Here is a 57054-nt window from a genome sequence, read left to right as displayed (position 1 = left end):
GTCTGCGATCCACATGTCGGCGACATCAGCACCCTGATCGACTATCACGTTTTCCACCAGCGGATTGCGCGAGGGACGTAATCCGCCGTTGGAAACCACGAACATTTTCAGCCTGTGGCGGGTGGCCACCCGCTCGGCCTCTTCTTTGACCGGGCATGCATCCGCGTCGATGTAGAGCGCGCTCACTTCGCGGCCTTTTTATCGGCACTCTTGGCAGGTTGTGCCTTGGGTTTTGCCGCCGGTTTTGTGGGCTTTTTCACCTTGAACTCTTCCGGGATGGGCATGCGGTTAAAGGCGTCGAGCCCGGCGATTTTGTAGGCTTCGGCCAGAGTCGGATAGTTGAAGGTATTCTGGACAAAATAGTCCACGGTACCCTGCAGGTTCATCACCGCCTGGCCGATGTGAATCAGCTCGGTGGCGCCTTCGCCCACGATCTGAACCCCCAGAACCCGGCGGGTTTTGAGGCTGATCAGCATCTTCAGCATACCATGTTCCAGCCCCATGATATGCCCGCGCGAGGTCTCGCGGAAGCGGGCGACACCGATCTCGTAGTGGATACCACGTTCCTGTAGCTCTTCCTCCGACATGCCGCAGGTGGACATCTCGGGCACGGAGTAGATGCCATAGGGATACCAGGGGCTTTCCGGCAGCGTCGGGGTCTCCAGCGCGTGACAGGCGGCAACGCGGCCCTGCTGCAGTGAGGTAGAGGCCAGCGAGGGGTGGCCAATCACATCGCCGGTGGCATAGATATGCGGCACAGCGGTCTGATAGGTCTTGCGCTCAACGCTTAGACGCCCGCGATGATCGGTTTCCAGCCCAACGGCCGCGAGGTTCAGACCATCGGTATTGCCCATGCGCCCGGCCGCAAAGAGCAGCATCTCGCCACGCACATGGCGGCCATTGTTCAGCGAGACTTCGATATGGTTGCCTGCGTCTTCGATCTTGTCGATGGCAGAACCTAAGCGAAGATCGACGCCATTTTCGCGGATCTGGTGGGTGAAATCCTGAATGAGGGTGCTATCGATAAAATCCAAGAAGGTATCGCGGGGTTCAATCAGGGTGACACGGACATCCAGGGTCGAGAACATGGTAGCGTATTCCACACCGATAACACCGGCACCAACCACAATCAGGGAGCGGGGGATCGAGGACATCTCCAGGAACTCATCCCCGTCGACAACGGTTTTGCCGTTGAACGGAACATCGTCTGGTCGATATGTGCGGGTTCCGGTGGCGATGAGGAATTTTTCACTGGTAATCCGGGTGGTGTCCCCGGCTTCGGTGGCGACTTCGACCTCATTGGGGCCGGTGAATTTGGCGAGACCGGCCAGCCATTCCACGTGGTTGCGGTTGAACTGGTGTTCCAGCACGTCGACCTCGTGATCAAGGGTCATATGCAGGCGGGCCTTCAGGTCCTCAGCGGCGATTTGGTCCTTCACCCGGTAGGAGCGGCCATAGAAGCTGCGTTCGCGCCAGCCAGAGAGGTTGAGCACCGTTTCCCTCAGGGTTTTTGACGGAACGGTTCCGGTATGCACAGAAACCCCACCCAGCCGATCGGCCCGGTCAATGACCAGCACACGGCGTTTCAGCTTACCGGCCTGGATCGCAGCGGTCCGCCCCGAAGGACCGGAGCCGATGATCACCAGATCATAGTCATAGTCGAAATCAGTCATGGAGGGGGTTGCGGATGTGGTCATGGTTTAATCCCGGTACAGGGCTTCGGCGTGGAAGGTGACGTGATCTTCCATGAAGCTGGAGACAAAGAAATAGCTATGGTCATAGCCGGGCTGTAGGCGCAGCGTGGCCTCCTGGCGCTTTTCGGCTACGGCGGCGGCGAGGGCTTCGGGGCGCAGCAGGTCAATGAACTGATCGGTGGTGCCGGTATCCACCAGAATGGGCCCGTCAAAGCCTTTTTCGCGCATCAAGAGCGATGCGTCATGCTTGGCCCAGGCGGTTTCATCGTCACCGAGATAGGCCGCCAGCTGCTTGCGGCCCCAGTCGGCACCGGTAGGATTGCAGATCGGCGCAAAGGCCGAAACCGATTTGAACCGACCGGGCAGGTTCATCGCCAGGGTCAGCGCGCCATGGCCTCCCATGGAATGGCCGGTGATAGCCTGACGGTCGAGATCAATGGCGAAGTTTTCGGCCAGCAGGGCGGGCAGTTCTTCGGCGATATAGTCCCACATTTGATAGTGCGCGGCCCAGGGCTCCTGGGTGGCATTTACGTAGAACCCGGCGCCCTGGCCCAGGTCGTAGGCCTCATCGTCCGCAACCCCTTCGCCACGCGGACTGGTGTCTGGGAAGACGATGGCGATGCCCTGCTCGGCACACCAGGCCTGGGCTCCGGCCTTGGTCATGGCGTTTTCATGGGTGCAGGTCAGGCCCGAGAGATACCACAGAATCGGAACTGGGCCGTCTTTGGCCTCCTCGGGCAGGAAGAGACCAAAGGTCATATCGCAGTTGGTGCTGGTGCTTTTGTGACGGTAGACACCCTGCAGTCCGCCAAAGGCTTTGTTTTCCGATACGGTTTCCATGGTGAGGCTCCTATAAATTGTTGCCTTATCGCTACCTGTCGGCGGCGCGCAGGTCCAGTGGTGGCTGCGGCAGCTCTCCCTGTTTTTGCGGCAATCGTGTTACAATAGTCTGAAGAGCTTGACCCACGGCAAGCTCAGAGCGCGGAAACCCAGGCGATCACCATCGGGACAGTCAAAATGGAGACTATGGTGGAGATCAAAATGGCCGCCGAGGCCCGGTGCGGTGCCACGCCGTAATGCTGTGCCAGCATATAGACATTGCCGGCCACCGGCAGTGATGCGGCAGCAATGGCGACCATGGCCGAAAAGTTGGTGACAGGCAGCAGATAGAGAACGCAAAAGGCAACGCAAAGCGGGTGCAGCACCAGTTTGGCAAAGCTGAGCCAGACGGCAATCTGCATACGTTCGGCAGATTTTGACGCCAGTGAGGCGCCAATGGCGAAAAGCGCACCAGGGGTAGCCGCGCCGCCCAGGATCGACAGGAAATCATTCATTGGCACTGGAATGGGCACTTCGGCCGCAGACCAGGCAAGGCCTGCACAAATAGCCAAGATCATAGGGTTGCGCAGAAGGCCCAAGAGCACCAGACGCAGCGTGCCCAGACCCAGCCCCGTGCCGCGCCCGAGGTTGATCAGGATCACGATCAATGAGGAAAATACCACAAGATCAACACTTAGAACCACCATCATCGGGGCGATGGCGGCCTCGCCAAACAGCATGGCCATCATCGGCAGGCCAAGGAAACCCACATTGCCGATGGCGGCGCATTGGGCCTCGACGGCTGAGGTAGGCATGTCCAGGCGGCGCATAAGCGCCACGAGGGTGACCAAGAGATAGACAGCCATTGTTCCTGCCAGGTAGGCCAGAACTAAGTCAGGATCAAAGATCTCCGCAAAAGAGAGATTGGCGGAAAAGCGAAAGATCATCGCTGAAAGTGGGAAGAAAAATACGAACTTGGTCAGATAGGCAGTGGCCTCTTCTGTGAAGAAGCGGGTCCGGCCCGCCCAATAGCCCAAGCCGATGATTGCAAAGAAGGGCAGTGTTCTGAAGAAAATGTCAGCCATCGAAACGAGTGGTAGCGGCTGTGGGTGAAAAGGCAAGGTGGAAGGGCCGGATTTACTTGAAAATCCAGGCGGTGTTTGGACAGGGGGGGCTCCCGCCCGTCGTATGGGCATCATAGATGCCCGTCTCCCGTTGGGGCCAGCGCCGCGCTGACGCGCGGCGTGGGCCATATTGCTCTGGAGCGTCTCGATAGAGGCCGGACCAGAGCGGCGAAGTTCCTCGTATTTACAAATATTTCCTTGGGCTGCCCTCCCTGTTCTGTGGTCCCCGTAGCATCAGTCGGTGCCGCGCCGCGTGTTAGCGCGGCGCCACCCCCAACGGCCCTTGCCTTCACCAGAAGGCAGAAAGGGTGGGCGGGAGCACTCCCTTTCCGTTGTTGCCTCTTCTTCCGGGTGTAACAGAGATGGTAAAGAGAAGACTGTTGCCTCTGAGCGCTCTCGGCTAGACTGGGTGTTCCAGCCCGCCAGAGCCATGAGGTCAGCTATGAACGAACACGCCAGTATTCTGCGCACCGGTCGCAAGTTCGATCAGGTACTGAAAGGCGCGCGAGAGGTGTTTCTGGCAGATGGGTTTGAGGGGGCCAGCGTCGACGATATCGCACGCGCGGCCGGGGTCTCCAAGGCGACGCTCTATAGCTATTTTCCGGATAAACGTCTGTTGTTCATGGAGGTCGCCCGCAGCGAATGTGCTCGACAGGCGGACGCGCCAATGGATCTGGCGACCTGCTCCAGCACCCCGCGTCAAATTTTGCGGGCTGCAGCCGGGCATATCCTGTCTATCAGCCTATCTGACTTTGGCATGCGGATGTTTCGTATCTGCGTGGCTGAGGCAGATCGCTTTCCTGACCTTGGGCGCCAGTTTTATGAGAGCGGCCCATTGTTGATTCGCGGCAAAATCCGCGACTATCTTTGCAGTGCCGCCGCTCGGGGCGAGTTGCAGATAGAGGATTTTGACCTCGCCGCTGATCAGTTTGCCGAACTTTGCCGCGCAGATCTGGTGCCGCGTTTTCTGTTCAATATCGACACGCATTTTTCTGGTGAAGAACGCAACAGGATCATTGAAGGCGCTGTTGAGACTTTTCTGGCCCGCTACGCCGCGCCCAAGACCTGAGGGCCGGCCTGTGTCTCAATGCGTAATCGCTCGGTTTGGTGTTGCGCGATAGGTTTGATGGCAGCTGTGACAGGCCTGAACCATCGCAGGAAGGCTGCGACGTAGCCCATTCACAGATCCGACGTTGATCTGTTTTGCCGCCTGTCGGGCCGCTTGGGCGCGGGTCTCAAAATCCTGCCAGCGGGTCCAGATCTCCGGCTGGGCGTGGGAATTTGGCTCAATTCGCTGTTTTGCAAAATGCCGGGGGATTTTTCGGGTGTTTTCTATCAGCACGCGCCGCGCCGCCTTGGCTGTCTTGGGATAAAAGGTCCGACGCCCAGCCATCATGTCACTCAGGGTTAGTAACGCTGCTTTTTGTTCGCGCATCAGCGCCAGACGGGCGCGAATGTCTTTATCTGTGATGATCGCGCTGCCTGCATTGAGATCGGCGCTGAGCATGCCCAAGCAAAGACCAACCAGGCCGAGACCTGCGAACAGTTGAATACGTCTGTGCCCTAGGCGCGCAGCGTACTTGCGGCGTTTCAGAGGTCGGAGCAGGTTGAGCCAGTAGATCATTCGAAGGCTCCAATTGGGGAGGTGCAAGTCGGCCGTTTGGGCACAGGGGGTGGCCGCTGTGTAATCCAAGTCTGTTCAAAGAGATGGGACAGATTGCTGCATCGTTCAACGGAGCACCCTAGGGCGCCGCTTACGTGAAACGGGTGTCCAGCCTTAACACTCAGAGTGCGGTGTATTGGGCTCATTGCCTGTGTCTCGCCTCTTTTTGGGGCCTCGTGCCAGGGCCGTACGGATCTAGCGACTGTTGCGAGGCGGGGTGTGCGGCGCATTGGCCAGGGTTGAGGAAGTTTCCACCACTCAGGTTATTTTCGCGTTAAATGGCCAGCGGGCTTAGCCGCAATCCTGATCGTTCGTTCCAGAGCGAAGGGATTTCTGTGGGCAATTTTGCGATGCAGGGGTAACCTTGGGGCATGACCACGCCACGTTTCGATATCATTGGGCAAGCCCTGAGCGATGCCAGCCGTACCCGGATGCTCTGTGAGCTGATGGAGGGGCGTTCCTTCACCAATAAGGAGCTGGCCTCAGCCGCAGGGATTACCCCCCAGACTGCCACTGCGCATCTGCGGATGCTGCAGAACGCTGGGCTGGTGCGCGCCGAGAAACGCGGCCGCTGTGTGTTTCATCGCTTGGAAAATGCTGAGATCGCCGGGGTGCTGGAGCAGCTGGCGGCCCTTGCTCCCAGCTCGCATCTGCATCTGGCCCAGCGGCGCAAGGCAGGTGATATTGCCCAGCTGCGCAGTTGCTACGATCATCTGGCCGGCCCCTTGGCTGTGGCGATGACTGGTCAGTTCTTGGCCCGTGGTATGCTGGTCGAGGACAACGGTGGTTTTCGCGCTTGTCCTCATGACATCTGGCACCGGCTGGGAGTAAGCCTGCCACAAAATACTGCGGCCTCAGAGCGAGGGAAGCCCTTTGTCCGCCCCTGCATGGACTGGACCGAGCGCAAGCTGCATGTTTCGGGGCCGTTAGGGAATCAGATGCTGGCACATTTCTTTGATCAAGGCTGGGTTACGCGAAATACTCACAAACGCGGGTTGCAAATCACCGGTCTGGGCCTACGGGCGATGGACGATATCCTGGGGCTATCCTGTGAGAGATCAATCAATGCTTGAAACCTTCAGAACAATCCAGTCTGGCCGTTTTTCTATCGAGCAGGGGACGCGGGTGCTGATCCAAGTACCGCAAGAGGCCGCCGAGCAGGTGCTGCAGGAGATCCTGGCGCAGGAACCATTGCACTGGGGGGATTACGACCAGGTGGCCTACACCACGATGCCCGGGGTGCAACAGTTTCGCGCTTTGCCGCAGGCTCGCAACCGTGCGACCGATATGGCGGTTGAAGTGTTCTGTGTAGAACTGCAGATCTTTGTACCCAAACAGGGGCGCGCGCTGGAGCCTCTGCTGCGGGCAATCTACCACGCGCACCCCTATGAAGAACCGGTGATCCAGCTGGTTCCGGCTGCGCGTAGCCTGCACCGGCGTGGCCAGGATGAGGCAAACCCAAATCGGTTTTGGAACCAAGAGCCTGCGGATTGGGTGCCCAGGGCCCACCGTTGACGAGTGATTTTACGCAAAGCGTCTTGATTAATGCGACCAGAGCGGCGAGTCTTGCCCTATGACTATGGATCCCATTTCGCCCAATCCGGGCGCGCCAATTCCGCAGCAAGTGGCCTTTGACCGGCGTGAAATGTCGGTAATCATGTCGCTCTATGGCCGCATGGTAGCCGCTGGAGAGTGGCGCGACTATGGGATTTCATGCCTGCGTGACCTGGCGGTGTTTTCGGTGTTTCGCCGCACCGCTGAACATCCGCTCTACCGGATTGAAAAACACCCCAAACTACGCAATCGCCAGGGACTGTATGCGGTAGTGGGCATGGACGGGCAGATCTTGAAACGCGGCAGCGATTTAAGAGCGGTGCTGCGGGTGCTGGAGCGCAAGTTGATCCGAGCTGTGAAGTAACCGCCCTTGCGGTTGGATCTGCTGCGCAGGCCTAGCCGCTTTGGGGCAGGCGCCGGTGCGCTGTGACTGGCCCATCTCCCTGATCTGCAATGCGGGCAATGGCTGCTTCCAGCGGTTCCAGCGCTACCGCCATGGCATGGACATTGGCATGCAGCAGGGTTTCAGGGTCCTGCACTAGTGCCACATGGCCTTTCCAGAACAACAGATCATTGCGCAGATAGGCGCTGCCCTTGGGCAACAGCTCCCCGAGCTCACGCTCCTGCGGGCCGCTGTCGCCGGGGCAGGCAATGCCACAGGCAAGACAGGCGGCCTGTACCAGACCTGAACAATCAATGCCAAAACGGCTGTTGCCGCCCCACAGGTAGGGCGTGCCCAGAAATCCCATGGCCACAGAGACCGGATCGTTCAGCTTTTGACCCATGGCCTTCAGGTGCACCTTGGGCACGTAGCCCTGATCGCAAACGGCAAAGCGCCCCTCAAAACCAGAGACAAGAACCTGGCTGCCAAAGCTAAGAGCGGCAAGTTCAGCAGATTTGAAATCAGCGGCGGAATAGGCATGGCTGGCGGGGGCACTGACCCAATGGCTATTGGCTTGGGCAGGGGCCAGCACCTTCTGGGGCACATAGCCTGTGTAATCATCTTTGGTCGCACGGATATGGCTCCAGCCCTGGCTTTCCTCCTGTACCTCTACTGTCTCGCCGCATAAAACCTGTCGGTCTCGCGGTCCGTCGGGTCTGCGCAACAGATCAACAACAGGTGGGGTGATGCGGGCCAAGACCGGTTTTGTCTCTGACATGGACTTCAAAGCCCGAGCAGTACGGGAAGGGCGGAAAAAAGTGCCCGGCATCCCTGTCCAGTACCGCCCTTGGGGCGGGCAGGCGCAGCGCTGGGCGTCCAGCCATAGATGTCAAAATGCATATAGCGGCTCTCGCCTACAAAACGGCGTAGGAACAGCGCCGCAGTGATTGATCCGGCAAAACCACCAGAAGGGGCATTGTCCAGATCGGCAATGCCGGGTTCGATCATGCCTTCATAGGGTGCATGAAAGGGCATCCGCCAGACAGGGTCGGCCTGCGGATCCGCACTGGCGGTGAGTGCGGCGGCATCTGCGTCATAGTCGGTGTAAAACGGGGCCAAATCCGGGCCAACGGCCACCCGTGCGGCTCCTGTCAGGGTCGCCATCGAGATCACCAGATCAGGCTCGCCTTCATCCGCCAGGGTCAAGGCATCGGCCAGCACCAGGCGGCCCTCTGCGTCGGTATTGTTGATCTCAACCGTGAGTCCCTTGCGGGAACTCAGCACGTCACCGGGGCGGAATGCATTGCCGGAAACAGAATTTTCCACCGCTGGGATCAATACCCGCAACTGAATTGGCAAACCTGCTGCCATAATCATTCGCGCCAGTCCTAGAACATTTGCGGCCCCGCCCATGTCCTTTTTCATCAAGCCCATGCTGGCACCGGGTTTTAGGTTCAGCCCGCCGGTATCAAAGCAAACACCTTTGCCCACCAAGGTTAGCTTTGGCCCGGCGCTGCCCCAGTGCATATCAATAAGGCGGGGAGCTCGGTCGGACGCGCGGCCGACTGAATGGATCAGCGGCAGATTGGCCTCCAGCAGGTCCGCGCCGCCGATTACGCCGACAGAGGCCTCAAACTCCGCCGCAAGGGCCTGAACCGCCTCTTCGAGCTGGGCGGGTCCCATGTCTGCCGCAGGCGTATTGATCAAGTCCCGCGTGAGATACTCAGCAGCGGCCAGCGCCTCAACCGCCGGGGCATTGAGGCCAGCTGGAGCAATTAGGCTTGCGGCCATTGGTGTGGCGCTTTTGTAGCGGGTGAAACGGTATTGGCTCAGCAGCCAACCGAGGCATTCGGTCGACAGGGTCTCAGCGTCGAGCTGGGCAACATTTGGGGTCCCGGTTTGCAGTTGGTAACAGCCTTTGGGCAGTTTCTCCGCCGCGCCTGCAAGGGTAAAGCGTTTGCGCCTCCGCTGAGCAACTGTGCCGTAGCCCGCCAGAGCAATAGGTGTCTCGCCGTCGCTTGCCGGAACCAAAAGAGCCTGACCTGCGCCTCCGGTAAAGCCATTGGTGGCAACCCAGTCCTGCAGGGGTGCGGACTGATCACTGAGCCAGCTTTGTAGCTGATCCTGCTCAATCAGATAGAGAGAGGTTGCCGTTGCAGTGGCAGGGGCAAAGCGAGGGGCCATGAGAATACTCCATTTGGGCGCGGCTGCCCGTAGACTATCCACCCTTCAGCTGCCTGCAAGCCCCGCTTGTGGTCCGCGCCTAGAGATTCGCTCAAAACTAACATGGTAGGCCTATTTGCAAGTAGGCGCCAGAAAGAGGCGCTAGAAACAGGCCAAGGCCGCCGGAGACCATTTGGGTCTCAAGGCGGCCTAGCATGTAGGCATTTTACACTACAAATCTGTGTTTTTCAGTCTTCCCGTTCGGTCTGGCCGTTCAGAAAGTGCGTTTGGTCGTGTCTTGGTCTTTTCCGTTTGATCTATGTGTTCAAACAGTAATGTCTTGCTGATCCCAGACGGCGGTCAGGGAACGCTCTCCGACCCGAAGCAGGCGGAACAGGATCGCGGCCACAGCCGGTGCATCCTCATTATCAATCGAAATGGTTACATCGCGGGCAATCGACGCCATGGCGCTCATCCCGATTTGTTCTGCGATTGCGATCAAGGATCGCGCATTTTTGCGCAGGTCAACCATGTTGTCCTGTCGCCAAAGTCTTTCGCAATGCGTCAGACGCACGGCCAGTTCCTCGATGGCGCGACAAACGACATCTTCGGCTCCGGCTTCGCCCAATTGTGAGTAGAGCTCGCCCAGTTTGTCTGGGTCGAGTCGCACGTTTTCTGCTTGCATGACAGTGAGTATATTAGCCACCACATTCACCCTAAATTTAATGTACCCCCACGGCACGAGACCAATTTGCCTGTCAGTGGTTGTCAAAAGGTTTCCGTCGGACTGTTCAAATCTCTCGAATTTGCTAACAATTCAGGCTATCAGCACCGCTAACACTCACAAAGGGGATGCTTTAAAATGGAATTTGCTAGACCTCTGCCCAGCTATCTGGTCACCCGCTATCACGGCTGGAAGGCCACGTCCTACGCGGAAAATCAAGGATGGTATCGCCGTCTCGCGACTGAGGGGCAGCGGCCGCGTGCGATGGTGATTTCCTGCTGTGACAGCCGGGTTCATGTGACCTCGATCTTTGGTGCGGATCAGGGTGAGTTCTTTATCCACCGCAATATCGCCAATCTGGTGCCGCCCTATGCCCCCGATGGCGATCACCACGGAACCAGTGCCACGATAGAATATGCTGTAACCGTGCTGAAAGTCTCGCATCTTATCGTTCTGGGGCATTCACAGTGTGGCGGCGTGCAGGGCTGTATTGATATGTGCAAAGGCCACGCGCCGATACTGGAGGCCAAGGAAAGCTTTGTTGGGCGCTGGATGGATATCCTCAAGCCGAAGTTCGATCTGGTGGCTGAAATCGAAGACAACGAACGCCAGGCACGGCAGTTTGAACGCCAGGCAGTGGTCGCTTCGTTGGAAAACCTGATGACCTTTCCCTTTATCGAGGAAGCCGTGAAAAGCGACAGCCTCAGCCTGCATGGGTTGTGGACCGACATCGGTGAGGGCGGGTTGGAGTGCTATGATCCCAAGGCGGATCTGTTCCAGAAGGTCTGATTGGCAGCCTGTTTCAGGAAGTGTGCCATGCGCTGATACTCTGGTTCATTCCTTTTCAATTTTACCCATATTGATGGCGGCGCGGGTGTACCCACCGGCGGCGCCATCAACAAAATGAATGTGATCATCGCGGCTGGCGGAGGGAACGATGCAGGTGAGTCTTGCCTCGTTCTGCGCATGCAGGCCAAATCGGACATGCCCGGCTGTTTGGGCCTGTTGAAGTATCCCTTGGATCTCATCGTGGAGATCTGCCGTACAATCGATGGTCATTTTTAGCCCGTCTTCGAACTTTCGATAGTCGGCGTTTGCGCTCATCACTGCAAGATAGCGGGTTGGGTCGAACTGGCCCAGGGGCTTTTTGCGGCGAAAGAGCCAGCCCGCGAACACCGCCGAGACCAACAGGCGAACCCGCTTCCACAGCAATGGCCCTGTTGCATGTGTCAGTCGTGCCTCGACATCGAGACCTTGTGGCAGCAGGGCGATGTTAGGTCCTTCTGCCGGGACCGGGTGGCCGCCCCGTGCAAGGCCAGCTGTGCGCGCCAGAATTGCTGCCGCGACCTGAGAGAACTGCGCCGCGGTCGCGGTTGATCCTGGCACCATGACCAGCGACAAGATCAACCCATTACGGGCCGGGATTGTGTTCCAGCGGCAGGACAAGCCGGTCAGATCTGGTGGCGTATCGCTGGTGTCTGCAGGAATTTCTGATTGACCCTGTTTCATCTGATCTTCAGCCCATGCGAGGCCGCCGCCTGAAAACATGGCGTAGTCCGCATTGGCAGAAACCGCGTGGCGGGCCACGGCGACGTCCAGCCCCTTTGCCCGCACGTCGCTTAGCGCGATCATCGCAACCCGCAGGGTAATGTCAAACTCCTGCTTCACCCAGCGGCGCAGGCGGGCCAGGGTGAGGCGGGCAGAGGCGGCTTGCTCTGCGGAGACCGCAAAGGAGGCTCCGTCGCCGCCAAAAATGAATGGAAAGGGGGCGCCGCCGAGCGCGTTCTGCATGGCGGCAATCACCGAGGCGCCGACCATATTCACAGTCTTGTATTTGCCGGCGGCTATCAGCCCGGTGGAATCGACGATATCGCTGCAGCAGATCACCCAGTCATCAGGAAGCGGGCTATAGGCCGAAGGGTCAGTCAGACTAGCAAAATGAACCTGCCGGGGCAGGGATTCGTAAAATTTGGGGATTTGCGTCATTTGTCCCAATCTCGGCAGTCCGGTGTCAAAACAATTGTACCCAGACTGCAAACATGCAAGCTCGCGTCGCGCACATGTGACAACAAATGTTCAATGGGCGCGCAAAAGCAAGAGATCTACCCAAAGGGAGCGTTCAAGATGCAGGCTGGATTGATCATGTTGTGCCTAGCCTATGTGCTGAGCCAGTTTTTCCGCGCTTTCCTTGGGGTGCTGACCACAGTACTGGCGCAGGATATTGGCGCGACGCCCAGTGATCTTGCTGATGCATCTGGCATGTGGTTTTTGTCTTTTGCTGCGATGCAGTTGCCAGTGGGCTGGGCGCTGGATCACCTTGGGCCGCGCCGGACCTCGGCTTGGTTGCTGTTTCTCGGCGGCTCTGGCGGCGCTGCGGTCTTTGCGCTGGCGACATCGCCCTTTCATGTCAGCATGGCGATGTTCTTTATCGGTATTGGCTGCTCGCCAGTTTTGATGGCTTCTTACTATATCTTTGCCCGTCAATACCCGGCGGCCCGCTTTGCCACCCTGGCGGCGCTGATGTTGGGCATAGGGTCGGTGGGCAATCTGGTGGCCTCTTACCCGACAGCTTTTGCGGTGGAACACCTGGGCTGGCGTGCAACGCTTTGGGCATTAGCACTGGCGTCATGGCTGGTGGCTTCGGGCATCTTTCTAACCGTTCAAGATCCGGCCAAACCTGAGGGCGGCCAGAAAGGATCGGTCATGGAACTGCTGAAAATGCCCGCGCTCTGGATGATCTTTCCCCTGATGTTTGTCTGCTATGCGCCTTCTGGTGCGCTGCGGGGGCTGTGGATTGGTCCCTATTTGAATGATGTTTACGGATTAGACACCGGTGAGATCGGATTGGCGGCTTTTGTGATGGGCGTGGCCATGGTTGCAGGGACTTTTGCCTATGGGCCGCTGGACCGGATCCTTGGCAGCCGCAAATGGGTGATCTTTGGCGGCAACGCGCTGGGCGTTCTGGGAATGGTCGCGCTGATCTTTGTTACAGGCGCACCGATTTGGATGCCTATCGCGGTGATGGCTTTTGTTGGCTTTGTGGGGGGCTCCTTCCCGGTGATCATTGCCCATGGCCGGGCCTTTGTGCCGCCGCAGCTAGTCGGACGCGGCGTGACACTGCTCAACTTTTTTGGCATTGGCGGCGTGGGAATCATGCAGTTTGCGTCCGGCAGATTACATTCGAACACGGCCGGAACGGACCCATCAGCGCCCTATCTGGTGATTTTTGGCTTCTTTGCCCTGTCTCTGACAGCAGGATGTGTGATTTATCTGTTCAGCCGCGACCGGCTGGACTGACCAGGCCCTTTATTTGCAGGGCATTTGCCTATAAGAGACCCCAGCCGGCCATAAGGCCGGGTGATACTGGAGAAACGATATGGGTTATCGCGTCGTCGTCGTTGGCGCCACAGGCAATGTGGGCCACGAAATGTTGAACATCCTGGCTGAGCGCCAGTTTCCTGCGGATGAGGTTGCCGTTCTGGCCAGCCGTAAATCGCTGGGAACCGAGGTGACGTTCGGCGAGAAGACGTTGAAGACCCAGGATCTCGACACCTTTGATTTTACCGGCTGGGATATGGCGCTTTTTGCTGTCGGCTCCGAAGCCACCAAAGTCTACGCCCCCAAGGCTGCCAAGGCTGGCTGCGTGGTCATCGATAACTCGTCGCTGTACCGCTACGACCCCGATGTGCCGCTGATCGTGCCCGAGGTGAATCCCGAGGCCGTGCATGGCTATGCCAAGAAAAACATCATCGCCAACCCCAACTGCTCGACCGCGCAGATGGTTGTGGCGCTGAAGCCTTTGCATGACCGTGCCAAGATCAAACGCGTCGTGGTCTCGACCTATCAATCGGTGTCCGGGTCGGGCAAAGAGGCAATCGATGAGCTGTGGGAACAGACCAAAGCCATCTATAACCCCACCAAAGAGGTGCCGCCAAAGGTCTACCCCAAGCAGATTGCTTTCAATGTGATTCCGCACATTGACGTCTTCCTGGACGATGGTTCCACCAAGGAAGAGTGGAAAATGGTCGCGGAAACCAAGAAAATCATCGACACCTCGATCAAGGTGACAGCCACCTGTGTGCGGGTCCCTGTCTTTGTCGGGCACTCTGAATCGATCAATATTGAAACAGAAGACTTCCTTGATGAGGACGAGGCCCGCGACATCCTGCGCGAGGCCCCCGGCGTTATGGTGATCGATAAACGCGAAAACGGTGGCTATGTGACCCCGGTCGAGTGCGTTGGTGATTTTGCCACGTTTATCAGCCGTATACGTCAGGACTCCACCATCGACAACGGTTTGAACCTCTGGTGTGTAAGCGACAACCTGCGCAAGGGTGCAGCCCTGAATGCGGTACAAATCGCTGAACTTCTGGGCCGTGAAGTGCTCAAAAAAGGCTAAAGGTTTTTACACTTTAGGTTAGGGGGCCGCTTCGCAAGAGGCGGCCCTTATTCTTTTGCAGGACTGCCCAAATCTGGCCATAAAACCCAATATCCTAAGGGTTGGATATCAAAAGGGGACGTGAGCCATGTACTCGAAAGACTTTGAACGCGAAACAGTGACAACCGGGGACGCATCCCTGCAGCAGACCGCCTGGTCCAGCGCCAGCGATCAGGACCGTATGGATACTGAAATGGCGATCCAGCTGCGTATTTTGCTGACACCGCAGTTTCAAAAGGCCAAGACCTGGTCGGAGCTGCGCAGCGGCTTAAAGGTTGCTGGTTTCTACATGAAGCGCAGCAAAGGCCATATGCACATCTATGACTCAGCCAGCCATGTGCAAATCTGTAACTGCGCTTTCCTGGGGTTCCCTTCCAAGGATTTGGAGGAGCGTTTCAAGCGGGTGCTGCCCGTGCGCAAGCCCGGGCGCCAGCTGGGTGGGGTGCAGCACTGATCTGAGCCTCGCCCGAGGTTCTGCCCGGCTGGAAGCCCCTGCGCAGATCACAACATTGCCAGCGGCAGCGCCCTATGATGGCGGCGGCCCCTGCGGATCAAAACGGTGCCAGAATGGCGCCGTTTTTGTTTTCTGCATCTGGCTGGCAGAGCTTTGGCAAATTTGTGCCAGATCGCGGTGCGCGAGCAACTGTTGCTTTCATCTGCGTTGGGAGACTCTACTATCAGGGCAATTAGGCAGGTCGGCTGCTGCCCCGGTCCGGGGCGGGCGAACAGGGCCTGCGCTCCAAACCTGATTGTGAGATATTCATGCGTTTTTCCCTTTTCTTGCTGTCGCTACTGGCGAGTTCGGTTGCCAGCCTCGCCTGGGCCGATGACATTACGGTCAACAGCAGGGTGACCGAGGTTACGGTCTACCCAATGGTTGCTGCGATCACCCGCCATGCAGAGTTTGATCTGCCAATCGGCCAGCATCGTCTGATCCTGAGCAATATTCCCTATTCGGCGGATCTGGAAACGCTGCAAATGGATCTGACCGGGGCGCGACAGACTGCGGTGTTGTTCCGTGAGGATGGCGTGCCGCCCCGGCGCGCTGACGACCCAGAGGTTCTGGCGGCTGAGGCGGTGATCAAAGAGGTTGAGACCCGTATTCAGGCGGTTCGCGATGAGGCAAGCCGGGCCGAGAGCGAAGCGGCGGCGGCCCAGACGGCGATTGGGTTTTTGCAGCAGCTGGGCAGCAATGAGGGTCTGGCAGAGGCAGGCGCGGAGGCCCTGCGCGATATCACCCGGATGATCGCAACGGAGGCCGGTGCCGCAGGCAAGCAGGCGTTGGAGGCGCAGATTCGCGCCCGCGCCATCGAGGATCAGCTGGAGGATCTTGCAGAGGAGCTGAAAGATGCTGAACGGGCCCTGGCAGCCATCGCGGTTGAGGATGCCAACCGGTACTACCTGGTGATTGAGGTGGATGTGACCCAAGCAGGGCCCGGCAAGCTGGAGCTGAACTATTTCACCAGTGGGTACGCGTCCTCGCAGCCAAGTTATGAGTGGCATTTGAACACGGGTGAGACCCCCGAGCTCGAACTGAAGCGTGGGTTCAACCTCTGGCAAGAAACTGGCGAGAACTGGTCAGGTATCGATCTGACGATATCGACCCTGGTACCGGGGGAGCGCGGGACACCTTCCCACATCAACGCCCAGCAACGGTGGCTGCAGGATCCGCGCCCGGAACCCAAAATGCGCAGCCAGGAATTTGCAACATATGATGAATCCCAAGTTGGACTTCTGGCGGAGCCAATTGTCGAACCCATCATCATGGAAGAGGCCGCTGGCGGCGTGCACTGGGGGGCGGATACCAGCGGTCCCGGGGCCACCTATCAATTTTCCCATCCTGTCTCCATTGCCTCAGGTCCGGATATTCTGAAGCTTGAGATGGACAGTCTGACCACAGAGGCCGAGCTGCTGGCAGTTGCGGTGCCGATGCGGGATGAAACCGCCTATAGGGTGGCGAAGTTTACCAATGATTTTGACGGTGACCTGCTGGAAAGCCATCGGGTGCCGATGTTTGTGGATGGCAAGTTGGTGACCTTTTCGAAGTTCGAAAGACTGGCGGTTGGTCAAGAAGCTGAACTGGGCTTTGGTGCTCTTCACGGCCTGCGCTTGACACGGGATGTCTTGCAGAAAAGCGAAGGTGAGCGTGGGGTGATTTCGCGTAGCAATCAGCAGGAAGAGGTCGTGGAGATCTCTGTGGCGAACCTGACGGGCGAGACCTGGCCGCTGCGCCTGCTGGATCGCGTGCCCTATAGCGAGCAGGAAGATCTGGAGATTACCTGGAGTGCCCAGCCAAGCGTCAGCGAGGAGAATGTCGATAAGCAGCGCGGTATCCTGGCCTGGGAGTTCGATCTGGCTCCGGGAGAGGACAAGCTGATCCGGCTGGAGACCACCTTGAGTTGGCCCGAGGGCAAGCTGCTGCGCTAAGGCGCGGAGCAAGCCTGCTCTTAACAAAAGGGGGGCTCCCGCCCGGAACGGGGGTGGATCAAAGATCCATCCATTCCCGTTGGGCCCAGCACCGCTGTCGCGGTGCTGGTTCCGCAAGCAGGCACAGTTGGCGCGTGCAAAAGAAAGACAATCTGGCTGAGACGGCCCTCAGGGGCAGGTCTGCCCTGAGGTGCCTGCTTTAAGTTTGCAAAAGAGCTGCGCGTCAAGGGTGAACCGCGCTGGCGCGCGGCCGCTTACAGCGGCCCTTGACCCGCGAACGGAAGCGACCCGCTGGTGGCATCTCGCAGCTGGCCTCGCAAAAAGCAAAGGCCGGGCTAGCGGTTTTCGCGCAATCGACCCACAACACCCGTTGGGAAGAAGTAAACGCTGAGGATAAACAGCACGCCCAGCCAGAGCAGCCAACGGTCGGCGCTGAGCAGTTCGGGCAGCAGCGGTAGTCCCTCTACCAGATGAGAGGCGGCGCCCATCAGGTTTTGCAGGTAGTTCTGTGCCAGCACAAACAGGGTGGCGCCGATCATCGCGCCATAGAGCGTGCCCATGCCGCCAATGACCACCATGAGCAGGATATCAATCATCAGTTCCATCGACAGCACGGTGTCGGGGCCTACATAGCGTAGCCAGACCGCATAAAGAGAGCCCGCCAGTGCCGCAATTGCCGCTGAGAGGCAGGTGGCGGCGACACGGTAGTAGACCACCCGGTAACCAATGGATTCAGCGCGAAAGTCATTTTCTCGGATCGCCTGCAACACCCGGCCAAAGGGAGAGTTCACCACCCGTAGCAGCGCCAGAAACAGCAGGGTCGCTCCAATGAACACGAAGTAATAGGCCAAGAGTTTGCCGTTGAGTTTGACCCCAAAGAGGCTGCCGTCAAACATCTCTTTGCCAAATTTGAAGGCGGGGCCCAGCTGGCGTGGGGTTTTGAAGGTGAGGCCATCTTCGCCCCCGGTGAGGCCAGAGAGCTGGCTGACCAGCACCGCCACAGCGGAGGCCACGGCGAGGGTGATCATGGCAAAGAAGATGGCCCGTACCCGCAGTGAAAACAGCCCGATCAGCAAGGCCAGAGCCGCCGCCAGGCCAGCGCCAGCCAGGGCGCCGATGGCGATGGCATCAAAGCCGCGCCCCATATGGACCGAGGTCAGGGCAACGCCATAGGCGCCGATGCCAAAGAACATGGTATGGGCAAAACTGACGATACCGCCGTAACCCAAGAGCAGATCATAGCTGGCCACCAGCACGATAAAGATGCAGATCCGGGCAGCGGTATCAACAGTGCGCACGCCGGGAAACAAAAATGGTGCCAGTGCCAGACAGATCAGAATGCCGCCGAGGATCAGCGCCAGTGGCAGGGAACGCGGCATATCGCCAGAGAGAAGAGAGCGGATCATTTTGCTTTTACCACCGGAATCATGCCCATAGGGCGCCACATCAGAATGGTGACCATCAGGGCAATATTGGAAATGAGGGCTGCCTTGGGTTCGATAAAGGCGATGTAGTTCTGCATCAGCCCCACCAGGAGAGCGCCAATAAAGCAGCCTTCAACTGAGCCAAGCCCGCCGATGATCACCACAATAAAGATCAGGATCATCGCATGATTTCCCATATGGGCGGTGATCACCTCTTGGTAGAGCGCCCACATGACGCCACCAAGACCTGCGAGGGCAGAGCCGGCAATAAAGACTCCGACAAAGACCAGTTTTAGCCGATAGCCAAGGGCCTGCACCATCTCGCCGTTTTCTACACCGGCGCGCACGATCAAGCCGATCTTGGTCCGGCGCAGCACCCAGCGCATAGCGGCAAAGACTGCCAGGCCCACGGCGACAGCGACCAGCCGGTATTTCTCGATCGCGGCCCCAGCAAAGGTGATGGCGCCTTTCAGGGCCTCGGGGCGGTTGAAATAGATCTCTTCGGGGCCCCAGAGCACGATGATTAGCTGTTCCACCACGATGAGCCCGCCCATGGTGACGAGGATCTGTTTTAGGTGATGGCCATAAACGGGCGCGACAATGACTTTTTCAAAGGCCCAGCCCATGGCGCCAGTGGCCAACATGGCTCCAAGGACAGCCAGCAAGACAGCTCCGAGATTTAGCATTAGGGAGGGTGCTTGGGTCATGTGGCCGAGGGTCATCAAGACGGTGATGCCTACAAAGGCCCCAACCGAGACAAAGGCGCCATGGCCAAAGTTGATCACATCCATCAGCCCAAAGACCAAGGTGAGGCCTGATGCCATGATAAAGATCATCATACCCATTGCGAGGCCTGAAACCGTGAGCGTCAGCCAGCTGGCCGGGTTCATGATGGCGAGAAAGCCTGCCAAGGCCAACAGCGGTACCAGCAGCACGGGCATATAGGGGCCAAGGCGCTCGGCCAAGGTGGTCTGGGCCATGGTAGGGGCGTGTTCGGGAGCGGCGCTCATGTCTGGGCCTCCTGAGGTCTATTGGGGGGGGATCCAGGTGTCAGCCAAGTGGTCGTTTGAGGCAGCGGAGTGGAAAGGAGCATTAGTGCGTCTCCATGCTGAGGCCCATGAGCCGTTCCTGCAGGGCTGCGTCCCGGCTCAGTTCGTCCATTTCTCCGGCCCAGATCATCCGGCCATCATCCATCACATTGGCACTGTCTCCCAGTGCTTTTGCAACGGCAAAGTTCTGTTCTACCAAGAGCACGGATGAACCCTGGTTTTTTAAGTCTTTCAGTGCCTTGGCCATGGTGGAGATGATCGCAGGGGCAAGGCCCTTGGTGGGTTCATCAATCAGGTAGAGCTTACGCTCCTCTACCATAGCGCGGGCAATCGACAACATCTGCTTCTGCCCTCCCGACAGGGTGCCGGCGTCGGACTTCCAAAAGGTCTTGAGCGGCGGGAAGGCGGTAAAGATCCAATCCAATCGACCGGAGTTGATTGGGCCGGACACCGCAGCAAGGGTCATGTTTTCCTCGACCGTCAGGTCGGCAAAAATACCCATGTCTTCGGGGACAAAGCCAAGCCCAAGCCGTGCAATGGCAGGCGTCGGCATTTTGGTGATGTCTTCTCCATCAAACAGGATCCGCCCCTGATGGGCGCGCCAATGGCCAATCACGGTGCGCAAGGTGGTTGTCTTGCCCACGCCATTGCGCCCCAGCAGCATGGTGACGCCGCCACGGGGCACCACCAGATCAACGCCCTGCAGAATATGGTACTGGGCTATGTTTGTATAGACGCCCTCCAGCGTCAGAATGGAATCAGACATCGGCGAGAATTCCTTCGAGACCACGGCCCATATAGGCTTCTTGGACCACATCCGAGGCCATGACTTCGGCCGGGGCACCATCTGCGGCCAGGGCGCCGTTGTGCAAGACGATGATGCGGTCGGCGAGGCTGCGGATCACGTCCATCTTGTGTTCGACCAGCAGAATACTGCGGTCTTTTTGTTCCTTCAGCTCTGCAATCAGATCCAGCACCACCGGGGCCTCATCGACGCTCATGCCCGCGGTTGGTTCGTCAAACATATAGACATCCGGATCTTGGGCGATCAGCAGGGCGACCTCGAGCTTGCGCTGATTGCCGTGGGACAGTTCAGAGACCACCTGATCTCGTTGATCGAGCAGTCGCACCCGGGCAAGGATCTCCTCGGCCTTATCTGTCAGATCTTGATGGCGGGCGACCATGGACCAGAGGTTAAAGCCACGTCCCAGTTTGGCCTGGATCACCAGTCGCAGGTTTTCCAGTACTGAAAGTCCGGGGAACAGATTGGTGAGCTGAAAGGCGCGGCCAATGCCTGCCTTGGTGCGGGCAGAGACTGAGGCGCGCGTGATGTCGTGGCCACGCAGCGAAACCGAGCCTTCCGAGGCCGGGATCTGGCCGGAAATCAGGTTGAAATAGGTGGTCTTTCCTGCGCCATTGGGGCCAACAATTGCGGTGAGCTCACCAGCATTGAAGGCGCAGGTGACGGCATCAACGGCCACATGGCCCCCAAATCGGACGGTCAGGTCACGGGTCTTCAGAATGGGTTCTGTCATATTGATCTCGGAGTGTTCTCTGATGGCCCGAGCCGCTGGGGCGACTGCGTGGCTTTTCTGAGAGAAGGGGCAGACCAGGGGGCGGGCACCCTCTGCTGAAGGCCATGGCCCAAAGAGGGGATCCTTGGGCCATGGGACTGGAGTGTTTAAGGCTTATTGGTTGCGGATCGGGATCGGCATCTCTTCGATGCTCAGCTCGCGCACCAGTTCCGGTACTGCCCATTCAACGCCATCCTGTACGGTTAGCTTGAAGTGGTACATGGTTTGCAGTGCCTGGTGGTCTTCTGCGCGGAATTTCATGGTGCCTTTGGGGGTTTCCCACTCCATGCCTTCCATCGCGGTGATCAGCTCTTCGGTATCGGTGGAGCCTGCCTTGCGGATCGCCTCAACAGCGGCAATGCCTGCGGCCATGCCACCTGCAGTGAAGAAATCCGGTGGGCTGTCAAAGCGTTCAAAATGGGTTTTGACCAGCCAGTCGTTCACCGGATTGTCAGGCAGTTCGTAGTAGTAATAGGTGCCACCTTCCATGCCTTCATAGTCTTTGAAGCCTTTCAGCGCCGCGAGGATATTGCCAACGCCTGCAAATTCGATGCCAAAGCGGCCCGGATCCATCGCGTGGATTTTGCCCAGTGGGTTGCCACCGCCGGCCCAAATCACAAAGAGCTTCTTGGTGCCGTCCAGATCTTTCATCGCATTAAAAATGCGTTCCCCTGCTGCGGTGAAGTCGGTGGTATCTGTGGGCGCGTATTCCTCGTGGACGATCTCGATCCCCTGAGACGCCAGGGCCTCGCGGAAGGCGGCGATGCCGTCGCGACCAAAGGCATAGTCCTGCGCAAGAGTGGCGATCTTGACGTTGTCACCAGCCAGCGCAATGGCACTGGAAACCGCGTCCTGCGACGAGTTGCGCGAGGTGCGGAAGATATAGCGGTTCCAGTTGGCACCGGTGATGCTGTCGGCCACGGCGGGCTCAACGATCAGGATCTTTTCATACTCTTCGGCAACTGGCAGCATCGCCAGGGCCACGCCTGAGCTGACCGGACCAATCGCCAGGTCGACTTCGTCGTCACCATAGGCTTCTTCGAGCAGTGCCTTGCCGTTTTCCGGTTTCAGCTGAGTGTCTTTTTCGATCATCACGATCGGCTCACCATTGATCTCCATGGTGCCGCCGGTGGCATATTCCAGCCCCAGCATCAGACCGTCGTGGCTTTGTTTGGCATAGGCCTCAAACGGGCCGGTCTTGCCATAGATATGGGCAATTTTGATGTCTGCAGCGGCGGCCGAAGCCAGTGCCAATGCAGAAACCATTCCTGCAAGCAAAGTGCGTTTCATGTCGTTCCTCCCTGAGGGCACGCCAGTTTATAGGGCTGGCGCAGTCTCGCTCCTGTGCCTTCAGGCTAACGGCGGCCTCACATTTTGGTCAATTGCAGGGAAATACGTATGTCGCCTCTCTCCCGCAGTACAGGCTTACTGCGGCTCTCTCCCCGCTGCAAGTCGCAGCCAGAAGAAGGAAGAGGGGCGGGATCGTTCAAAGCGTTGCGGCAATTTCGGTGATGACGCGATGGGCCATCATCACATCGGCCTCGGTGGTTTCGAACTGTCCTGCCTGAAAGCGGATCACCAGAGCGCCGTCGACCCGCGTTTGTGTCAGGTAAATACGGCCGTCATCATTGATGGCATTGACCAATCTCAGGTTCAGGTCATCCAGATCCGGTGCGCCCTCGGGGGCATAGCGGAAAGTCCAGAGCGACCACATCGGCGGTGTCACGATCTCAAAATCAGGCTCTAACGCAAGCCTGTCATGGAGTTGCTGTGACCAGTTGATGTGATTGCGCAGCCGCGCGCGCAGCCCTTCCAGGCCATAGGTACGGATCAGGAACCAGATCTTCAGTGCGCGAAAACGTCGACCCAGCGGCACCGACCATTCGGAGTAATTGATGATACCATCTTTGCCATGGGTTTTCAGATACTCAGGGCTGATGGCGAGCGTCTGCACCAGATCATCGGGATTTTTCAGAAAGTGCGCCGAGCAGTCAAACTGCACGCCCAGCCATTTATGCGGGTTAAAGACGATGCTGTCGGCGCGCTCGACTCCCGGCCAATAGTGGCGATACTCGGGGCAGATCATCGCGGATCCCGCCCAGGCAGCGTCGATATGGCTGTAAAGCCCGTAGTCTTCGGCGATCTGCAGGCAGTCCTTTACCGGGTCCGTGGCGCCCGTGCCGGTGCCGCCCACACAAAGGATCAACCCGGCGGGCTGTAACCCGGCGGCGATATCAGCCTCAATGGCGCTGCGCAGTGCGACAGGGTCCATACCGCGCCAGTCGCCCTTTATCGGCACCCGCACCAGATTCTGCTGGCCAATGCCCGCGACCCAGATGGCACGATCCACCGAGGTATGCACCTCGGAGGAGCAGTAGATTCGAAGGGGTTTCTGGGCGAACAGCCCCTGTTGGTTGCCCTGCCAGTTCAGGGCCCTTTCGCGCATGGTCAGCACCGCCGCCAGCGTAGCTGAGGAGGCCGAATCCTGGATGACGCCCTGGAATTCGCTGGGCAGATCCAGCGCCTGGCGCAGCCAGTCCATCATCCGGGTTTCCATCTCGGTTGCAGCTGGTGAGGTCTGCCAGAGCATACATTGTGGCGCGATGGCCGAGGTCAGGAATTCCGCCAGAACCGAGGGGGCAGCGGCATTTGAGGTGAAATAGGCAAAGAAGCGTGGGTGTTGCCAATGGGTGATCCCGGGCATCACGATCTCTTCGAAATCGGCAAAGATCGCTTCCATGCCCTCCCCATCCTCGGGCGGGATGGCGGGCAGGGCGTTCAGCACATCGCCGGGTTCAGTATTGGCGCGAACCGGTTTGTCGCCCACCGTCAAGTGATAGTCCTGCGCCCAGTCGGCAATACGGCGACCCCAGCCCGAGAATTCATCCCATTTCATCTTCAAAACTCCAGTGTTCGGGCCATTGCCCGGACAGCCCCCGATCCTCCTCATGGATGGGTCGGGGATTGTCCTAATGTCCTGTTAGGGTGCAATAATCGGCTGCGCCTTGAGCGCGCTTTCCTTGGTGCTGGCACCTTCAAAGGCCGAACCTTCCTCAAACCAACTGCGCGGTGCGGGTGCGCCCCAGAGTGTCTGGCGTTGCGGGTCCTTTAGGGACCATTTGATCGCTTCGAGATCGGGATCGACGGTTTGGTAGTCAGAGCAATAGATTTCAATCCGGTGGCCGTCGGGGTCGCGAACGTATAGGAAGAATGCGTTGGAAATGCCATGGCGGCCCGGGCCGCGTTCAATATTGGCGACGTAGCCGGTGGTGGACATCAGATCGAGCAGGTCGATGATGTTGAGCGGTGTCGGCACCCAGAAAGCCGAGTGATGCAGGCGTGGCCCGGTGCCATTGGTAAAGGCCACATCATGCACACCGCCCTTGCGGTGCATCCAGGCAGCCCAGACCTTGCCGCTTTCCTCGTCTTCGGTGTATTCCGTGACGCGGAAACCGATCTCGTTGTAAAAGGCGACAGAGGCATCCACATCCGCTGAGAACATGTTGAAATGATCGATGCGCAGAGGTTTCACCCCGTTATAGAGCTTGTACTTCTGGTGGATCGGCTCCAACCGCTCCATCTTGACGTAGAACTCCAGCGGGATACCCCAGGGATCGCGGGTCCGCAGGGTGCGGCCCATATGGGGGCGCTCCACCCAGTCTACTGGCAGGCCTTTGTCCGCAAAGAACGCGGCGGCTTTGTCGAGGTCAGGCTCATCAAAGAGCTTAAAGCCCAGCACGCCGACTTCGGCCTTGCCTGCCTGAACCAGCACAATACAGTGATGGCCACGCTCTTCCATAGCGCGCAGATAGACACGGCTCTCGTCTTCCTGTGTGACCTGTAGGCCGAGGATTTCAACATAGAATTTGCGCGAGGCCGCCAGATCGGTGACGCGGTACTCTACATGAGAGAGCCGTACGATATTGAAGGGTGGATAAAGGACGTGGGCGGGAACGGGCATGGGCAGACTCCTTGCTGAGGGATCCGGACGAAGGGGGCGGGAGAAAAGGAAGGCTCCGCTCTTGTGGTTAACATGTGTAGCTTTTTTGAGGCGTGCTGTCAAATGCTGAAAAATCCCGCCTGCAATTGCCTTTGGTCAGGAATATGGGTGATAAACGGGTATGAAAAACAGATTGCCTTCGACTGCCCGCTCTTTGCCCATCGCCCTGCTACGCGCCCGCGAGCGGGTGATGGGGCCCATTCGTAACCTGCTGAGTGATGTGGACCTCACAGAACAGCAGTGGCGGGTTCTGCGGGTGGTGCAGGAAACTGCCGGTATCGACCCAACCGAGATCGCCGATCAGGCCTGCCTGTTGCTGCCCAGCCTGACGCGGATCTTGCAAAAGCTAGACGAGAAAGGGCTGATCAGTCGCGAACGAGACAAGGTCGATAGACGCCGCCAAATCATCCGCATTACTGCTGCAGGGGAAAAAATCATCGAAGCCAATATCGCGGCCAGCATTGCAATCGTCGACCGAACCCGCGAAAAAATGGGGGAGGAGCGCTATGAGGCGCTCTTGGATCTTTTGAACGATCTTGACGAGATCGAGCTCTAGGACAGTTTAACCTGCCCGACGCAAGAACACCTGAACATCCGCTACATTGGTCCCGGTGCCGCCACAGATCAGCAGGGCCTCTGCGGCCTTGAGCGCGGCATAGCTGTCATTGTTGGCCAGCAGAGCACCAGGGTCCACGCCGGTTTTGGAAATATTTGCCCATGTTTGAGGCGTCGCGATACCCCCTGCGGCATCGGTTGGACCATCGCGCCCGTCCGTACCGCCTGACAGGAACAGCCAATCGCCGCTTAGCTCGGTTGCACCGCGGTGGGCCATGCGCAGGGCCATCTCTTGATTGCGCCCTCCACGGCCGTCGCCGCGAAGCCGCACAGTGGTTTCGCCGCCAAAGATCAGGGCCACGGGTTGGTCCAGGGGAGCATTCTTGGCAGCTTGCAGGATTGTTTCTACCGCCTCTGTGACATCACCGACAAGATGGTCGCTGACCAACTGCGGTTGCCAACCAAGAGTTGCGGCCCGCTCCATCATTGCAGCAAGGCTGTGCCGGTTGGAGCCAATGAGGGCGTTGTGCGCTTCTGGGAGTTGCGCCTCCACAGGGGAAGCGGTCAGTTGGGTCCTGACGGATGCTGGAAGATCGTCCCAGATCGCTGCCTGCTGCAAGATGGCGCGCGCCGCGGTCTTATCTCCCAAGGGAGAAACTGTGGGGCCCGATGCAATGGCACGCAGATCGTCGCCAATCACATCTGACAGAATATAAGCCTGTACGGGGGCTGGGGCGGCATGGTGCAATAACCCGCCGCCTTTCAGGTCTGACAGCTGCTGTCGCACAAGGTTCATCTCGTTGATCTCTAGCCCAGAAGCCAGCAATGCTGCGTTGACCGCTGCCTTATCTGCCAGGCTGAGTCCAGCGGCAGGGGCGACCATTAGCGCTGAGCCTCCGCCAGAGACCAACACGATGACCCGGTCCTGTTCTGTCGTCTGTGACAGGAAGTCAATCACGGCCGCACCAGCATCGGCGCTGGCCTGATCGGGCACCGGATGTGATCCGGCCAAAACCCGCACGCCGGGCAGCGCCCCTAGGTTTTCCGGATTGGTCACGACCAGCGCCTGACACGGTTCAGGGATATGCTGCAGCATTTCTTTCATCATTGGCACAGCGGCTTTGCCGAGTGCGAGCAGGTAGTCCTGCCCTCCATCCGATGGCGGCAACAGGGGCGTGGATCGCAAAGTTTCTCTTAGTGCCAGGGCAGGGTCTGCGCGGGCTACGGCTGAATCAAACAGAGCATGGGCGTCTTGAAGAAGGGTTGTCATCGGGGGCTTCGCCTTGTGGGGACAGTGAGATGTTACCGCTAAATATATCGTGGTTCTGCCCGAAACCTAGCAGTGAGGTCAAGGTGAGTGGCGCCTAGAGTCTGATTGAAAGCAGGCGTCTCCGGGCCTTTGACGTTTTTGCTGGCGTGGTCCTTGGGCTGTGATGGAATGCAGGGAAAGGGTCTGATCTGCATAGCGCATCCGGTGACGGAGCATCTGCCGTGTCAGCCGCATCAGATCTCCCTGCCGTTGCGGGTCCTGGGCCACATTCTCCATCTCACCTGCGCCTTTATGATCAAACAACAGTGGTGGCAGGTTGGCGGCAAATTCCACCAGGGTAAAGCGCCCATCTCGCAGGATGGCGAGGTTGGATTCAGCGACCGAAGTGCCCAGCATATTCTGCCAAATCGTCGGCACCTCGGGGTCGCCAAAGTCCAGTTCTGAATAGGAATACTGCCGCCAGTTCGCCGGGGGTTCACTACGCAGTAATGGCACCAGCGAGGCACCGTCCATAGAATTGGGGACCGCCTGCCCAACCCAGTCCAGAATGGTCGGGGTGAGGTCTATGGATTCCGTGATATCCTGCACCACGGATCCCGCCCGCGCCGCATTTCCGGGCATGCGGATGATCAGCGGTGTCTTATAGGCGGCGTCATAGGTCGTGAACTTGCCCCAGCTGTGGCGGTCGCCCAACATTTCACCATGGTCAGCACTGAGCACAACCAGGGTGTTGTCCTCCTGCTCACTGTCTCTGAGAAATTGCATCACCCGGCCGATATGGGTGTCGACCTCGCTCGCCAAGCCAAGATAGAGCGCCCGCAGGGTCTGGATGTTTTCATCGGTCGGTTCGAGGTCCGGAAAGCTAAGAACCGTAGAAGCTGGTGTATAGGCCTGGGTTGTCGGGCCAAAGAACGGATGAATGGCACATTCATCTGCAACCCTGTCGTGGCGCAGGGGCGGCGGAAGTTTGGCAGGGTCATACATGGCATTGTAGGGCGCTGGTGCGACCAGTGGCGGGTGTGGACGGATATAGGTGAGATGTGCAAACCAGCTTTGGTCGCTATAGGCTGGCAGGGTTGCCAGAAATCGATCGGTCAAAAAGGCGGTGTCGCTGTCTTGGGCCGTGTAGAGGGCGGGATCATTTAATCTTGCCGCACCTCCAGTTGGAGAGACCGGTTTGTGCAGGTCCCAGTAATCGTCAAATTTATAGCCCTTAGCCAGAAGATCTGCCCGCCAAGGGTAGGACATCTCCAGCCGCATCTCCAGCATTTCCTGGAAGCCCTCCATGTGCTGCTCATAGGTGCGAATGGCCGGGTCCATAGGGTGGTGCACGCGCGGATCGCGTGAGGTGTCAGTATAGCCAAAGAGCATTGGTACATAGCCAGCTTTGCGCATCTCACCGGGCAGGGTGGGGATATCATGGCGCAGCGGGGTGCCGTTGCGAATCGACCGGTGGTTCATCGCATATTGCCCGGTCAGTATCGACGCGCGCGAGGGGCCGCAGGGGTTCACCACAGTGTAGTTCTGTTCGAATGTCACCGACTGAGACATCAAGTCGCGCAGATTGGGTAGAGCAACATGCGCGGCCAGGGCGCCTGTCAGGCAATCCGCCCTTAGCTGGTCGATCAGAATGAACAATACATTCTTTGTCTGGGCGATATCTTTGCTCATATGCAGAATTCCTCTGACAGACGGGGTGCCTCATTGGCGCCAGATAAGCCTGTCCCCTGTGATTTGGGAAGAGCGTTTTCTATCGGTTGTGACTGTTTTTGACCGAATTTGACTGAACAAATGTGATAATGTGGGTTTTGAGTTGATTTGTTGGCGCTAACCTGACAGGTAGTGCTTTGTTTTTGTCTGCTTCTGGAGTCTCGCCCAATGCCGCGCCCATCTTCGCTATCTCACCGGGAGGTCGAGTTGCTGGAAACCCTGCGCCGCCTGGGTGGATCTGGGCGCAGTACTGAGCTTGCGTTGATACTGGATGTTTCAGAGGAAACCGTGCGCCGTACCATCAAATCCCTGGCCAAGGCAGGCTCGGTCGAGCGCGTACATGGCGGGGCCTATCTCGTGGGGCCCGCGGGCGCAGGTGAGACTGGGTCGAGCTTCTTCCGCCGAATGGGGGAAAACCCAGACGAAAAGGCGCAGATCGCCGCGGCGGTCATGCCACAGATTGTCGATGGTATGACAGTGTTTCTGGATGTGGGTTCCACCACCTCTTTCGTGGCAGAGGCGCTGCGACAACGGCGCAATCTGACGGTGGTCACGAACTCCATCGGAGTGGCGCAACTTCTGGCCAATCACAATGGCAACCGGTTGCACCTGCTGGGCGGCGAGATGTGCCGTGATGATCGTGGCACCTTTGGCCCGGTGGCCCAAGCGCAGGCAGGGCGTTTTGCCTTTGATCTGGCGATTTTGTCTGCCGATGCGCTGTCGCCGAAACACGGTTTGCTGTTCCACAATGCCGCCGAAGCAGAGCTGACCCGCGCGGTTACCGCTGCCGCAGATGAGGTCATGGTGGTCACCACCCATTCCAAGTTCACCGAAAGCGCGCCGCATCGTGGTCCTGAGCCACAACAGCTGACCCAATTGGTCAGTGACCGCGAACCCGGAAAGAAACTGGCCCGGGCCATGCAAGATTGGGGGGTGAGCTTTATCCTGGCCTCCTCCGCCTCCGAGGGGCAGTGATATGGCGATTCTAACCTTTCTCATCAGCCTTGCCGGGGCCACCATGTTTTTGCTGTTCGCCGTACGTATGGTGCGCACAGGCATCGAACGGAGCTATGGGGCTTCGTTTCAACGGCTCTTGACCGGTACCGGAAGCCAGTTGCATGCGGGCGGGGTGGGCGTTGGGCTGGCGCTGATTTTGCAAAGTTCGGCGGCGGTGACGCTGCTGGTGACTGGCTTTGCCTCTGGCGGCTATCTTGCCTTTCCCACAGGGCTGGCGATTGTTCTGGGCGGCGATCTGGGGTCAGCATTGATTATTCAGATCCTGTCGTTTGATCTGGACTGGCTAGTGCCCGTGCTTTTGGCGTTGGGCGGCTATCTTTTTGTAAAAACCGAGGGCAAGAAAACCCGCCAGGCAGGACGGATCTTGATGGGGGTTGCCTTTATCTTGATCTCGCTGCGCTTTTTGCGGGAGGCTATGGACCCGATCCGGGACAGTGCCTTTCTGCCTGCTGTCGCGGGCTATTTGGCGCGGGACTATATCACTGCCTTTTTGGTGGGAGCAGGGCTTGCCTTTGTGATGCATTCTTCGGTCGCGGCGATTTTGATGTGTGTGACCCTGGTGCAGATTGGCGCCATTCCCTTTGAGGCAGGGCTATCCCTGGTGCTGGGCGCAAATTTTGGTTCTGGCTTCATTCCGGTCTGGCTCAGTCGCGGCATGAGCCAAAGTGCGCGGCGTATTCCCTATGCTAATCTTGGTCTGCGCGGCAGCTGGGCACTGGCCTGTCTGGTTATGGTGAACTCTGGCCTTGGGGCAGGGCTGCTTGACAGGGGGCTGAGCGGTGCAGCGGAGGGGCAGATGCTGGTCTATGTCCACCTGGCGTTCAATGGGTCGCTTTTGCTGCTGGCGCTCCCACTTTGTGCCCGGATTGAACCTCTGATGCGGGTATTGATGGCTGAACCGGTCGCTGTAGAAACAGGCCTTTCGGGCGGACGGGTGAGCGCTCTTGAGTCGGGGGTGTATGGCCCGCCTGCACAGGTGCTGGCCAACCTCAAGCGAGAGCTCTTGCGGATGAGCGAGCTGGTGGAGACGATGTTTCGCCCGCTGGCTGATCTGTACCAAACCGGTGATGCGGCGCAGATAAAATCCCTGCAAGCCCTGGACCCAGAGGTGGACAGCTGCCTGTCAGCCATTCGCGCCTATGTTGCAGATATCCCAAGCGAAGGCTTTGCTGAAGGTGAATTGAAACAGGCCCGCGAGATGGTGGAATATGCAATCCGCCTGGAGACGGCTGGCGATGTGGCAGCACGGCGATTGGCGGTCCTTGCCGCGCGGCTGAACAAAAAAAATCTGCGCTTTTCCAGTGAAGGCTGGACGGAAATCCTGCATATGCATGAGGCGATCCTGGCCAATCTGCGACTGGCCTCCAATGTACTCATCTCTGATGATCTGGAAAGCGCTCGTTTGCTCAACGCTGAAAAGACCGAGTTGAAGCGGATGGAGAGTGATAGCCGTAAACGGCATCTCAAGCGATTGCAGAACAATAAGCGCCATAGCTTTGATACATCAGATATCCACCTGGAAACCCTGCGTGCTCTGCGCGAGTTCAATAGCCATGTAGCGGCGGTCTCCTATCCGTTGCTCTACAAGAATGGCCAGTTGCTGGAAACACGGCTGATTGAAGACTTGGAAGCAAGTTGAGACCCAAAGAACAGGCTCTAAATTGGGCAATTTCTCACCGGAACAAACGAGGAAATTCCTAGAATGACAGCCTTTGTTGTCGCCATCATCCTGTCTGCCGCCATACTGCATGCGGTCTGGAACGCCATTGTGAAAACGGCAGCAGACCGTACGACCACCCTAGGGTTGGTGGCGCTGGGCCATGTCATTCCCGGGGCTGTCATGGTGGCCTATCTGCCGCTGCCCGAGCTGGAAAGTCTTGGCTATGTGGCTCTGTCGACGCTGATCCACTTTGGCTATTTCTACATGTTGGGACAGGCCTACAAACATGGCGATCTAAGCGTGGTCTATCCGATTGCGCGGGGTATCGTGCCGGCCCTGGTGGCGCTTTGGGCAATGGTATTTGCAGATGAAATCCTGCCGCTGCAGGCCTGGGCTGGCATCGCCCTGATTGGCCTTGGTATCCAGCTTAGCAGTTGGCAGGCGTTGAAGTCCGGGGTTGGCCGGATGGCACTTCTTTATGCACTGGGAACGGGGGTCTGCATCTCACTCTATTCTCTGGTTGATGGACTGGGCGTGCGCCTGTCGGGCAATACCCTCAGCTATTGGGCCTGGGGAGCGTTTGGCCACCTGTTTATTGCCGCCTTTATTGGCCTGCGCCGACGCCGAGTGCTGGCCCAGATCCCAACACGCCATTGGGTTATCGGCCTTGCGGGCGGCTTTGTCTCGATGACGGCATACGGCTTGGTGCTCTTTGCAAAGAACTTTGCGCCCCTTGGGGCAGTCTCAGCCCTGCGGGAAACCTCGGTGATTTTTGCTGCCCTAATTGGATTTATCTTTCTGCGCGAAGGCAACTGGATTCGACGTTTGGGGGCTGCGGTGGTCATGGCCATTGGAGTTGCCATGATCGGATCGTCTGTTTGAAAGGCATTCGGAAGGGAGGTGCTACAATGAGCAGCTGTTAGCATTGACGGAAGGATCTGAGAGGCGCAAACTCCTGTTACAACACCACCTTATTGTGTGACTGTTGAGGAGAATCGAGTGGAGCTATTCAGAAACTGGAGCCATATTTTTGTGTGTTTCGGCATTTTGGCCTTATCAGTTTTTGAAACTGTCACTGTTTGTTGGGCGCAATGCCCCGCACTCTTTTAGATACCAAAAACAATAAAAAACGACACCAACAAACCCACTAGGGAGAAATTTGAATATGACTACCAAATCTAATGTCACGCGCCGGACCCTGCTGAAAAGCGCTGGTGCGGCTGCTCTGGCGGCGCCGCTCTATTCCAAAAGCGCGCTGGCCTCTTCGGGTGAAGTGAACATTCTGATGTGGTCGGATTATCTGCCCCCAGCCTTCATCGAAGGCTTTGAGGCAAAGACCGGCATCAAGGTGAATTACACCGGTATTGGCTCTAATGAGGAAATCATCAACAAGATGAAGGCCACCAAGGGTCAGGGTTTTGACATTGTCTCGCCCACCAACAACCGCTCGCTGCAGTGGGGGCCACTGGAATTGTTGAAGCCTTTCGACATGAGCAAGGTGAACATCGACGCGGTCAACCCTGCGATGGCCAAAATCGGCACATCTGCTTGGAACTTTGAAGGCGCTGGCGTGCATTGGTTGCCACATATCTGGGGCACCGAAGGCATTGCCTATCGGACTGACAAGTGGCTGCCTTCAGGTGATGCACCTTCTTACGGCGATGTCTGGTCCGAAGAAAACGCCGGCAAAACCATGGGCCGTGCCCATTCGATGATGCTGGGTGCCGGTCTCTACATGGAAGCCTCTGGCGAAATGGATCCTGGATCTGTCTGGGCGGCCTATGGTGACGAAGACACCATGCGTGAAGTCTGGGGCAAAATCACCGATTGGTGCATGGCGCGCAAAGATCGCATCAAGCTGATTTGGAACGATGCCGATACGCAGAAAAACGGTCTGCTGAACGAAGGCGTTGTTGTTGGCCAGACTTGGGATGGTCCACCGCTGGCGCTGAAAGCCGCTGGTGAGCCCGTGCATTATCAAGCCCCTGTTGAGGGTGCGATGGCCTGGGTTGACGGCATGTCCATGCCCGTTGGTGCCAAGAACGAAGAGCAGGTCTATGCCTTCATCGATTACGCCTTTGGCAAAGAAGCTGCAGGCAAGGCAATCGACAGCCACGGCTACAATTCGCCGGTTCTGGGCGCGGATTCCTTCTCAGGTGATGTCTACAAGAAGAACTTTGCCGAAGCCTATCCTGGCGACAGCCTGGCCAACCTGAACCCATGGCCTGCTGAAGCGCCTTGGTACGCCGAAGTACGTACTGAGTTCGTCAACAAGTTCAAAAGCGCCTAATCCGCTGAGAACATCGAACTGGTCCCCAAGTGTATTGGGGGCCAGTGCCGGGCTATGCCGCGACGCATGGCGCGTTTGAACCACATCTGAATGAACAGAGCAGCCTGTTTGCGCCGGGGGTATTCTCCACCGGGCACAAGAGGTGCGAGCTGAGGAGAGACCACATGAGTGCTGGGGTCGGCGTAGATCTTGAAAACCTCTGGATCCGCTTTGGAGATTTTGTCGCCGTGCGCGACGCAAACGTGCATATCAAGGGTGGTGATTTCTTTTCCTTCCTTGGTCCTTCGGGCTGCGGCAAGACCACGATCTTGCGCGCTGTTTCCGGCTTTCTGGACCCCAGTGAAGGCCAGGTGCTGATCGGCGGCAACGACATGAAGGGCATTGGTCCAAACAAACGTCCCACAGCGCTGATCTTTCAGAACCTGGCGCTGTTTCCGCTGATGAAGGTCTGGGAAAACATCACCTTCTCGATGGAGATCAAAGGTGCCTCGGCCAAGGAGCGCCGCAAGCGCGCCGATGAGCTGCTAGATATGATCGCGCTGCCGGGTCAGGGCGACAAGCTGCCTTCCGAGCTGTCCGGTGGTCAGCGCCAGCGCGTGGCCATTGCCCGTGCGCTCTGCGCTGAACCTGACGTTTTGCTGCTGGATGAGCCGCTATCGGCGCTGGATTTGAAACTACGCCAGCATATGCGGACCGAGCTGCGCGAAATCCAGCAACGGGTGGGCATTACCTTCATCTACATCACCCACGACCAGGGCGAGGCTCTGACCATGTCCGATAACATCGCGGTGATGCGCGCTGGGGTGATCGACCAGATCGGCGACGGTAAAACCATCTACAACGATCCCTCAACCGCCTTTGCCGCGTCTTTTGTTGGCGAGAACAATGTTTTCCGGGGTACTGTGAAGCAGGTACAGGGCGATAAAGCGCTGATCGCGACAAATCGCTCTGGTGATTTGCTGGCGCGGATTTCCACCGCCAATCAGGGTAAGATGAAAGCCGGAGATGACGCGATGATGTTTATCCGCCCAGAGGCTTTTGCTTTGGCGCCCGCCGGCACCCAGGGTGATCATTTCGTCACCGCAACCGTCACCAACGAAGAGTTTGAGGGCAATAGCTTCAATATCTTCATGGAAGGCGAAGGCGGCAAGGAAATGAAGGTGTCTTTGCCAAACCTTGGCCAGTCCTTTGACAGCCACAAGGGCCAGCCGATGACCCTGCAATATGATGTCCAGAACGCTGTGGCCTTGCCCGCTGGCGATCTGGCCACTGAATAGGAGGTGTGGCGATGCCTCGTTTCCTAAAAGAGTTTTTTGACCGTAACGGTCTTGGCATCGGCTCGCTGATGCTGGGGCTGGTGCTGTTCTGGACCATCGGTCTGATCATTCTGCCGCAGCTCTCGATGCTGGATTTCTCCTTCCGGCCCAACCTGCCACCTCCTGAAATTGGCGGACCAAAAGACGTCTACACAATGGAGAACTACAAATACCTAGTTTTTGGCCCAGAAGGTGGCAGCCAAGACTACAACGCGGTGGATCTCAAGGTGTTTTACCGCACCCTGGTGGCGGCAATTTTTGTGACCATCTTTAACCTGATCCTGTGTTATCCGATCGCCTATTATCTGGCCCAGACCAAGGGCAATCACATCCGTATCTTTGCGCTGATGCTGATCATTCCTTACTGGATCAACGAGATCCTGCGGGCCTTTGCGTTGCGCATTATCTTTGGCGAAACCGGGGTGCTCAACAATTTGCTGGTGGCCGCAGGGATATTCGACACGCCCTTTGACTTTGTTCGCAACGATATCGCGCTCTATGCGGGGCTGGGCTATGCCTATATCTTGCTGATGATCTTCCCGATCTACAACGTGATCGAAAGCCTAGATCGCAACCAGATCGAGGCGGCACGCGACATGGGGGCCAGCTGGCCAATGATCCACCGCCGGGTGGTCATTCCCTATGCCAAACCGGGGATCAGCTCTGGCTGTACCATGGTGTTTATGCTCTCTGCCGGGGCACTGGCGGCGCCACAGATTCTGGGTGGTCCCTCCTCTTTGTGGTTTACCCAGCTGATCTATCAGCAATTCAACGACAACTCTGACTGGCCACAGGGCGCGGCCTATGCCGTGGTGCTGCTGGTGACCTGTATCCTCTTGGTGCTGGCCCTCATGCGGGTGTTCAAGGTGAACATGGGGGATATCGGCAAATGAAGAACCTCTCATTTATGCGCCTGAGCATCTGGATCTACCTGGGCGTTTTCTTTGCCTATCTGCTCGGACCTCTGGTGATCATGTCGGTTACCGCCTTCAACTCACCAGAGTTCCCGCGGGCGACGCCCTGGGAATGCCTGACCTTTGAATGGTTCTCGGCGCTGTTTCAGGATGAGCGGATCCTGAATGGCATCAAGAACTCCATTCTGGTGGGCGCAGGCACTGTGGTGCTCTCGGTCGCCATGGGTTTGGCTGGGGCGCTGATGCTGACTCAGATCTGGCCCAAGCTCAGGGCGACCTATTACACCATCATCATTGCGCCAATCCTGGTGCCCGGTGTGGTCATTGGTATCTCGACGCTGGTGTTCTGGGACCGGATCAACCGTATGGTTGGATTGGGGGCAGACAGTTTCCTGTCCAACGGTTTGTTCCTCACGGTGATTGGCCAGTCCACCTTTATTGCCAGCTACTGTATGCTGGTGCTGGTGGCACGTCTGCAGCGCTATGATACCGCGCTGACAGAGGCGGCACTGGATCTGGGCGCCACCCATGCGCAGGCCTTCCGCAAGGTGCTTTTGCCCTTCATGAAGCCCGCCATCGCCTCGGCTGCGGTGCTGGCCTTCCTGGCGAGCTTTGAGAACTACAACACCACCACCTTCACCTTTGGCGAGTATCCAACGCTGACCATCGAGCTGGCTCAAAAGGTCCGCTACGGCATCACCCCGGCGATTTCGGCCCTGGCCTTTATCATTGTCTTGCTCACGGTATTTGCCGCCCTGTTCAACGAGGCCAATATCCGCCGCAAAGAACTGGTGGCCGAGGCCCGCAAGGAGGCTACGGTGGAAGAGTTGAGCTCAGGCCAGTTCAAACTGCCAGGCTTCCTCAGCTCAAACTGGGCCGCTGTAGCCTTGGTGATTGTCGCCTGTGCCACGGTCACTGTGGTTGGCACGGCCACTGTCTATAGTCCGCAGCAGTGTATCGCGGATGTTCAGGAGCAAAAGCGCCTAGAGACCGAGCTGCGCATTCAGGAGCTTAAGCGCCAGCGTGAACTGCGTCGTCAACAACAGGAGGCAGAGCAAGGCAGCAGTGCTGCTCCGGCCCAGTCTAAACCTGCGGGGAACGATTCCGGGTTTGGTGGTGTCTTTGCCCCTACCAATCTGGAAGGCGAAACAGAGCAGCAGGGGAGCACGGAAAGCGAGGGCAATAATTCCGGCTTTGGCGGTGTCTTTGCCCCCAGCACCCTGAGCGGTGAAGACACGAGCGAGGGATCTGGAAACTGATCCCTTCCTCATTATCAGAAAACAAACCCCGCCTGGCAAAGCCGCTGGGCGGGGTTTTCTTTTTATAACTTAGATAAAAGGGTGTTTCAGCCTTGCGGCAGGTGACGAGCAAACAGTGCGCCAGGGGCATCTGCAGCCAGAGGCGCCCCAGAGAGTCTTGCCATGTGCCAGGCCAGAGCCTGGTTGCTGCTCACCACGGGTTTGCCCAGACGCTGTTCCAGATCGGTAATGATATCAAGGGTACGCAGGTTGGTGCAGCTAAGGAACACCGCGCCCACCTCCGGATTTGATCCCACCTCCAACGCAGCCGCATGTATCGAGGCCGGATCAATGCGTGCGACATTGGCTTCAACCTCTTCGCCAAAGGAGACCATGGCGGGAACGGCGTAGCCCGCGGCCTCGAATGTCTGCCGCATAGGACCGGCGACCGTGTCTATGTAGGGGGAAACCAAGCCAATCGCAGAGACCTCCAGCGCGGCAAAGGCAGCAAGGGTTGCGCTGAGCGGTTGGGCAACATGGCGGGTATTCACAGCGCCCTGAACCAAAGTGCGCACACGGTCCACCCCGATCAAAGTGGTGCCTGAAGTGCAGCCATAGGCCACGGCATCAAACGTAGCAGCCTGTGGCAATAGGGCTGCAGCTGCGGGCAGATCGCGCCCCATCTGGGCAATGGAGGCGGGTGTCAGGTCTTCGCCCGAGGGAATGCGGTTCACATAGATCGCCACTGTGCGACTGGGAAACAGACGGCGGAAGTCCTGCTCGATGGTTTCATCCACCTGCAGGGCAATCAGCCCTAGCGTTGCTGCAGAGCCGATAGGCCCAGTGAGGCGGTAGGGGTAGTGGCGCATGCCATTGGGCTCCCTTTGCGGATTGAAAATCTATCGCGACCTTTGCCTACAAGGCCCAAGGCTGCAAGGGGTAAGCATCCAGGATCTGCACTTGGCCATTTCAATGGACGGGGCTTGCCAGCTTAGAACCTGGTGGCAGGCCACTGCATATTGGTACGAGCTGGGGCGCCTCTTCCGGGAGGCGGATCCTATGCGCAGGAAACGGGTCGTTTCATCTGTTCAGTTGGCCTAGCCTGGGCGGCAGGAAAAAAGGAGCCCTAGATGACGCAGCCGAGCCCATCCGTTGATCTGACATCTGGCGTATTATTGGCGGCATTGGCGCTGGTCTGGGGCGGGTCGTTCTTTTTCGCTGAAGTCGCCCTCAGCCAATTACCACCGCTCACCATTACCCTGTTTCGGGTGGGGCTGGCGCTTCCGGTGCTGTTTTTGGTTGTGCGCATCAAAGGCATCCAGATCCCAGGTGGGGCAAGGATCTGGGGCGCCTATCTTGGTATGGGAGCATTGAACAACGCCCTGCCGTTTTCGCTGATCTTTTGGGGGCAGACCCAGATTGAAAGCGGGTTGGCATCGATCCTCAATGGTACCACGGCGATGTTTGGCGCAGTGATGGCCGGTATCTTGCTCCGGGACGAGCCGCTGACATCGCAGAAGCTGATTGGCGCTGCCCTGGGATTTTTGGGCGTGGCGGTAATCATGGGACCTTCGACGCTGACCTCGTTTGATCCGCGCAATCTGGCGCAGCTGGCGGTCCTGGCCGCTGCCTTTTCCTACGCGCTGGCCAGTGTTTGGGGGAAGTTGTTTTTGGCGGGGCAACCGCCCTTGATGAACGCGCTGGGCATGGTGGTTGGCAGTACTGTGCTGATGCTGCCGCTGGTGTTCTATGTCGAGGGTATGCCTCGGTTGGATCTGTCCGCCGAGGTCTGGTGCGCCTTGATCGGTATCGCAGTGCTGTCCACTGCATTGGCCTATCTGATGTATTTTGACATTCTGCGCCGGGCTGGATCTGCCAATCTGATGCTGGTCACTCTGTTGATCCCGCCGGTGGCGGTTGGCCTGGGCGCCGGCTTCCTTGGTGAGACCCTGAGCCGCGAAGCCTTCCTTGGCTTTCTAGTGATAGGCCTGGGGTTGGTGGTGACCGATGGTCGCCTGTTCAAGGTCATAGCGAACAGGCGACATAGACCGGCAGATGCCCCAGAGTGATCAGCCGCTGGTGTTGACCGCATCCGGGTGTGCCTTGGCAAAGGCAGGGTGGGTGGCGCAGGCTGCCTCGACCGCTAGAATGCGGGGCATATCCGAGATGTCAGCGCCCCAACGCCGTGCGTTATAGAGCTGTGGCATTAGGCATATGTCAGCCAGGCCAGGGGCCTCCCCGGTGCAATAGGGGCTCTTGTCATAGGCGCCCAGCAGGGTCTCAAAGGCCTGAAGGCCGGGACGGATAAAGTGCACCATCCAATTGCCAGGCATTCCCTCGGCCCCACCGGAAAGCTGGGTGGCATGTTTCGCCACTTGCAGGTTGCAGACTGGGTGCAGATCCACTGCGATTGCATGGGCCAGGGCCTGGGCCTGAACCCGTGCGGCGGGGTCTTTTGGCAAAAGGCCCAGTTCGCGGGTCTGGTCCAGGTAGTCCAGAATAGCCAGAGACTGGGTCATGCGCAGACCGTCGATCTCTAGCACCGGCACAAAGCCCTGCGGATTGCGGGCCAGATGTTCTGGCGTCTTATGCTCACCCTTGACCAGATCCACGGTGACGGACCGGTAATCGATTTCAGCCAGGTTCAGCGCAATGCGTAAGCGGTAGCTGGCGGAGGAGCGCCAATAATCGAAGAGAACGGTGTCGTGCATCACTGATCTTTCCTGAAAAAATAGGGCCTATAAAGAGAGTATTGGGCACCCGAAGCCTCTCCGGTTGCCCAAGTGTTGTCAATCTATTGCAGGCTTATGGTCTGAGATCAGACCTCGCTCAGTTCTTTGGCATGCAGCCAGTCAGCGTGTTTTGGGGCCTTCTTGGTCTTGGACCATTCTTCCAACATCTCCCACTTCACGGCGTCGAGTTTTTCCAGCAGCGCCTCTTCCTTTGGATCGGGGCAGGCCAGTTCAACCCGGTGACCATTGGGATCAAAGAAATAGATCGAGTGGAAGATTGAGTGATCGGTCACGCCGAGAACTTCGACGCCATTGGCCTCGAGGTGGTCTTTGAATTCGATCAGGGTCTCGCGATCCTTGACCTTAAAGGCGATGTGCTGAACCCAGATCGGTGTGTTGGGGTCGCGCCCCATTTCGGGCTTGGTGGGCAGCTCAAAGAAGGCCAGAACGTTGCCATTGCCCGCATCCATGAAGATATGCATGTAGGGGTCGGGCTCGTGGGTGGAGGGCACGTGATCCTCAGCGATGGCCAGAACAAAGTCCATCTTGAGCATCTTGTTGTACCACTCGACGGTCTGTTTGGCGTCTTTGCAGCGATAAGCTACGTGGTGAATTTGTTCGATCTTCATGCGGGGTCCTCCTCTTTGGTGAGCGCAGCAGCAGCCAACGCCTGTTTCAGGATCGTGCGGTCGCCGATGTGGTTGGCGAGCACCAAAAGCAGACGGGCGTTAAACGCGTCGCTGTCGGCTTTGTCTCGGCCTTCGTGAGCGGTCAAAAGGTCCGCATAGAAATCATCGGCGCCGTCGATATTTGGGGTCAGAATCAGGGTGTCAGACATCGGGGTCACTCCTTGCCCATGGCGCGGCGGATGGCTGCGCGGAACTGATTGTCATCATACGAGGGACGACGCGCGGCCACATGTTGATCTGGGCGGATCAAGTAGACACCGGCATCGTGATCGCCCAGATAGCGCTCTTTCAGCGCTAGGGTCTTGTCATCTTTGACTGACAGAGCCAGCCGCTTGACGGTGATGCCTGCTTCTTCGATTTCCTCCGGTGCATCGGCATCAATGGTCAGCAGGATGAAGCTGTTCCCCAGTTTCGGTAGCAGGAACTCATCTCCCAATGGCGCGTCTGGACAGGAAGAGCCAGGGCGCGTGCGCGCAGGGCCATCCATCAGTGCATCCGCTGAGTTCAGTGTTGAGCCATCATAGGTGCAGGGCACCGACAGACGGCCAGAGTTCACCAGGGGGCGGGCAAACTCATGATGCTCGCTCAGGTCCAGCACCGCATCCCGCAGCAGACGGGACATTTCTGATTTGGGCGTGATGAAATCGGTAGACCGGCTAGAGTTGAGAATGTTTTCTTCCGCCCCGTGCACCCGTTCTTGGTCATAGCTATCGAGCAGGCTTTCGGGAGCTTTGCCCTCCATCACCAGTTTCAGCTTCCAGATCAGGTTGTCGGTGTCTTGCAAACCCGAGTTCGCCCCACGGGCACCAAAGGGGGAAACCTGATGCGCGGCGTCGCCGGCAAACAACACGCGGCCATGACGAAACTTTTCCATCCGCCGACACTGGAAGGTATAGATCGAGACCCATTCCAGCTCAAACTCCACATCGTCGCCCAGCATGGCCTTGAGGCGGGGAATGACATTCTCGGGGCGTTTTTCGCGCTCCTTGTCGATATCCCAGCCCAGCTGCAGGTCAATGCGCCAGACCCCATCGGGCTGCTTGTGCAACAAGGCTGACTGGCCCTTGTTGAAGGGTGGGTCAAACCAGAACCAACGCTCTGTCGGGAAATCGGCCTCCATCACCACATCGGCGATCAGGAAGTTGTCCTCAAAGACGCGGCCAACAAAGTCCAGCCCCAGCATGCGGCGGGTGGGGGAGCCCGCGCCATCGCAGGCGATCATCCAGTCGGCTTCGAGATTATAAGATCCCTCGGGGGTGTCGATCTCCAGCGTCACATGGTCGGGATGGGTGCCAATGGCCGAGACCTTGTTGCGGCCTCGTATCTCGATTGGCGCGCCTTGCTCTTGCAGGGCGCGGACCCGGTCGACCAGATATTCTTCGAAATAGTACTGCTGCAGATTGATAAAGGCAGGGCGTTGGTGCCCCTCCTCGGGCAGCAGATTGAAGTCATAGACTTGACGGTCATCAAAGAAGACCTTGCCCTTGTTCCACAGCACGCCTTTGTCAACCATGGGCTGGCCACAGCCAAGCCGATCCAGAATTTCTAAGGGGCGTTTGGCAAAACAGATAGCACGGGAGCCAAAGCTCACTTTGTCATTTTCATCGAGGATCACCACCTCAATGCCTTCCTGGGCCAGTTCGATCCCGGCGGCCAAGCCAATGGGGCCGGCCCCGATTACCACAACTTTGCGGCGGGCTGGTGCCCCGGCATCCTGATCCTCATGGCGGGCATAAGGATACATCGGGACTTCAAAGATCTTGTTCATCTGGTCTCCTCCGTATTCATTCGGGGTGCCTCCGGAAGCTCCCGGTTGGCACAGCTTCTCCGTGTCCCGGCACGGATGCGCCGGGAGGATTGGGTGATCGTTTCATATGTTTCAACGGGGCGGCACGATCTGGATCAAAGCGCCCCGCGATAAGGGATGCGCCTTAGCCCTGCAGCGCGGCCCACATTTCCAGATCGCGTTCTGCCGTCCAGATCCGCGGGTGGGCGATACCACGGGCCTCGTCATAGGCGCGCGCGACGTTAAAGGGTAGGCAGTGTTCATAGATGGCGTAGTCTGCAAACTTGGGGTCGCATTCTGCGCGCACCGCATCCCAGGCCTCTTTCAGGGAGCCTCCTCGGGCCGCCACGCGGGCGGCAGGCAGGTAGGTGCTCTGCACAAAGTCACGGGTGCTTTCGATGGCGCGGTTCACCGCTTCCTTGCCCACCAGGGCGCCACCGCGACCTGGCGCAATCGCGTCCACGTCATAGGCTTTGATGTTGTCCAGGGTGTTGCCCCAATCGGCAAAATGCCCGTCGCCACAATAGCAGGCCGAGTGATCTTCGACGATGTCACCGGTGAACATGACGTTCTGATCCGGCACATGGATCACAGCGTCCCCAGCTGTATGGGCGCGACCGATCTGTTTGATGTTCACCCGGCGTTTGCCCAGGAAAACGGTCATTTCATCAGAGAAGGTTGTCGTCGGCATAGTCAGGCCAGGAATGCTCTCATGGCCCTCAAACAGGCGTGGAAAGCGCTGGAACTCGCTGTCCCAATCTTCCTGACCGCGCTCCAGCACCATGTTGTAGGCGGCATTGGACATAATCACCTGCTGCGCATTGAAGGCCGAGGCCCCTAGAACACGCACAGCATGGTAGTGGGTCAGCACCACATGGGTGATCGGCTTGTCTGTGACCGAGCGCACGCATTCGATCACCTTGTTGGCCAGACGCGGTGTCGCCTGGGCCTCAACGATCATGACAGAGTCATCACCGATGATGACGCCGGAATTTGGATCGCCTTCAGCGGTAAAGGCATAAAGCCCCTCACCAATTTCATCAAAGGTGATCTTCTTCTCGCTCATGTCCCCTTGGGACGCAAATGCCTTGGCCATGTTTCTATCCTTTTGTCGGGTCGAAGGGGGCAGCGCCCCCCTCAATAATCAGTGTCTAAGCTTGCTTAGGCCGCAGGCCAGGGTTTGGCGGGCAGGATTTTACCCACACAATCGCCAAAGCCGATGGTATAGCCATCACCGCGCGCATTGCCGCGCAGTGTCAGGGTATCGCCATCCTCAATAAAGCCACGGGTCTCGCCGGTCTCCAGGGTAAAGGGCTCGCGCCCGGCCCAGCTCAGCTCCATCAGCGAGCCATATTCTGAGCGCTCAGCCCCCGAGATGGTGCCCGAACCCAAGAGATCACCGGTGTTCATCTCACAGCCACCAATGGCGTGATGGCACAGCTGCTCAGCCGCTGAATAATACATCCGGTTGTAGTTGGTCTTGGCGATGGAACTGGCGCGTTCCGCCCCTTCGGGCTGCATCAGCACTTCCAGCTCGATGTCATACAATCCGTCCTTGCTGCCATTCAGGTAGGGCAGCAGTTCTTTTTCGCGGGCAGGTGTTGGCGCGCGAAAGCTTTCCAGCGCCGTAGCGGTCACGATCCAGGGAGAGATCGAGGTGCCAAAGGCCTTGCCCTGAAACGGCCCCAGGGGCTGATATTCCCAACCCTGGATGTCACGGGCGGACCAGTCATTCAGCAGCACATAGCCAAAGATCATGGCATCGGCTTCATCCACGGTGATCGGCTGACCAAATTCGGACCCGGTGCCAACAATGGCGCCCATCTCCAGCTCGATATCCAGACGTTTTGTCGGACCAAACGATGGCATCTCAGCATCCGGCGCCTTGGTCTGGCCATTGGGACGATGGATCTCGGTGCCAGAGACCACGACAGAGGAAGCCCGACCGTTGTAGCCGATGGGGATATGTAGCCAGTTGGCAGGCAGATCAGGGGAACCGCGCAGGATCGCGCCCATGTTCTTGGCATGCTGCATACCGGCATAGAAGTCGGTGTATTCCGCCACGGCGATGGGCATATGCAGCTCGGCCTCTTCTTGGGCCACCATAAGCGGCTCCAGCTTTGCCTGCTCCGCCGCGCCCTCGCTCAGCAGCGCTGTCAGACGATCGCGCAGCGCCGCCCAAACGGCAGGGCCCTCTTCCATCATCTCGTTCCAGAAGGGCACTTCGAACAGAGGATAATCCGCCAGCTGCAACAGGCCTGCCTCTTCGGCGGCCTGGCAGTCCAGGATCATATCGCCAATGGCAACGCCACAGCGCGGATCGCTGTCAGCAGTGGAGAAAACCCCGTAAGGCAGGTTGTTCAGTGGAAAGGGATGCGTGGCGTCATTGGCCGAGGCAACCCAGGATTTCAGAAGCGGCATAGAGCCTCCAATCATGTGAGGCACTTGCGGCCTCATTATCATCTTTCCGGAAAATATTCCGGGGGTGAATGGGCCATTTGAGGCCCAGAGGGGGCAGCGCCCCCTTCTTATCTCTTTGTTATTTCATACCAGGCGTGCCGTCGAACTTCTTCTCGATGTCGCTCCAGCAATCGATATAGTCATCCTGCAGCGGCGCTTCCTTGGCGGCAAACTCGGTGAGGTGCTGTGGGAAGCGGGTTTCGAACATGAAGGACATGGTGTTTTCCAGCTTCTCCGGCCCAAGATTAGAGTTCGACGCCCCTTCAAAGGCATTTTTGTCTGGCCCATGCGGGATCATCATATTGTGCAGCGACATGCCACCGGGAATGAACCCCTGAGGCTTGGCGTCGTACTGACCATAGATATTGCCCATCAGCTCGGACATGATGTTCTTATGGTACCAAGGCGGGCGGAAGGTGTTCTCAGCCACCATCCAGCGGTCGCGGAACAGTACAAAATCGATATTGGCGGTGCCAGGCACGCCAGACGGCGCGGTCAACACCGTAAAGATCGACGGATCCGGGTGATCAAACAAGATGGCTCCAACCGGGCAATATGTCTTCAGATCATATTTGTAAGGCGCGTAATTGCCGTGCCAGGCCACCACATCCAGCGGGCTCTGGCCGATCTGAGTCTCATGGAACTGGCCGCACCATTTCACCGTCAGGGTCGAAGGCACCTCGCGGTCCTCATAGGCCGCTACAGGTGCTTTGAAATCGCGCGGGTTGGCCATGCAATTGGCGCCAATGGGGCCACGACCGGGCAGCTCGAATTTCTGACCATAGTTTTCGCAAACAAAACCACGGGCCGGGCCTTCCAGCACTTCAACGCGATAGACCAGCCCGCGCGGGATAATGGCGATCTCCTGGGGCTCTAGGTCAATAATTCCCAGCTCGGTGGCAAAACGCAGGCGGCCTTCCTGTGGCACCACCAACAGTTCCGAATCGGCGGAAAAGAAATAGGCGTCTTGCATGCTTTCGGTTACCAGATAGACATGGCTGGCCATGCCGACCTGAGTGTTCACATCGCCCGCAGTTGTCATGGTTTTCATGCCGGTGAGCCAGGTCAGGGCCTGACCGTCATGGGGCACCGGGTCCCAACGGTACTGGCCGAGGCTGGCGACATCGGGGTCCACATGGGGGGCGGATTTCCAATAAGGCAGGTCGATCTTGGTATAGCGATGCGAGTGCTTCACCGAGGGGCGGATACGGTAGCACCAGGTGCGTTCGGGGGGATCAGCGGTAAAGGCGGTGCCCGAAAGCTGCTCGCCGTAGAGGCCATAGTTGCATTTCTGCGGGCTGTTCATGCCCTGGGGCATGGCACCGGGTAGTACCTCGGTTTCAAAGTCATTGCCAAAGCCGGGCATATAGCCTTCATGCGGGCCAGCAAGGGATGGGGCCTGGACCATCTGGTGGGGATCAGCAGCTTTATTCATGTCGCGCGCTCCTTTTCTGCTTGCGGAATTAATAGTTGATTTTGTAACTAACAAGAAAAAGGAGCGCCTCATGACTGAAAAAGATGATTTTTCGCTGCAAGATTTTCTGCCCTTTTTGCTGAACCGCGCCGCTGAGGAGTCTTCACTGGCCTTCCAGGCCCACTACAAGAATCGCTATGGAATGCTGCGCAATGAGTGGCGGGTGCTGTTTCATCTGGGAATTTTTGGCCAAATGACGGCCAAGGAAATTGGCGAAAGGGCCAAGATACACAAAACCAAAATCAGCCGGGCGGTGGCAAAATTGGCCGCGCGCAGGTTCGTTTCGCGTAGCCGCGATGAAAAGGACCGGCGCTCGGAACATTTGCGGCTTACACCGGCTGGTGAAGCAGCCTATCGTGATCTCAGATCCCAGGCGCAAACCTATGATGCGCAGCTTGCCCAGCGGTTCACGCCGCAAGAGGTGGCTTTGCTCCGCCACATGTTGCGCCAATTGGCGGGGATAGAGGCGCCACGCTCTCACGACGCAGAGCATCGGGGTGACGGGTGATATGCATGGCAAGGAAGGGGATGGCGATGATGGGTGACATGGATCCAAGAGCAGAAACGCTGGTTCCTATGCTGATCGAAAAAGGGCTGCGCAGCAGTGGCCGTCAGGATCTGCTAAATACCTTCTGCGAAAAGCTGGTTGAGATGGGGGTGCCGCTCTGGCGGTTTCACCTTGCACAGCGGGCCTTTCATCCAAAATTCGGCGGCATCGGCTACAACTGGACGCGTTCTGATGGCATTTCACACGAACACTATGAACGCCGTGAAACCCCGCGCGAAGCCTGGCTCAGAAGTCCTTTCTATCAGATGTTGGATCAGGGACTGGAAAGCCTGCAGGTCGACTTGACGGCGAATGTTCCGTTAGAGTTTCCATTGTTGGAAGAGCTGAAGGGGCGCGGTGCCACTGAATATTTCGCGCTGACACTCCGCTTCACCGAGGATGATGCCCCGGTTGACCCCAACGCCCCCTCCGAAGGGGTGCTGTCTTCCTGGACCACTGACAGTCCCGAAGGGTTTTCGGCAGAGGATAAGGCCCTTATCCAGTCCCTATACCCGGTATTGGGGTTGGCACTGAAATCCATGTCGAACCGGCAAATGGCCAGTGATCTGTTGCAAACCTATCTGGGGCGGGATCCCGGTCAGCGGGTGCTTTCGGGTGAGTTCCAGCGGGGCTCCTCTACCGAGATCGACGCGGTGATTGGCCTGTTTGACCTCAAGGGTTTTACCAGCCTAGCCGGAGAGCTGCCGGGGCCGGAATTGATCGAAATGCTAAACGACTATTTTGGCATCGCCGTCGCTGCGACCCAGGAGCATGGGGGGAATATCCTCAAGTTTCTGGGCGATGGTATGCTGGTGATGTTCAATTTGGGCAGCATTGAAAAAGACTCACAGGCGGCTTTGGCGGCCTCGGCCGAGCTATGCCGCAATATTGGCCTGCGCAATGAGGAACGGCTGGCGCAGGGGCTTCCCGTGACGGACTGGACGCTGGCCCTGCACGCGGGGCCTATTCTCTATGGCAATATCGGCGCTGAAAACCGACTGGATTTCACCGTAATCGGCCCTGCGGTCAACCAGACGGCGCGGATTGCAGGCATGCATCGTTCGGTTGGGCAAAACCTGATTTTCTCACAGGTGGTCCGGGAAGCGGTTTCTGACACCAAGTACGATATTGTCTCACTTGGCCGTTACATGTTGCGCGGTGTAAGCGAACCGTTTGAGCTTTTCACCATTTACCGCCCTCAGGGCGAGATGCCTCACTTGGTGCCCTATCTTGAGGGGGCGGCAGAGTAGATATGCCCTGGGCTAGGGACGGTGGCCCTTTGCGCACAGGGCAGGGAGATGCCCGAGAGCCCTCTGCTGAGGTCAAGCGGTTACGACATCCTGACGTGATTCACACAGGCCGTGCAGGATAAACTGGGAGTGGTGGGCACCGGTGCGCGCCCTCTTCGCTTCCATGACACAAAGTGCCGCTTTCCAGTCTTGTGATAGGCCGTCTGGCTGCCTATTACCGGCGCTTCTTGGGGTGCCAAACACGGGTGCGCTTGTCCCCTGAGATCTGGAAAGGAAGTATGAAATTGGCGGTTGTCCTATTGGAGGGAATCATATGAGCTTCTATACGTGGCGCAAGGCCAGCAACAGGCCATCCCATTGCGGTTTTGCTGGATAGAATGGGACGATACCCAGACAACCACACCTCTCCATTTTGCTTCTATTTGACGCTTTGTCTCCCCACCATCAGCAAAGGCCAACTCGTGTGACACAGGACCAAAACTGCGCAGAGGATATTTACGGAGTCGAACGGTGGGGCAAGGGCCTGATCACCGTATCGTCGGAGGGCGAGATTGCCCTGTGTAATCCGGCCCATAAAGAGGCCGCCCCCATCAGCCTGCCAGGCATCTTGAGTGATCTGGAACAACGCGGCATCGCTTCGCCACTGCTGCTGCGTATCAGTTCGTTCCTGGAGAACGAAATCCGCCATATCAACCAGAGCTTTGCCAACGCAATCCAGCGGGTGGGATATAAAGCGCCCTATCGCGGGGTCTTTCCCATCAAGGTCAATCAGCAGGCCCAGGTGATCGACCGCATTGTTGAATTCGGAAGCAAATATGACTTTGGCCTCGAAGCCGGATCCAAGCCAGAGTTGGTCATCGCGCTGGCCCACCGTTTGGCGAAGGATGCGCTGATTGTGTGCAACGGCGTCAAGGACGCAGAATTTATCCGCCTGGCGATCCTGTCGCGCCGCCTTGGTTTCAATACCATCATTGTGCTGGAAAGCCCCAAGGAGGCGGAGACCGTCATCGAAGTCACTCGCGAGTTGGGAATTGAACCGCTTCTTGGGGTACGCGTTAAACTGACCAACCAGATTGGTGGCAAGTGGCAAGAAAGCTCTGGTGATCGGTCAGCCTTTGGCATGAACTCTGATCAGTTGCTGCGGGTTGTGGATCGACTCAAAGATGTGGGCCTGCTGCATTGCCTGAGACTGCAGCATTCCCATTTGGGCAGTCAGGTGCCGGATGTGAACGATGTCCGCCGCGCCACGGCGGAGGCCTGCCGCTATTTTATTGAACTGACCCGCGAAGGCGTGCCGCTGACCCATCTCGATCTCGGCGGGGGCTTGGGCATCGACTATACGGGCGAGAAACGGGCCGCAGAGAATTCGATCAACTATTCGATCGAAGAATATGCTTCAAACGTGGTGGAAACCGTAGCCTATGCGATGGATGACGCCGAGGTGGCCCATCCGGTGTTGGTCACGGAGAGCGGCCGGGCAGTGGTGGCGACCTCGTCGATGCTGATCTTTGATGTGCTGGAGACGACGCTCTATGACGCGCCGGACGCGCCGGATGTGCAGCCGGAGGATCATCACTTGGTCTCTGACCTGGCCGCGATCCGCGGCTATTTGGTGGCAGGCCGGGTACAGGAATGCTGGAACGATGCCACCTTCTATCGCGATGAACTGCGGGGATTGTTTCGTCGCGGCATGGTCGACCTGCGGCAGATGGCGCGGGCAGAGCGTATCTACCTGTCCTTGATCGCGCAGATCAAAGTTCTGGCTGCGGCTTCTGATGAAGTGAATGAGCTGGGGGAAAAGCTGGAAGAGGTTGCGGATGTTTATCACTGCAATTTTTCACTGTTCCAATCCCTGCCGGATGTTTGGGCCATTGACCAGCTGCATCCGATTGTACCGCTGCAGATGCTGAACCAGACACCGGATCGCCGCGCGGTGCTGTCTGACATCACTTGTGACAGCGACGGTAAGGTGGATCGTTTTATCCTGGCGGACGGGATCTCGCCCTCCTTGCCGGTGCATTCTCTCAGCGAGGATCAGCGCTATTACCTTGGGGTGTTCTTTGTTGGTGCCTACCAGGAGACCCTGGGCGATTTGCACAATCTGTTTGGCGATACAAATGTTGTGACCATCGACCTGCGCCCAGATGGCGGGTTTGACCTGTTGCACGAACAGGAAGGCGACACGATCTCCGAGGTCCTGTCCTATGTCGAGTTCGACCCAGCTGACTGTGTGGCGGCCTTTCGCAAAATGGTGGACGAGGCCATTTCAAGCGGGGCTGTGCAGGTCGCAGAACGTAAAACCCTGATCGGGGCCTATCGGGACTCGATCAACGGCTATACATATTATGAATAACCCCGGTAAGGAGAGAACCACCATGGGTAAGACACTTGTTGTTGGTGCCGGCGGCGTAAGCCACGCATCGGTCCATAAGATGGCAATGAACGCCGATATCTTTACCGAGATCACCTTGGCCAGCCGTACCAAATCCAAATGTGATGCGATTGCCGCCAGCGTGAAGGAACGCACCGGGGTTGAGATCAAAACTGCCGAGCTGGACGCCTATGATGTGGCCGCAACGGTTGCCCTGATCCGCGAAACCGGGGCTGAGATCCTGGTGAACCTGGCTCTGCCCTATCAGGACCTAGTGCTGATGGATGCCTGCCTCGAGGCTGGTTGCCACTATCTGGATACCGCAAACTACGAGCCCGAAGACGTAGCCAAGTTTGAATATCACTGGCAATGGGCTTATCAGGACAAGTTCAAAGAAGCAGGCCTGACGGCCATTCTTGGTTCTGGTTTTGATCCGGGCGTGACCAGTGTCTTTGCCACCTGGTTGAAGAAGCACAAGCTGGACACAATCCGCCAGATCGACATTCTGGATGCCAATGGTGGCTCCAACGATCAGGAATTTGCCACCAACTTTAATCCGGAAATCAACCTGCGCGAAGTGCTGGCTGAGGCACGTCACTGGGAAAACGGCGCTTGGCACGGCACGCCGGCCATGTCGCATAAGGTCGAGTTCGACTTCCCGGCAATCGGGGCCAAGAACATGTACCTGATGTATCACGAAGAGCTGGAAAGCCTGTCGACCCATTTCCCGGAGATCGAGCGGGCCCGGTTCTGGATGACCTTTGGTGACGCCTATATCATGCATGCCAAGGTACTGGAAAATGTCGGTATGACCCGGATTGATCCTGTGATGCATGATGGGCAGGAAATCATTCCGATCCAGTTCCTGAAAACCCTATTGCCTGATCCCGGCGATCTGGGACCAGAAACCAAGGGCAAGGCCTGTATCGGTGACATTGCCACCGGCCAGGCCAAGGATGGTTCGGGTGAAAAGACCTACTATATCTACAACATCTGCGACCACGAGGACTGCTATGCCGAGGTTGGCAGCCAGGCTGTGTCCTATACCACCGGCGTGCCTGCCATGATCGGTGCGGCGCAGGTGCTGAAGGGCAACTGGGTCGAGCCCGGTGTCTGGAACATGGAGCAGCTCGACCCCGACAACTTCATGGACATGCTGAACGAACACGGCCTGCCATGGCAGGTGCATGAGCTGAACGGTCCGGTCGAGTTCTGAATCTTTGCCCGGCGGCAACGCCGGGCAGCCCCCGACCGCCCCCATGGGCGGGGGCTTCACCCCCACCCGCGGCCGGGGACGGCCCTCCGCGTGAATTGGAGGACATTTTCCATGACCGACATGATGCAAACCCAGGCCGGCGATGCCGGTGCCTTTCGCGATTTCGACCTCTCCCGCGTGCCCACGCCCTGTTTTGTGGTGGACGAAAAGGCGGTCGAGCGGAACCTGATGGTGCTGGCCGATGTGGCCGAGCGCTCCGGCGCCCATGTTCTGGCGGCGCTCAAGGCATTTTCGATGTTTTCGCTGGCGCCTTTGGTGTGTCACTATCTGAGCGGCACCTGCGCCAGTGGGTTGCATGAGGCGCGCCTGGCGCGCGAAGAATATGGCGGCGAGGTCGCCACCTTTTGTGCGGGCTACAAGGACAGCGAGATCGAGGAGATCATTGCGCTCTCTGATCACATGATCTTCAACAGTGTGGCCCAGAAGGACCGGTTTCTGGCCAGATGCCAGGCTGCCAGCAAACAGGTGGGGCTGCGGATCAACCCTGAACATTCCGAAGGCGAGATCGCCAAATATGACCCCTGCGCGCCCTGTTCGCGGCTGGGCACGCCGATCAGCCAGCTGACTGCGGCGGCGCTGGATGGGGTGGACGGGCTGCATATGCATACGCTCTGTGAACAGGGCTTTGCCCCTTTGGCACGCACCTGGGCAGCGATAGAGCCAAAGCTGGGGCCATTTCTTGGCCAGTTGAAATGGCTGAACTTTGGTGGTGGCCATCATATCACCCGCGATGACTATGACCGCGACGCGCTTGTGGATTTTATTCTGGAAATTCGCAGCAAATATCATGTTGACGTCTATCTTGAACCCGGCGAAGCGGTGGCCCTGGATGCGGGTATTCTGGTGGGCGAAGTCCTGGACCTACCGCGGAACGGCGTGGATCTGGCCATCACCGATATTTCTGCCACCTGCCATATGCCAGATGTAATCGAAGCCCCCTATCGCCCCGCCCTGCTGGGGGAGGTCGAAACGGGCCATAGCTATCGTTTTGGCGGACCGTCCTGCCTGGCGGGGGATGTGATTGGGGACTACAAAATGGCACAGCCGCTGCAGATCGGAGATCGCTTCGCCTTCCTGGATCAAGCGCATTATTCCATGGTCAAAACCAATACGTTTAACGGGGTTGCCTTGCCTGCAATCCTGCTGTGGAACAGCCAGACGGATGATCTGCGGAGTGTGAAACAATTCGGTTATGCCGATTTCAAGGAGCGCCTGTCGTGAGGGGAACGCTATGAGCTTCTTTCTGGAAAGTGAGCTGAGCACGGCTGAGCGTAGCGAAGACGCGTTTTTTCGGGTTATCCCCGTGCCTTTGGAACGCACTGTCTCTTATGGTGCGGGCACCGCATCGGGGCCGGAGGCAATCATCGAGGCTTCAAACGAGCTCGAACGATTGTGCCGGGGGGCTGAGCCCTGTGCCAGGGGGATCTTCACCGAGCCCGCGCTTGATTGTGACGGGCCTCTGGCTGAGGTGATGGAACGGCTCGCACAGCGCACTGAGGCCGCGGTACGCGCAGGCAAACTGCCCGTCACGTTAGGCGGGGAGCATTCGCTCAGCTATGGCGCAGTGACCGGGGTAGCCCGTGCGCTTAAACAACGGGTTGGCATCGTACAGATTGATGCCCATGCCGATCTGCGCGTGGCCTATCAGGGAGAGAAGCATTCTCACGCCTCGGTCATGAACCTTTTGATCGAGGAAGGCCATGGCTTGGCGCAGTTTGGTGTTCGGGCGCTTTGCACTCAGGAAGCCGAAAGCCGAGTTGCCAATGGTGTCTTTCATGTCGATGCAGAAGAATTGGTCACCGGCAATATTCACGCTATCGACCTGCCAGAGGATTTCCCTGAGCTGGTCTATGTTAGCTTTGATGTGGATGGGCTGGATCCTTCGCAGATGCCCGCCACTGGCACGCCAGTGCCCGGAGGCTTGGGCTATTATCAGGCTTTGCAACTCGTGGAACATGCGCTGAACGGGCGCCGTTGCGTTGGGTTGGATGTGGTTGAGCTTGCCCCTGATGGCAATGCAGCCTGGGACTTCACGGCGGCGCAGATCGTCTACCGCCTGATGGCAGCGGTTGGAGAGGTTTAAGCAGTCTTTGGCGCCAAAATCCTGGCGTGCCGTGCTTGAAAGGCCAAAGTGACGTTTGGTCCAAGCACTGTGACGCTGGGATAATACTCTGCAAAACGCGGGATCGCTGGTCTAGGCTTGAGACCTTGACGGAGAGATGTGAACCCAGCCGGAGGCAGCCATGAGCGACCTGAAAACCCAGTTTCGAACCTGCAATATCTGCGAGGCCATGTGCGGGCTGATTGTCACTTATGACGAAACCCAGGTACATTCCATCAAGCCCAATCCTGCGGACCCGCTGTCGCGGGGCCATATCTGCCCCAAGGCCATCGCACTGCAGGATTTTCGCACTGATCCTGATCGGGTGACAACGCCCTTGAAAAAGGTTGATGGCGTGTTTGTTCCAATCAGTTGGGACGAGGCCTATGATTTTGCCGTTGAACGTCTGGACGCCGTGCAAAAACTCCACGGCAAGGACGGCGTTGGTGTCTATCTTGGCAATCCCAATGCGCATAAGTTCGGCAATCTTCTCACACTGCCAAGGCTGGTCAAGGCGCTGGGGACCAACAATCGCTATTCATCCGCCACGGCGGATCAGATTCCGCATCATGTGGCCTCAATCCATATGCTGGGCCATCCGATGCTAATGCCGGTGCCGGATGTGGCTCGGACGGATCTGATGCTGATACTGGGTGGCAATCCGGTGGTCTCAAACGGGTCAATGATGACGGCGCCTGGATTTGGCAAGCGCATGGATGAGATCAAGGCGCGCGGCGGTCGTGTTGTGGTGATTGATCCGCGCCGTACGGAAACCGCGGCACGCGCTGGCGAACATCTGTTCATTCAGCCTGAAACCGATGCCTTCCTGCTGTTGGCGCTGATTCATGAGGTCTTTGCCCAGGGGCTAGAGAAACTTGGCGTGCTGGCGGAGATTACGGATGGTGTCGAAACCCTGCGGGAGGCGGTGCGACCCTTTACCGCCGACAAGGCCGCGGAAATGACGGGCATCGAAGCCCAGACCATCCGCGCGTTGGCACGTGACTTTGCTACCTCCAAATCCGCAGTTTGCTATGCCCGCATGGGGGCCTCAACCCAGAGCTTTGGCTCCCTGTGCCAATGGGCTAACAATGCGCTTAATATCATCACTGGCAATTTCGACAGCCCTGGCGGGGCAATGTTCACCACCCCGGCGCTGGACTACGTTGGCATGACCAGCCGCAAAGGCAAGTCGCGCAGCTATCCTGAGAGACGGTCACGGGTGTCGCAACAACCGCTGTACAATGGCGAATTCCCGGTTTCAGTCATGGCTGAGGAAATGGAAACACCGGGTGAAGGTCAGATCAAGGCGATGATCACCGTTGCTGGCAATCCGGTCTTGACCGCGCCAAATGGCCAGCGCATTGACCGCGCCTTCCAAAACCTCGACTTTATGATGTCGATTGATCTGCACATTAATGACACCACGCGCCATGCGGATCTGATCCTGCCTGCCAGTGTGGCGCTAGAGGAAGATGTCTATGACATGGTCTTCCACAGCTTTGCGGTCCACAATACCGCCGCCTTTGCCAAACCGATCTTCGAGACTCCGAATGGCAACCCGCAGGAATGGGAGGTAATCTCACGCTTGGCAGCAAGGATTTCTGGCTCCAACAGTATCGGTCCGTCGCCGAGCGAAATGTTGCAGATGTTGCTGCCGCAGGGGTGCCACGGTGATGCTGTCACGGTAGAAGCGCTTTTGAGCGCGCCCAGTGGCTCGATTGATCTTGGCCCCCTTGTTCCCAATATTGCTGACCGCCTCGAGACACCGGAGGGACGTCTGAACCTCGCCCCCGATGTCTTCCTGGAGGATCTTCCGCGATTGCAGGCGTTTCAACCGCCTGTTAGCGCCGATTTCCCGCTGTTGATGATTGGCCGTCGCCAGGTCCGCAGTCACAACAGCTGGACCCAGAACAGCCCCCGTTTGGTGAAGGGCCGCAATCGGTGCACGGTGCAGCTCAACCCGGCTGACGCCGCTCGGCTTGGAGTGGTAGAGGCCGAAGATATCGAGATCACAAGTGCAGTGGGTTCGGCCGTACTGCCGGTGGAGATCACCGATGAGATTGCGCCAGGGGTCGTGTCGATTCCACAGGGCTGGGGACAGCGACAGGGCAAACTCTCAGCCGCAACCAAGGTACAGACTGTTTCGATCAATGATCTGACCGATGACAGACGGATAGACCCTGTTAGTGGCAACGCGGCCTTCAATGGCGTGGCTGTCTGCGCCCGCAAATTGTCCAGGCTGCCCGGACGTGCCGCGAAATAGGCAAGATGCTCAACGCAGGGCCAGGCCAATTAGCCTGTGACAGGACTGACCAGAGTGGTTCCTTCGAGGACGCGGGGAATGAGAAGTGACTCGAGTTTGAGGAGTGCCCCGGGCCTTTGAGCTGCGCAATACCTGGAATCTGGCGGATAATACCGGGAGGGCTCTGGGATAGAGTGAAAAAACGCCCTATTTCTGGGCGTTCTTTCAAAAAAGGTGTGATTTTTGTAATTTAGGTATTGCGGGTGATTTGAGTTATGCTTAGAACCCCCTTCACCGGCAGCGGCGACGCGGCACGGCGGGGGGTTGCGAGGCTCTGGACGGATCGGAAAGACGATTGAGACGCTCAGGAGAGACTGGGGCATCTGAAGGATGTGGTGAGGCGGTAGCGCTAAGGAATTGGCGCCTCTGTCTTATTTTTGGCCTTTTGGTGTAGCTCTTTGACATTGATGAAAACTGAAGAGATATGTGGGCGGTTTGGTTCGTTTCGATGGATCAACGTCTGTATATCAACGCTCTTAGTAATATTGCGGCGCTCAAGTAGCGAAGCGGTAGCGCGATGATAGAGTGTCAGCTTCACTGTTTGAACGGTTCACTGTTTTCTTATGAAAACTGTGTACATCAAACAGATGACTTCCGATACGTGTCCAATCCTTAGCCGGGTGGACATAGAGGCCTGCCCCCAAAGGTGGCCTTGAGTATTGGAGATGTGCAGAGGTTCGAACGTCAAGGATAAGCAAGCGATTGCTTTTCAACTTGAGAGTTTGATCCTGGCTCAGAACGAACGCTGGCGGCAGGCTTAACACATGCAAGTCGAGCGCACTCTTCGGAGTGAGCGGCGGACGGGTTAGTAACGCGTGGGAACGTGCCCTTTTCTAAGGAATAGCCACTGGAAACGGTGAGTAATACCTTATACGCCCTTCGGGGGAAAGATTTATCGGAGAAGGATCGGCCCGCGTTAGATTAGATAGTTGGTGGGGTAACGGCCTACCAAGTCTACGATCTATAGCTGGTTTTAGAGGATGATCAGCAACACTGGGACTGAGACACGGCCCAGACTCCTACGGGAGGCAGCAGTGGGGAATCTTGGACAATGGGCGCAA

General features: G+C 57.9%; 51 protein-coding genes (1 of these 51 only partly in view). 25 read left to right on the top strand and 26 right to left on the bottom strand.

What is annotated here, in order from left to right; genetic code table 11:
• From MED193_RS11155 to MED193_RS11140, 4 genes are all read right to left on the bottom strand, one after another.
• Nucleotides 1-186, bottom strand: partial view of a YaiI/YqxD family protein gene (locus MED193_RS11155; protein ID WP_009809830.1) — the 5' end (the start) only. The gene continues 279 nt to the left of window position 1, outside the view; only the first 186 of its 465 coding nucleotides appear in the window; the start codon lies at nt 184-186; its stop codon lies beyond the left edge, outside the window.
• Nucleotides 183-1673 (bottom strand): Si-specific NAD(P)(+) transhydrogenase, encoded by a 1491-nt coding sequence (sthA, locus tag MED193_RS11150; protein ID WP_039966120.1) that lies wholly within the window; start codon nt 1671-1673, stop codon nt 183-185. The genes MED193_RS11155 and sthA overlap by 4 nt, the downstream gene beginning before the upstream one ends.
• 27 nt (nt 1674-1700) lie before the next feature.
• A complete protein-coding gene (fghA, locus tag MED193_RS11145; protein ID WP_009809828.1) occupies nt 1701-2534 on the bottom strand; it encodes an S-formylglutathione hydrolase in 834 nt (277 codons plus the stop codon).
• 134 nt (nt 2535-2668) lie between these two features.
• Entirely contained in the window at nt 2669-3598 is a 930-nt protein-coding gene (locus tag MED193_RS11140; protein ID WP_009809827.1) for an AEC family transporter, read from the bottom strand.
• Nucleotides 3599-4079: 481 nt separating this feature from the next.
• On the opposite strand from MED193_RS11140, the gene MED193_RS11135 reads away from it, so the two are divergent.
• Entirely contained in the window at nt 4080-4706 is a 627-nt protein-coding gene (locus MED193_RS11135; RefSeq protein ID WP_009809826.1) for a TetR/AcrR family transcriptional regulator, read from the top strand.
• Between the two features lie 15 nt (nt 4707-4721).
• Here the strand turns inward: MED193_RS11135 and MED193_RS11130 are convergent, their stop codons facing one another.
• Nucleotides 4722-5261, bottom strand: a complete 540-nt coding sequence (locus MED193_RS11130; RefSeq protein WP_009809825.1) for a cytochrome c — start codon at nt 5259-5261, stop codon at nt 4722-4724.
• A gap of 410 nt (nt 5262-5671) precedes the next feature.
• On the opposite strand from MED193_RS11130, the gene MED193_RS11125 reads away from it, so the two are divergent.
• Genes MED193_RS11125 through MED193_RS11115 form a run of 3 tightly spaced genes read left to right on the top strand, consistent with a single transcriptional unit; the run spans nt 5672 to nt 7218 of the window.
• Nucleotides 5672-6373: a helix-turn-helix transcriptional regulator gene (locus tag MED193_RS11125; protein WP_009809824.1), complete on the top strand. Its 702-nt coding sequence runs from the start codon at nt 5672-5674 to the stop codon at nt 6371-6373.
• A complete protein-coding gene (locus MED193_RS11120; protein ID WP_009809823.1) occupies nt 6366-6815 on the top strand; it encodes a hypothetical protein in 450 nt (149 codons plus the stop codon). Before MED193_RS11125 ends, MED193_RS11120 begins: the two co-directional genes overlap by 8 nt.
• 58 nt (nt 6816-6873) lie before the next feature.
• Nucleotides 6874-7218: a DUF2794 domain-containing protein gene (locus tag MED193_RS11115; protein ID WP_039966119.1), complete on the top strand. Its 345-nt coding sequence runs from the start codon at nt 6874-6876 to the stop codon at nt 7216-7218.
• Between the two features lie 31 nt (nt 7219-7249).
• Here MED193_RS11115 and MED193_RS11110 read toward each other — a convergent pair whose 3' ends face one another.
• The 3 genes from MED193_RS11110 to MED193_RS11100 all read right to left on the bottom strand — a co-directional run bounded on the left by MED193_RS11110 (nt 7250) and on the right by MED193_RS11100 (nt 10084).
• Nucleotides 7250-8014, bottom strand: a complete 765-nt coding sequence (locus tag MED193_RS11110) for an NlpC/P60 family protein (RefSeq protein WP_009809821.1) — start codon at nt 8012-8014, stop codon at nt 7250-7252.
• 5 nt (nt 8015-8019) lie between these two features.
• On the bottom strand, nt 8020-9420 hold the full coding sequence (locus MED193_RS11105; protein ID WP_009809820.1) for a M17 family metallopeptidase: 1401 nt from the start codon (nt 9418-9420) through the stop codon (nt 8020-8022).
• A gap of 304 nt (nt 9421-9724) precedes the next feature.
• On the bottom strand, nt 9725-10084 hold the full coding sequence (locus MED193_RS11100; RefSeq protein WP_009809819.1) for a hypothetical protein: 360 nt from the start codon (nt 10082-10084) through the stop codon (nt 9725-9727).
• 177 nt (nt 10085-10261) lie between these two features.
• Between MED193_RS11100 and MED193_RS11095 the strand changes: the two genes are divergently transcribed.
• Nucleotides 10262-10912 (top strand): carbonic anhydrase, encoded by a 651-nt coding sequence (locus MED193_RS11095; protein ID WP_009809818.1) that lies wholly within the window; start codon nt 10262-10264, stop codon nt 10910-10912.
• Between the two features lie 45 nt (nt 10913-10957).
• Here MED193_RS11095 and MED193_RS11090 read toward each other — a convergent pair whose 3' ends face one another.
• Nucleotides 10958-12109, bottom strand: coding sequence for a DUF3095 domain-containing protein (locus MED193_RS11090; RefSeq protein WP_009809817.1), 1152 nt, complete (start codon nt 12107-12109; stop codon nt 10958-10960).
• Nucleotides 12110-12247: 138 nt separating this feature from the next.
• Between MED193_RS11090 and MED193_RS11085 the strand changes: the two genes are divergently transcribed.
• From MED193_RS11085 to MED193_RS11070, 4 genes are all read left to right on the top strand, one after another.
• Nucleotides 12248-13420, top strand: coding sequence for an MFS transporter (locus MED193_RS11085; protein WP_039966842.1), 1173 nt, complete (start codon nt 12248-12250; stop codon nt 13418-13420).
• Between the two features lie 79 nt (nt 13421-13499).
• Entirely contained in the window at nt 13500-14522 is a 1023-nt protein-coding gene (locus MED193_RS11080; protein ID WP_009809815.1) for an aspartate-semialdehyde dehydrogenase, read from the top strand.
• Between the two features lie 127 nt (nt 14523-14649).
• A complete protein-coding gene (locus MED193_RS11075) occupies nt 14650-15015 on the top strand; it encodes a hypothetical protein (RefSeq protein ID WP_009809814.1) in 366 nt (121 codons plus the stop codon).
• 308 nt (nt 15016-15323) lie between these two features.
• The gene (locus MED193_RS11070; RefSeq protein ID WP_009809812.1) at nt 15324-16988 is read left to right on the top strand and encodes a DUF4139 domain-containing protein; all 1665 of its coding nucleotides are present in this window, start codon (nt 15324-15326) and stop codon (nt 16986-16988) included.
• 335 nt (nt 16989-17323) lie between these two features.
• Here MED193_RS11070 and MED193_RS11065 read toward each other — a convergent pair whose 3' ends face one another.
• From MED193_RS11065 to hpaD, 7 genes are all read right to left on the bottom strand, one after another.
• The gene (locus tag MED193_RS11065) at nt 17324-18394 is read right to left on the bottom strand and encodes a branched-chain amino acid ABC transporter permease (RefSeq protein ID WP_009809811.1); all 1071 of its coding nucleotides are present in this window, start codon (nt 18392-18394) and stop codon (nt 17324-17326) included.
• The gene (locus MED193_RS11060; protein ID WP_039966116.1) at nt 18391-19422 is read right to left on the bottom strand and encodes a branched-chain amino acid ABC transporter permease; all 1032 of its coding nucleotides are present in this window, start codon (nt 19420-19422) and stop codon (nt 18391-18393) included. The genes MED193_RS11065 and MED193_RS11060 overlap by 4 nt, the downstream gene beginning before the upstream one ends.
• 82 nt (nt 19423-19504) lie before the next feature.
• Nucleotides 19505-20227: an ABC transporter ATP-binding protein gene (locus tag MED193_RS11055; RefSeq protein ID WP_009809809.1), complete on the bottom strand. Its 723-nt coding sequence runs from the start codon at nt 20225-20227 to the stop codon at nt 19505-19507.
• A complete protein-coding gene (locus tag MED193_RS11050; protein ID WP_009809808.1) occupies nt 20220-20996 on the bottom strand; it encodes an ABC transporter ATP-binding protein in 777 nt (258 codons plus the stop codon). The genes MED193_RS11055 and MED193_RS11050 overlap by 8 nt, the downstream gene beginning before the upstream one ends.
• A 153-nt stretch (nt 20997-21149) precedes the next feature.
• Entirely contained in the window at nt 21150-22325 is a 1176-nt protein-coding gene (locus MED193_RS11045; protein WP_009809807.1) for a substrate-binding domain-containing protein, read from the bottom strand.
• A gap of 196 nt (nt 22326-22521) precedes the next feature.
• Complete coding sequence (locus MED193_RS11040; protein WP_009809806.1) at nt 22522-23931, bottom strand: pyridoxal-dependent decarboxylase; 1410 nt, start codon at nt 23929-23931, stop codon at nt 22522-22524.
• Nucleotides 23932-24015: 84 nt separating this feature from the next.
• A complete protein-coding gene (gene hpaD / locus MED193_RS11035; protein ID WP_009809805.1) occupies nt 24016-24996 on the bottom strand; it encodes a 3,4-dihydroxyphenylacetate 2,3-dioxygenase in 981 nt (326 codons plus the stop codon).
• Nucleotides 24997-25156: 160 nt separating this feature from the next.
• On the opposite strand from hpaD, the gene hpaR reads away from it, so the two are divergent.
• The gene (gene hpaR, locus MED193_RS11030) at nt 25157-25591 is read left to right on the top strand and encodes a homoprotocatechuate degradation operon regulator HpaR (protein WP_009809804.1); all 435 of its coding nucleotides are present in this window, start codon (nt 25157-25159) and stop codon (nt 25589-25591) included.
• A 6-nt stretch (nt 25592-25597) separates the two neighbouring features.
• On the opposite strand, the gene MED193_RS11025 is transcribed toward hpaR, so the two are convergent.
• Together MED193_RS11025 and MED193_RS11020 are read right to left on the bottom strand one after the other, a co-directional pair.
• Entirely contained in the window at nt 25598-26860 is a 1263-nt protein-coding gene (locus MED193_RS11025) for a glycerate kinase (protein WP_009809803.1), read from the bottom strand.
• 78 nt (nt 26861-26938) lie between these two features.
• Nucleotides 26939-28531, bottom strand: coding sequence for a sulfatase-like hydrolase/transferase (locus MED193_RS11020; protein ID WP_009809802.1), 1593 nt, complete (start codon nt 28529-28531; stop codon nt 26939-26941).
• A 207-nt stretch (nt 28532-28738) separates the two neighbouring features.
• Here MED193_RS11020 and MED193_RS11015 point away from each other — a divergent pair, with 207 nt between their 5' ends.
• The 7 genes from MED193_RS11015 (at nt 28739) to MED193_RS10985 (ending at nt 37026) form a co-directional block, all read left to right on the top strand.
• Nucleotides 28739-29545, top strand: a complete 807-nt coding sequence (locus MED193_RS11015) for a DeoR/GlpR family DNA-binding transcription regulator (RefSeq protein ID WP_009809801.1) — start codon at nt 28739-28741, stop codon at nt 29543-29545.
• A 1-nt stretch (nt 29546) separates the two neighbouring features.
• On the top strand, nt 29547-31226 hold the full coding sequence (locus MED193_RS11010; protein WP_009809800.1) for a Na/Pi cotransporter family protein: 1680 nt from the start codon (nt 29547-29549) through the stop codon (nt 31224-31226).
• Between the two features lie 63 nt (nt 31227-31289).
• Nucleotides 31290-32129, top strand: coding sequence for a membrane protein (locus MED193_RS11005; RefSeq protein ID WP_009809799.1), 840 nt, complete (start codon nt 31290-31292; stop codon nt 32127-32129).
• Nucleotides 32130-32412: 283 nt separating this feature from the next.
• Nucleotides 32413-33537: an extracellular solute-binding protein gene (locus MED193_RS11000; RefSeq protein ID WP_009809798.1), complete on the top strand. Its 1125-nt coding sequence runs from the start codon at nt 32413-32415 to the stop codon at nt 33535-33537.
• 164 nt (nt 33538-33701) lie between these two features.
• Entirely contained in the window at nt 33702-34814 is a 1113-nt protein-coding gene (locus tag MED193_RS10995) for an ABC transporter ATP-binding protein (protein ID WP_009809797.1), read from the top strand.
• An 11-nt stretch (nt 34815-34825) separates the two neighbouring features.
• On the top strand, nt 34826-35746 hold the full coding sequence (locus tag MED193_RS10990; RefSeq protein ID WP_009809796.1) for an ABC transporter permease: 921 nt from the start codon (nt 34826-34828) through the stop codon (nt 35744-35746).
• Nucleotides 35743-37026 (top strand): ABC transporter permease, encoded by a 1284-nt coding sequence (locus tag MED193_RS10985; protein ID WP_009809795.1) that lies wholly within the window; start codon nt 35743-35745, stop codon nt 37024-37026. Before MED193_RS10990 ends, MED193_RS10985 begins: the two co-directional genes overlap by 4 nt.
• Nucleotides 37027-37112: 86 nt before the next feature.
• Here the strand turns inward: MED193_RS10985 and MED193_RS10980 are convergent, their stop codons facing one another.
• On the bottom strand, nt 37113-37874 hold the full coding sequence (locus MED193_RS10980) for an aspartate/glutamate racemase family protein (protein WP_009809794.1): 762 nt from the start codon (nt 37872-37874) through the stop codon (nt 37113-37115).
• 261 nt (nt 37875-38135) lie between these two features.
• Between MED193_RS10980 and MED193_RS10970 the strand changes: the two genes are divergently transcribed.
• Complete coding sequence (locus tag MED193_RS10970; protein WP_009809793.1) at nt 38136-39074, top strand: DMT family transporter; 939 nt, start codon at nt 38136-38138, stop codon at nt 39072-39074.
• Here MED193_RS10970 and maiA read toward each other — a convergent pair whose 3' ends face one another.
• The 7 genes from maiA to hmgA all read right to left on the bottom strand — a co-directional run bounded on the left by maiA (nt 39075) and on the right by hmgA (nt 46107).
• Nucleotides 39075-39716, bottom strand: a complete 642-nt coding sequence (maiA, locus tag MED193_RS10965) for a maleylacetoacetate isomerase (protein ID WP_009809792.1) — start codon at nt 39714-39716, stop codon at nt 39075-39077. It lies immediately after the preceding gene.
• A gap of 107 nt (nt 39717-39823) precedes the next feature.
• Entirely contained in the window at nt 39824-40366 is a 543-nt protein-coding gene (locus MED193_RS10960) for a VOC family protein (protein WP_009809791.1), read from the bottom strand.
• Nucleotides 40363-40575: a DUF2783 domain-containing protein gene (locus MED193_RS10955; protein ID WP_009809790.1), complete on the bottom strand. Its 213-nt coding sequence runs from the start codon at nt 40573-40575 to the stop codon at nt 40363-40365. The genes MED193_RS10960 and MED193_RS10955 overlap by 4 nt, the downstream gene beginning before the upstream one ends.
• Nucleotides 40576-40580: 5 nt before the next feature.
• Nucleotides 40581-42194 carry an FAD-dependent oxidoreductase gene (locus MED193_RS10950; protein ID WP_009809789.1) on the bottom strand — a complete coding sequence of 538 codons (1614 nt, stop codon included), beginning with the start codon at nt 42192-42194 and terminating at the stop codon, nt 40581-40583.
• A 163-nt stretch (nt 42195-42357) separates the two neighbouring features.
• Nucleotides 42358-43308, bottom strand: a complete 951-nt coding sequence (locus MED193_RS10945) for an MBL fold metallo-hydrolase (protein WP_009809788.1) — start codon at nt 43306-43308, stop codon at nt 42358-42360.
• A gap of 65 nt (nt 43309-43373) precedes the next feature.
• Nucleotides 43374-44633 (bottom strand): fumarylacetoacetase, encoded by a 1260-nt coding sequence (gene fahA, locus MED193_RS10940; RefSeq protein WP_039966112.1) that lies wholly within the window; start codon nt 44631-44633, stop codon nt 43374-43376.
• Between the two features lie 118 nt (nt 44634-44751).
• Nucleotides 44752-46107, bottom strand: a complete 1356-nt coding sequence (hmgA, locus tag MED193_RS10935) for a homogentisate 1,2-dioxygenase (RefSeq protein ID WP_009809786.1) — start codon at nt 46105-46107, stop codon at nt 44752-44754.
• Between the two features lie 70 nt (nt 46108-46177).
• Between hmgA and MED193_RS10930 the strand changes: the two genes are divergently transcribed.
• The 7 genes from MED193_RS10930 to MED193_RS10900 all read left to right on the top strand — a co-directional run bounded on the left by MED193_RS10930 (nt 46178) and on the right by MED193_RS10900 (nt 55954).
• A complete protein-coding gene (locus tag MED193_RS10930) occupies nt 46178-46654 on the top strand; it encodes a MarR family winged helix-turn-helix transcriptional regulator (protein ID WP_039966111.1) in 477 nt (158 codons plus the stop codon).
• 29 nt (nt 46655-46683) lie between these two features.
• Nucleotides 46684-47943, top strand: coding sequence for an adenylate/guanylate cyclase domain-containing protein (locus MED193_RS10925; RefSeq protein ID WP_039966839.1), 1260 nt, complete (start codon nt 46684-46686; stop codon nt 47941-47943).
• 463 nt (nt 47944-48406) lie between these two features.
• Nucleotides 48407-50296 carry a biosynthetic arginine decarboxylase gene (gene speA, locus MED193_RS10920; protein WP_009809782.1) on the top strand — a complete coding sequence of 630 codons (1890 nt, stop codon included), beginning with the start codon at nt 48407-48409 and terminating at the stop codon, nt 50294-50296.
• Nucleotides 50297-50318: 22 nt separating this feature from the next.
• Entirely contained in the window at nt 50319-51530 is a 1212-nt protein-coding gene (locus MED193_RS10915; protein WP_009809781.1) for a saccharopine dehydrogenase family protein, read from the top strand.
• Nucleotides 51531-51641: 111 nt separating this feature from the next.
• Nucleotides 51642-52811, top strand: coding sequence for a carboxynorspermidine decarboxylase (nspC, locus tag MED193_RS10910; RefSeq protein WP_009809780.1), 1170 nt, complete (start codon nt 51642-51644; stop codon nt 52809-52811).
• 10 nt (nt 52812-52821) lie between these two features.
• Entirely contained in the window at nt 52822-53673 is an 852-nt protein-coding gene (gene speB / locus MED193_RS10905) for an agmatinase (RefSeq protein WP_009809779.1), read from the top strand.
• A gap of 160 nt (nt 53674-53833) precedes the next feature.
• The gene (locus tag MED193_RS10900) at nt 53834-55954 is read left to right on the top strand and encodes a molybdopterin oxidoreductase family protein (protein WP_009809778.1); all 2121 of its coding nucleotides are present in this window, start codon (nt 53834-53836) and stop codon (nt 55952-55954) included.
• The last annotated feature ends 1100 nt before the right edge of the window (nt 55955-57054 follow it).

Origin of the sequence: Roseobacter sp. MED193 (assembly GCF_000152965.1) — a bacterium.
In the GTDB taxonomy this organism is placed as follows: Bacteria; Pseudomonadota; Alphaproteobacteria; order Rhodobacterales; family Rhodobacteraceae; genus Pseudophaeobacter.
The sequence above is the reverse complement of the archived record's forward strand: the minus strand, read 5'-3'. Positions and strand labels throughout refer to the sequence as shown.

What these genes read in the sequence shown, in the direction of transcription:
- sthA (WP_039966120.1), bottom strand. Translation starts at nt 1,673, where the DNA reads ATGACTGATTTCGACTATGACTATGATCTGGTGATCATCGGCTCCGGT.
- fghA (WP_009809828.1), bottom strand. Translation starts at nt 2,534, where the DNA reads ATGGAAACCGTATCGGAAAACAAAGCCTTTGGCGGACTGCAGGGTGTC.
- MED193_RS11140 (WP_009809827.1), bottom strand. Translation starts at nt 3,598, where the DNA reads ATGGCTGACATTTTCTTCAGAACACTGCCCTTCTTTGCAATCATCGGC.
- MED193_RS11135 (WP_009809826.1), top strand. Translation starts at nt 4,080, where the DNA reads ATGAACGAACACGCCAGTATTCTGCGCACCGGTCGCAAGTTCGATCAG.
- MED193_RS11130 (WP_009809825.1), bottom strand. Translation starts at nt 5,261, where the DNA reads ATGATCTACTGGCTCAACCTGCTCCGACCTCTGAAACGCCGCAAGTAC.
- MED193_RS11125 (WP_009809824.1), top strand. Translation starts at nt 5,672, where the DNA reads ATGACCACGCCACGTTTCGATATCATTGGGCAAGCCCTGAGCGATGCC.
- MED193_RS11120 (WP_009809823.1), top strand. Translation starts at nt 6,366, where the DNA reads ATGCTTGAAACCTTCAGAACAATCCAGTCTGGCCGTTTTTCTATCGAG.
- MED193_RS11115 (WP_039966119.1), top strand. Translation starts at nt 6,874, where the DNA reads ATGACTATGGATCCCATTTCGCCCAATCCGGGCGCGCCAATTCCGCAG.
- MED193_RS11110 (WP_009809821.1), bottom strand. Translation starts at nt 8,014, where the DNA reads ATGTCAGAGACAAAACCGGTCTTGGCCCGCATCACCCCACCTGTTGTT.
- MED193_RS11105 (WP_009809820.1), bottom strand. Translation starts at nt 9,420, where the DNA reads ATGGCCCCTCGCTTTGCCCCTGCCACTGCAACGGCAACCTCTCTCTAT.
- MED193_RS11100 (WP_009809819.1), bottom strand. Translation starts at nt 10,084, where the DNA reads ATGCAAGCAGAAAACGTGCGACTCGACCCAGACAAACTGGGCGAGCTC.
- MED193_RS11095 (WP_009809818.1), top strand. Translation starts at nt 10,262, where the DNA reads ATGGAATTTGCTAGACCTCTGCCCAGCTATCTGGTCACCCGCTATCAC.
- MED193_RS11090 (WP_009809817.1), bottom strand. Translation starts at nt 12,109, where the DNA reads ATGACGCAAATCCCCAAATTTTACGAATCCCTGCCCCGGCAGGTTCAT.
- MED193_RS11085 (WP_039966842.1), top strand. Translation starts at nt 12,248, where the DNA reads ATGCAGGCTGGATTGATCATGTTGTGCCTAGCCTATGTGCTGAGCCAG.
- MED193_RS11080 (WP_009809815.1), top strand. Translation starts at nt 13,500, where the DNA reads ATGGGTTATCGCGTCGTCGTCGTTGGCGCCACAGGCAATGTGGGCCAC.
- MED193_RS11075 (WP_009809814.1), top strand. Translation starts at nt 14,650, where the DNA reads ATGTACTCGAAAGACTTTGAACGCGAAACAGTGACAACCGGGGACGCA.
- MED193_RS11070 (WP_009809812.1), top strand. Translation starts at nt 15,324, where the DNA reads ATGCGTTTTTCCCTTTTCTTGCTGTCGCTACTGGCGAGTTCGGTTGCC.
- MED193_RS11065 (WP_009809811.1), bottom strand. Translation starts at nt 18,394, where the DNA reads ATGATCCGCTCTCTTCTCTCTGGCGATATGCCGCGTTCCCTGCCACTG.
- MED193_RS11060 (WP_039966116.1), bottom strand. Translation starts at nt 19,422, where the DNA reads ATGAGCGCCGCTCCCGAACACGCCCCTACCATGGCCCAGACCACCTTG.
- MED193_RS11055 (WP_009809809.1), bottom strand. Translation starts at nt 20,227, where the DNA reads ATGTCTGATTCCATTCTGACGCTGGAGGGCGTCTATACAAACATAGCC.
- MED193_RS11050 (WP_009809808.1), bottom strand. Translation starts at nt 20,996, where the DNA reads ATGACAGAACCCATTCTGAAGACCCGTGACCTGACCGTCCGATTTGGG.
- MED193_RS11045 (WP_009809807.1), bottom strand. Translation starts at nt 22,325, where the DNA reads ATGAAACGCACTTTGCTTGCAGGAATGGTTTCTGCATTGGCACTGGCT.
- MED193_RS11040 (WP_009809806.1), bottom strand. Translation starts at nt 23,931, where the DNA reads ATGAAATGGGATGAATTCTCGGGCTGGGGTCGCCGTATTGCCGACTGG.
- hpaD (WP_009809805.1), bottom strand. Translation starts at nt 24,996, where the DNA reads ATGCCCGTTCCCGCCCACGTCCTTTATCCACCCTTCAATATCGTACGG.
- hpaR (WP_009809804.1), top strand. Translation starts at nt 25,157, where the DNA reads ATGAAAAACAGATTGCCTTCGACTGCCCGCTCTTTGCCCATCGCCCTG.
- MED193_RS11025 (WP_009809803.1), bottom strand. Translation starts at nt 26,860, where the DNA reads ATGACAACCCTTCTTCAAGACGCCCATGCTCTGTTTGATTCAGCCGTA.
- MED193_RS11020 (WP_009809802.1), bottom strand. Translation starts at nt 28,531, where the DNA reads ATGAGCAAAGATATCGCCCAGACAAAGAATGTATTGTTCATTCTGATC.
- MED193_RS11015 (WP_009809801.1), top strand. Translation starts at nt 28,739, where the DNA reads ATGCCGCGCCCATCTTCGCTATCTCACCGGGAGGTCGAGTTGCTGGAA.
- MED193_RS11010 (WP_009809800.1), top strand. Translation starts at nt 29,547, where the DNA reads ATGGCGATTCTAACCTTTCTCATCAGCCTTGCCGGGGCCACCATGTTT.
- MED193_RS11005 (WP_009809799.1), top strand. Translation starts at nt 31,290, where the DNA reads ATGACAGCCTTTGTTGTCGCCATCATCCTGTCTGCCGCCATACTGCAT.
- MED193_RS11000 (WP_009809798.1), top strand. Translation starts at nt 32,413, where the DNA reads ATGACTACCAAATCTAATGTCACGCGCCGGACCCTGCTGAAAAGCGCT.
- MED193_RS10995 (WP_009809797.1), top strand. Translation starts at nt 33,702, where the DNA reads ATGAGTGCTGGGGTCGGCGTAGATCTTGAAAACCTCTGGATCCGCTTT.
- MED193_RS10990 (WP_009809796.1), top strand. Translation starts at nt 34,826, where the DNA reads ATGCCTCGTTTCCTAAAAGAGTTTTTTGACCGTAACGGTCTTGGCATC.
- MED193_RS10985 (WP_009809795.1), top strand. Translation starts at nt 35,743, where the DNA reads ATGAAGAACCTCTCATTTATGCGCCTGAGCATCTGGATCTACCTGGGC.
- MED193_RS10980 (WP_009809794.1), bottom strand. Translation starts at nt 37,874, where the DNA reads ATGCGCCACTACCCCTACCGCCTCACTGGGCCTATCGGCTCTGCAGCA.
- MED193_RS10970 (WP_009809793.1), top strand. Translation starts at nt 38,136, where the DNA reads ATGACGCAGCCGAGCCCATCCGTTGATCTGACATCTGGCGTATTATTG.
- maiA (WP_009809792.1), bottom strand. Translation starts at nt 39,716, where the DNA reads ATGCACGACACCGTTCTCTTCGATTATTGGCGCTCCTCCGCCAGCTAC.
- MED193_RS10960 (WP_009809791.1), bottom strand. Translation starts at nt 40,366, where the DNA reads ATGAAGATCGAACAAATTCACCACGTAGCTTATCGCTGCAAAGACGCC.
- MED193_RS10955 (WP_009809790.1), bottom strand. Translation starts at nt 40,575, where the DNA reads ATGTCTGACACCCTGATTCTGACCCCAAATATCGACGGCGCCGATGAT.
- MED193_RS10950 (WP_009809789.1), bottom strand. Translation starts at nt 42,194, where the DNA reads ATGAACAAGATCTTTGAAGTCCCGATGTATCCTTATGCCCGCCATGAG.
- MED193_RS10945 (WP_009809788.1), bottom strand. Translation starts at nt 43,308, where the DNA reads ATGGCCAAGGCATTTGCGTCCCAAGGGGACATGAGCGAGAAGAAGATC.
- fahA (WP_039966112.1), bottom strand. Translation starts at nt 44,633, where the DNA reads ATGCCGCTTCTGAAATCCTGGGTTGCCTCGGCCAATGACGCCACGCAT.
- hmgA (WP_009809786.1), bottom strand. Translation starts at nt 46,107, where the DNA reads ATGAATAAAGCTGCTGATCCCCACCAGATGGTCCAGGCCCCATCCCTT.
- MED193_RS10930 (WP_039966111.1), top strand. Translation starts at nt 46,178, where the DNA reads ATGACTGAAAAAGATGATTTTTCGCTGCAAGATTTTCTGCCCTTTTTG.
- MED193_RS10925 (WP_039966839.1), top strand. Translation starts at nt 46,684, where the DNA reads ATGGGTGACATGGATCCAAGAGCAGAAACGCTGGTTCCTATGCTGATC.
- MED193_RS10915 (WP_009809781.1), top strand. Translation starts at nt 50,319, where the DNA reads ATGGGTAAGACACTTGTTGTTGGTGCCGGCGGCGTAAGCCACGCATCG.
- nspC (WP_009809780.1), top strand. Translation starts at nt 51,642, where the DNA reads ATGACCGACATGATGCAAACCCAGGCCGGCGATGCCGGTGCCTTTCGC.
- speB (WP_009809779.1), top strand. Translation starts at nt 52,822, where the DNA reads ATGAGCTTCTTTCTGGAAAGTGAGCTGAGCACGGCTGAGCGTAGCGAA.
- MED193_RS10900 (WP_009809778.1), top strand. Translation starts at nt 53,834, where the DNA reads ATGAGCGACCTGAAAACCCAGTTTCGAACCTGCAATATCTGCGAGGCC.